Source organism: Asticcacaulis sp., from assembly GCF_051956075.1.
Lineage (GTDB): Bacteria > Pseudomonadota > Alphaproteobacteria > Caulobacterales > Caulobacteraceae > Asticcacaulis.
On the sequence record NZ_JBQCGA010000052.1, the window covers coordinates 1 to 53,527 of the forward strand.

Sequence of the window (53,527 nt, forward strand, 5' to 3'; positions counted from 1 at the left end):
GCCAGCTCAGGCAGGCGCCCGCTATGCCCGCGCCGATTATGGCGATGCGGCGCGGCGGGCGTGCGTCCTGCGCCTGTCCCGGAATATCCGCCTACCGCCGTTCGCGATTGCGCCCGAAGCCCCGCATTTAGCGCGCCGCACAGCCCGCCGCCATAAGTCCGCGCCGCACCGCGCCCGCCACGGTGAAGGTGGCCAGCCGCGCGCCGGGCGCGGCGTGATCGGCCAGAGCCTGCACCACGTCTTCGGCCCACATATCGGGATTGAGCGCGGGCGAAAAGCCGTCGAGAAACAGGGCGTCGGCCCGTCCATGCCATTGCGCCAGCGCCACGCGCACATCCATCAGGGCCAGGCTTAGGCTGGCGCTCCATTGCGGAAAGTCGAAACGCGCAAAGCCGCGCCGGGCTTTCGGCCATTGCGCCAGCAGCGGCTCGGCGATCGGCGCCAGCTCCGGCCACGCCGCCAGCGCGCGCGCGGCCTCATCGCGCGCCATCAGGAAGCCCTCGACGGAAAAGAGCGTCAGATGCGCGTCGGGCGCGCGCGTTTCGGACCAAAGCTTCAGGACAGCGGCGATGTTCAGGCCGGTGCCGAAGCCCAGCTCCAGCACGGTGAAGCCACGCCGCCCGCGCCAGCCGTCCGGCAGGCCGCAACCGTCGAGAAAGACCGCGCGCGATTCGGCCAGCCCATCCTGTAAAGAATAGTAGATGTCGCCGAAGCGTTCGGAGCGCGGCGCGCCGTCCTCGGCGAAATAGAGGCCGGGATCATGGCTCACGAGCTGGCGGCGGCGCTTTGTGCGGCGGCTGTATCCGCGCCCGGCGTCTCCGTGGCGCTGGGAGAAGCGGCCATGGCGGCCTCAACGGCGGCGGCGGCGTCCTGCGAGGCGGCGGCGTCGAGCGCGGCGTCCTCAGGCGTAGCGCTCGAGGCTTCTGTCGCAGCGGCGTCATCCTTGGGCTTGCAGCCGCTCAAAGCTGCGCTCAGGGTCGTCAGCGCCATCAGACCGGCGGAAACAATCAAAACTTTGCGACGCATGTTCGCCTCTGGATCAGAACGGAATCAGAAGCGCAGAATGCAGAAAAGGGCCGCGCAAGGCGACCCTTTTCCGTAATCTTTCGCCTGACGGCGGAAGGCTTAGGACGAAGCGGCGTCCGAAGCGGCTTCCGAAGCGTCCGAAGCGGCAGCCGAAGCGTCCATGGCGGCGTCGGAAGCGGCGTCCGAAGCGGCGGCGGCTTCGTCGGTGGCCGGAGCCTTCGGCGAGCAGGCGGCGACGGACAGAGCGGCGCCGGCGATGGCGGCGACCAGGGCGATGCGAACGATCTTGGAGGTCATGGATAAAATCCTGTTTCTATAGAGAGTGAGACCCGGAATGCGAAAGGTTCAGTTTCACATTCAGTTTTGTCTCCGCCTGAACGGATGGCCCGTCGGCGGATTTCCGTGGCGCTTCCATTTCTGGAAACGCCAGAAAATTACATCGACGACGCTTCAGCAGCGGCCGGCGAGGCCGAGGTGTCAGCGGCCATAGCCGAGTCGGTCGCGTCGGCGGCGGGCGCCATTTCCGAGCTGGCGGCGGTTTCGTCGGTCGTGGCGGCCGGCTTCGAGCAGGCGGCGACGGACAGAGCGGCCACAGCGGCGGCGGCGACGAGAGCGGTGCGGACGATATTGGAGGTCATGGATCCAAATCCTTGTTCTAAAACCAGAGCGTCAGGAAGCGAACCCTACGCCCACATCGCACTCATACCGAAAACGCCAGAGTCCCGCAAGGGGCTATTTCACGAAGCCGTGATCGTTATGTCGCGTTTTTCACAAATTTTCGCCGCATATGACGAAATAAGGCCGCAAATGCGTTAAGCTTTCACCATTTTGGGCGAACCGGAACGTCGAAATGTGACCGCAGATCGCCCGATCTTACGCGGCTTCAGCCGGTATGTTGTTGAGGGCCTCTTCCATTTCAAGGAAGCTCGGCTGCGATTCGCTGGGGATCGAGCCGCGGCCGATCTCGACCGAGATCTGCGCCGCATTGCCGTGCAGGTGGGCGACCAGAACCGACTGGATGATCTTGTAGAAGGCGCCCTCCTCATCGACCACCGCGGCCATGCGCGCGGCGAACGGCGCGACCAGACCATAGGCCAGGAACACGCCCATAAAGGTGCCGACCAGGGCGCCGCCGATCATGGCGCCGAGAATTTCCGGTGGCTCGGTAATCGAACCCATGGTCTTGATCACGCCCAGAACGGCGGCGACGATGCCGAGCGCCGGCAGGGCGTCGGCCATGTTCTGCAAGGCGTGCGACGGGGCCAAGGCCTCATGGTGATGCTTTTCGAGCTGCTTCTCCATCGCGTCCTCGACCTGATGCGGGTCTTCGAGGTTCATGGTCATCATGCGCAGCGTGTCGCAGATGAAGTCGGTGGCGAAGTGATCCTTCACGATCTTGGGGAAGCGGTTGAAGATCGAGGAATCGTGCGGCTTTTCGATATGGCTTTCCAGCGCGATCACGCCTTTCGACTTCATCGTCTTGGTCAGCAGGAACAGCAGCGACAAAAGGTCGCGGTAATCGGACGCCTTCCATTTCGAGCCGCCGAAAATCTTGCCGAACCCGCCGCCGACGCCCTTGATGGTCGTCAGGCTGTTGCCGATCAGGGTTGCGGCGACGGCCGCGCCGCCAATGCACATCAGTTCGTGCGGCGCGGCCTCGATCACCGGCGCGAGATTGCCGCCGGACATGATGTAGCTGCCGAAAACCGCACCGAAAAGAAGAACGACGCCAATGATCTGGAACATGAATAAAGACGACCCGCGACTCAAAAGATGCGGTCACTATCGCCATTAATCATTAAGGCCCGGTTTCAGCGTGACGGCGTTAACCGCATTTTTTTACCGTCACGAGGCGGATGGAGACGCCGTCACGGGCTGCGCCGCCGGGGCGGTCGCATTCACCATCGCCACGAAACGGTCGGCCAGATCGGCGCTCAGATAGCCGTCGGCGGCCAGATGATTCGCCCTTTGCCAGTCGCGGATCGCCTGGCGCGTGCCTGCGCCGATTACGCCGTCGATCGGACCGGGATCGAAGCCCGCCGCCTTGAGCGCCATTTGCGTCTTCTTGCGCTGATCGAGGCTGAGCGGGGGTTCGACCGGCCACGGCGTGACCAGGGGCGGCTTGCCCGCAATGCCGTCGGCGATCAGACCAACCGCCAGCGCATAGGCGGTGGAGTTGTTGTACTTGCGGATCACATAATGGTTGGGCAGGGCCAGAAAGGCCGGTCCCTTCGCGCCCGACGGCAGCAGCAGCGTCGCCGGCTCGTCCGCCTCGCCCGGCTTCCAGTAACCGCCGTCGGCGCGTTTGACGCCAAGGGCCGCCCACTGGGTCGGCGTCATCTTCTGCGTCTCGGACAGGTAGTCGTCAAAGCCGGTCGGCAGGATGACCTCGACCGCCCATTCCTCGCCCGGCTTCCAGCCCGCCTTGGAGAGGAGGTTCGCCGCCGAAGCCAGGGCGTCGGAGTCGGAATTCCAGATGTCGATCTTGCCGTCATGATCGCCATCGACGCCGAGCGACAGATAGCTGGACGGCTCGAACTGGGTCTGGCCCATGGCGCCCGCCCACGAGCCCTTGAGCGTGTCGCGGGAAATGTCGCCCTTTTGCAGGATGGTGAGCGCCGCCAGCAGTTCGCCCTCGAACAGATCGCGGCGGCGGCCTTCCCAGGCGAGAGTCGCCAGCGCCGTCACCACGTCAGTACTGCCCTGCACGCGGCCCAGATCGCTCTCCATCGTCCAGATGCCGCCGAGAATTTCAGCGGGTACGCCATAGGTCTGGACGATGCCCGGCACGTCCGGGTCGGCGGCCAGCTTGGCGCGGGCGGCGGCGGCGCGCGCGTCCGTCACGGTGTTGCGGATATAGGTTGAAAGCGGCTTGGAGAATTCCGGCTGCATCGAATCGGCGGCGGTGACGCTGGCCAGCGGCTGCACGCCCGACAGGACATTGGCGACGAACATAGGGTCGAAGCCCTTGGACGCCGCCTTGGCGATGAAGCCCTGACGCCACTGATCGAAACTCATCGCCTCCGGTTCTGTCGGTTGCGCGGGCGCAGGCGTCGCGGCGGGCGGCGCGGTCTCGGTCGCAGCCTCAGGAGCGGCGGTCTTTGCAGGCGCAGGCGCAGGCACAGGGGACGGCGCGGGCGGCAGGGCCGGTTGCGGCGTCGAGGTCGCGCAGGCGGTCAGCAGAAGGCAGGGGATGAGGTAACGCGCGCGCATGGAGGCTCCCGGACTTGCAATCCCTTGAGTCTAAACCGAAAGCATGACAGTTTCCAAGTCTGCGCCGCCGCATCGGCGGCTCACTTCGTCGTTATCGCGCTTCGTTATCGCGATTCAGGGCCTGATAATTCGCGACAAAGCGCCGGTCAGGCGTTGACAATTCTCCGCCCTTCCCCTATGTACCCGCGCTCTTACGGAGTTGGCCCATGCGCGCGACCGGTTAAAGGTTGTCCTGAAAAGCCCTTCCTGAACCGCCATTTTTAAAGACCGGGTGAAAACCAATGAAAGTCCGCAGCTCGCTCAAGTCGCTCAAGGGTCGCCATCGCGACTGCAAGATCGTGCGCCGCAAGGGCATCGTCTATGTGATCAACAAGACGGACCCGCGCTTCAAGGCCAAGCAAGGCTAAGCGCCTTTCGTCTTGCGACAGGAATTCAAAACCGCCTGAAGTTCGCTTCAGGCGGTTTTTCCATATGACGTCCCGGAGAGATGACAATGACGATCAAGGCGGTTCTGTTCGATGTCGGCAATGTCATTATTCGCTGGGATCCGGCCAACCTGTACAATCGTCTGATCGAAGACGCGGCGCGGCGGACGCGCTTTCTGACCGAGATCGCGACGATGGACTGGCATATGAATCACGACGCCGGGGTCAGTTTCGCCGACAACCGCAGGCCGCTGCTGAAAGCTCATCCCGATTTCGCCGCCGAGATCATCGCCTATGACGAACGCTTCGAGGAGATGCTGGGCGAGCTGATCGCCCCGACGATCCAGAACCTCGACGAGTTGAACGCCAAAGGGGTTCCGCTCTACGCCCTGACCAATATGCCGAGCGAAAAGGCGGCTATGGTGTTCGGCAAGAGCCATGTCTTCGACTATTTCCGCGACATCATCGTGTCGGGCGATGAAAAGCTGACCAAGCCGGATGCGGCGATCTATCACCTGACCCTGCAACGTCTCGGCCTGCACGCCGAAGCGGTGCTGTTCATCGACGACAGCGCCGCCAATATCGCCGCTGCGGACGCGCTGGGCCTTCAGACGCATCATTTCACGGACCCGGACGCCCTGCGCCCGCGGCTGATCGCCGAGGGTTTGCTGTAATCCATCCACAGCTTCCTGATTCGCAGCGTTGAGCCGGTGATTCGCATTGGCTATGGTTAAGCCAGCACGTTTCCACCGACAGGACATCATATCATGGCCGACGACGCCCCCTCCTTTGGCTCCGACGACGTCATTTCCGGCGCCGCCCAGACCCGCCTTCGCACCATCATTGAGCGCATCGAGCGTCTCGAAGAGGACAAGAAGGGCATCATGACCGACATCAAGGAAATCTATGACGAGGCCAAGGGCGAAGGCTTCGACGTCAAGATCCTGCGCAAGGTCGTGTCGATCCGCAAGAAGGACAAGGTCAAGCGCGAGGAGGAGGAGACTATCCTCGACCTGTACCTGACCGCCATCGGCGACCGATAAATCCTGTTGCCAATCCTGCGGACCGTCCTCATCTTGTTGGCATGAGGACGGTCTTTTCCTGTGTGACGCATGGCGTTTAAGGCGCCCGCCAAGCCGCTGAAGCGCGGCCAGCCGCTTGTGGCGCGCAAGGCGTTGGCGGCGAAGCCGCTCACGCCGGGGCAGGCGCGCGAGCAGGACAAGGCGGCCTTGCAGAAACGCACCCTGCGCGCACTGGACAAGGCGCGTCGGCTCGCCGCCGAACAGGGCGTCGATCTCAGCGACTGGGAGGACGACTTCCTCAACAGCGTGGCGCAACGGGTCAAGACCTATGGCCGCGCCTTTCGCGATCCCGACAAGGGCGCGATGAACGGAACTCTGAGCCTGCGTCAGGGCCTGAAGCTGCGCGAAATCCACAAGAAGGCGAAAAGCCAGCCTAAGGACGCATCTGATGACGATTGACCGGCGCGCTGTCATCGCGGGCCTGAGCCTTGCGCCCATACTGGCCGCCCTGCCCGCCGCAGCGGACGCCGCACCGCGCCGTAAGGAGGTGCTGGCCTTTTATTATGGCTGGTACGCGACCCAGAGCTATTCCGACATCGTGCTGCACTGGCCGCCGCAAGCGCCGATGCTGGATACGCCCGCCGACGGGCCTTATGACAGCCTCGATCCCGCTGTCATTCAGCGTCACGCCGGACAGGCGAAGGCCGCCGGGCTGACCGGGCTGGTCGCCTCGTGGTGGGGTCAGGGCGACCGCACCGACCGGCAGTTGCCTCTGTTGCTCGACGCCTGCCAGGCGCAGGGCTTAAAGGTCTGCGCCTATGTCGAGCAGGCCGACAGCGTCGATAGCGTGGCGAAGGACGTGCTGTATCTGCAAGCGCGCTATGCTGCGCATCCGGCCTGGCTGAGGCTGAACGACAGGCCGGTTGTGATGTTCTTCGATCGCCTGATGCAAAATCTCGGCCTTGATGGCTGGGATCAGGCGCGCAAGGCGATCGAGGCGAAGGCGCCGGGCGCTCTGGCCTTTATCGGCACGGCCAATGACGAAAAAGAAATTGCGGAGCGGCGCGATCATTTCGATGCCGTACATATCTATTCGCAGCAGTTCGCCGTCGCGCATCCGCATCTGTTCCGAGGCCTGTGGACGCGCGGCTATTATCAGGACTGGGTGCGCGCCCAGGCCGGACTGGCCGTGACCACCGCGACTGTGCTGCCGGGGTTTGATGATCATCTGGTCGAGGGCCGCACGGGCAAGCGCCCGATTGTCGAACGCGACGACGGCAAGGCGTATGGCGAACTGTGGCTCAACGCCAGCAAGGCCGATCCCGACTGGATCTTCGTCGTCAGCTTTAACGAATGGCACGAAGGCAGCGAGATCGAGCCTTCGACCCAGTATGGCGACAGCTATCTGAAGGCGACGGCGGACTACAGCCGCGCCTTTTTGACGGGAAAAGCGTAGTCAAACCCCTCGCCGCCTGTTAGCCTCGTTGCAAAGAATAAAACCAACAGGTTGAGAAGCATGACATCCCCTCCCCCAACGAACCAGCCCGGCTGGCTCGAAAAGCTCAGCTATGGCTCCGGCGATTTCGGCTTCAATCTGTACTGGACGACGATTTCGGCGTTTCTGCTGATCTTTTACACCGACAGTTTCGGGCTGAATGCGGCGGCGGCGGGAACGATGCGGCTGACCACCAAGATCGTCGATGCGGTGGTCGATCCGGTTATGGGCGCCGTGTCCGACCGCACGAAAACGCGCTGGGGCCGGTTCCGTCCGTGGTTGTTGTGGGGCGCGGTCCCGCTGGCGGCGTCGGGCGTGCTGACCTTTACGACGCCCAACCTCGATTCCGGCGCCAAGCTGATCTACGCCTATGTCACCTTCGCGCTGATGATGGTGATCTATTCGATCGTCAACATCCCCTATGGCGCCTTGTCGGGCGTGCTGACCAGCAACGGACAGGCGCGCACACAGATCAACAGCTTCCGTTTTGTCGGCGGCTTTCTGGGCGGAACCTTCACCACCTATATGACGCCGAAACTGGTCGGCTGGCTGGGCGGCGCCAATACGGTGCTGGGCTGGCAACTGACCATGGGGCTGTACGGCCTGATTGCGGTCGCCCTGTTCTTCAACCTGTTCCGCCAGACGCGCGAGCGCGTGGCCCCTGCGCACGAACAGCGCGTCAGCCCGTGGCGCGACATCGCCGACCTGACGCAGAACCGCCCTTGGATGGTGTTGTTCGCCCTGGCCTTGATCGTCATGGTGACGATTTCGACGCGCATGGGCGCCTCGGCCTATTATATGAAATACTATGTCGGCCAGCCGCAGAGCGTGGCGGGGTTTCTGACCGTCTATGGTTTCGCCCTGGCCGCCGGGTCGTTCCTGACGCCGCTGATGACGCGGTTTGTCGATAAGCGCACGCTGATGATCGTGCTGTTGATCGCGGTCGGCGTGCTGTCCTCGGCTTTTTACTTCATCCCCAAGGACCAGATCGGGCTGATGTACGGATTGCAGATCGCCATCGGCCTGTGTCTGGGGCCGAAATCGCCGCTGACCTTCGCCATGTACGCCGACTGCGCCGACTATACCGAGTGGAAGACCGGACGGCGCGCCACCGCCATGACCTTTTCCGCCGCCACCTTCGCGCAGAAGCTGGGCGGGGCGCTGGCCTCATGGGTGATCGGCCTGGTGCTGGCCAGCCTCGGCTATGTAGCCAACGCCGCGCAGAGCCACGCCTCGCAGACCGGGATCGTGCTGCTGATCAGCATCGTGCCCGGCGTCCTGGCGCTGGTCGCGGCGGCGATCATGATCTTCTACAACCTGTCCGACTCGCGCCTGAGCGCGATTCAGGCCGAACTCGCCGAGCGTAAAGCCCAGTCATGATTGATTTCGATTCGCGGCGTTGCCGCCTGACCTCGCCAACCGCGATGCCGCTGGCCGCGGGCTTTCTGTGGAACCCGCGCATGATGATCCACATGACGGCGCGCGGCTTCGCCACAGCCCAGTTCATGCAGCCGGAGCCAAGCAAATATGCGCGTGGCCCGATCCTGGAGCAGAAGCATTTCATGCTGCCGGAACAGGGCGTCTATGCCCACCATCCGGGCCGGTTCTTCTACGTCAAGGATCGCGAGGACGGCGCGCTGTTTTCAGCGCCGCACGAGCCGGTGCGCACGGCGCCGGACGCTTTCGCCTTCGAGGTCGCGCCGACCGAACTGAGTTGGCGCGTCGATAAGGGCGGCGTGCGCGTCGAGCTGCGGCTTGGCCTGCCGGTTGCCGACACGGTTGAATTGTGGGAGGCGCGGGTCATCAATCTTGATGCGCGTCCGCGCCGCCTGAGCCTCTACCCCGCCTTCCCGCTGGGTCTGATGAGCTGGATGAACCAGTCGGCGGATTTCGCCCCCGACCTGAACGGCGTCGTTGGACGCTGCGTCACCGGTTATCAGAAGGTCGAGGACTATTTCAAAAACAAGAGCCTGAAGGACATGACCGTCCTGCTCAGCGAGCAGACTCCGCTGGCTTTCGAGACGCGACAGGCGCGCTTTGAGGGCGAAGGCGGGCTGCACAGACCGGACGCGCTCAACGGCGCGCGCATGGAAAACGGCGTCGCGCTCTATGAAAATCCGATCGCGGCCATGCAGTTCGATCACGACCTGGCGCCGGGCGAGAGCGTCACCCACCGCTTCCTGTTCGGTCCGGCTTTCGACGTCGCCGAAGCGGCGGCGCTGAAAGCGCGCCATCTGTCCGAGGCCGGTTTCGCGGCGGCGCGCGCGGCCTATGCCGACCATATGGCGCAGGGACAGGGCGCGCTCAATGTAGATGGCGGCGACGCGCATCTGGACGCCTTCGTCAATGCCTGGCTGCCGCGTCAGGTCCATTATCACGCCGACACCCAGCGCCTCAGCACCGATCCGCAGACGCGCAATTTTTTGCAGGACGCCATCGGCGCGGTCTATATCCGGCCCGAATGGACGCGCGCCGTGTTGATCAAGGCGCTGTCGCAGCAACGCGAAGACGGCGCCATGCCCGATGGGGTGACGCTGTATGACGGCGCGGAACTGAAATATATCAATCAGATACCGCATTCCGACCACAGCGTCTGGCTGGCCCTGCTGCTGGAGGCCTATCTCGACGAGACCGACGATTATGCGGTGCTGGACGAAGGCGTGACGAGCGCGGACGGGCGGACCTTGAGTGTTCGCGAGCGCGTCTCAGCGGCGAATCAATGGTTGATCCATCACGTCGATCACCGCGGCCTGAACTTTATCGAACAGGGCGACTGGAACGATCCGATGAACATGGTCGGCTGGAAGGGCAAGGGCGTGTCCGGCTGGCTGTCCCTGGCAACGGCGCATTCGCTGCGGCTGTGGGCGGAGATTCTGGCGCGCGCCGGTCACGACGGCGATATGTACGCCGCCGCCGCCGAACGCTTCCGCGCCGCCTGCAACGCGCATCTGTGGGACGGCGACTGGTACGCGCGCGGCATTACTGACGACGATGTGCGTTTCGGCGTCCACAGCGATGCGGAAGGCGCGCTCTACCTCAACCCGCAGAGCTTCGCCCTGATGAGCGGCGCGGCGGACGCCGAGCAGGCCCTGCGCCTCGTCGCCGCCGTCGAGGCGCGGGCGGAGACGCCCTATGGCGTCGAGATGATCGTCCCGGCCTATACGCACATGCGCGAGGATGTCGGGCGGCTGACGCAGAAATTCCCCGGCGTGGCCGAGAATGGCGCGGTCTATAACCACGCCGCCATCTTCTATATCTATGCGCTGTACCAGGTAAAAGAGGCCGAAAAAGCCTTTGATCTGTTGTGTAAAATGCTGGTGGGGCCGGATACGCAGGACTATCTGCGGCGCGGACAGTTGCCGGTCTTCGTCCCCAACTATTATCGCGGCGCGCATCGCCAATTCCCGCAAGCCTCCGGCCGTTCGTCGCACCTGTTCAACACGGGCGCGGCTTCATGGCTGTACCGAACGGTGATCGAGGGGCTGTATGGGTTGAAGGGCGGGCGCGAAGGTCTGTGGGTTCGCCCGCAACTGCCGCAGAGTTGGGCCGGAGCGCGTGTGACGCGGCGGTTTCGCGGCGCGCTGTTCGAGATCGACATACGCCGGGGCAAGCCGGGCTTGAGCGTCGATGGCGTCGCACAGGCGGATAACTGCATCCGCAACATAGACGCGGGACGGACCTATCGCGTCGAGGTCATGATCTAAACCTAAAGCGTCTGGGCCGCGGGCCGCGCGCGCATGGCGATGAGCCAGCGCGTCAGATTGGGGCGGTCCTTTTCGATGCGCAGCCTGATGATGCGGGCGAAATCCGCCGCGCAGGCCGCGACGATGTCCGCCATGGTCAAGCGGTCGGCGCAGATAAAGTCGCGACCGTCAAGCCGCGCCTCAAGTTTCTCCGCAAAATCTTTAGCGGTGCTCAGGAAGTAGGCGGACGCTTCGGGATTGGGCGCCTCCAGAACCGCCAGGGCCGGATGGCTGAGGCGCGTGCCCCACATCAGCGGCAGGCCGAAATGCAGCTCGACGCGGCGCGTCCACATCTCGATCTCGGCGATCTCACGCGCATTGGCGCCGAACAGGTTGGGTTGCGGGTAAAGGCTTTCCAGATAGCGCCCGATGGCGAGGGATTCGGCCAGATAAGAGCCGTCGTCCAGCTCCAGCACCGGCAGGCCGTGCGCCTCCGCCCCGGTCAGCGCCGGGTGATCCTTGTGCTCCAGCTTCATGATGTCGAGCGTGACGACCGCGATGTCGGTTATCCCCTTCTCCGCCATCAGCCAGCGCACGCGGCGCGGATTGGGCGCGTAGTCGGCGACGTAGAGCCTCACAGCCCGTACACCGCGTTCGGCAGGGCGCCGACAATCGCCGCCGACAGGCAGGTGGCCAGGAAGCCCGACAACAGCGCCTTCCAGACGAGGCCGAGAATCTCAGGCCGACGCGACGGCATCAGGGCCGAGAATCCAGCCACCGAAATGCCGACCGAGCCGATATTGGCGAAGCCGCAGGTCGCGTAGGTCAGGATGATGCGGGTGCGCGGCGACATGTCGGCGAGCGGGATCGCCGCCAGTTTCAGAAAGGCGACAAACTCGGTCAGCACCATCTTAACGCCGAGAATCCAGCCGCCGGTCGCGGCCTCCTTCCACGGGATGCCGATCAGCCAGGCCAGAGGCGTGAAGATGGTTCCCAGAATGCGCTCGATGGTCAGGGGCTGGCCGCCGACCTGCGGGAAGGCGCCGAGGATCATGTTGAACAGCGCCACCAGCGACACCATGACGATCAGGATGGCGGCGATGTTCATCGCGACCATCATGCCGTCCTGCGTGCCTTTGGAGACGGCGTCGATGGCGCTGTCGTATTTCAGCGAGGAGGTGTAGTCGATCTTCTCCTCCTTGCGGTCGATCAGCTCCGGCACCATGATGCGCGCCAGAAGCACGCCCGCCGGGGCCGAGACGATGGCGGCGGCCAGAATATGTCCGCCCGCATTGGGCAGGACGTGGCTGAGGATCAGCACATAGGCCACCATGGTCGAACCCGACACATTGGCCATGCCGACCGTCATCATCATGAAGACTTCGGAGCGCGTCAGCTTGTCGAGATAGGCGCGGATGATGATCAGGCTTTCGACATTGCCGACAAAGATATTGGAGGCCACGCCGAGCGCCGAGGCGCCGCCCAGCCCGATCAGCTTTTCAAACACCAGACCGAAGCCGCGGATGATCCATTTCAGCACGCCCAGATGCCACAGCAACGCCGACAGCGCGGCGATGACCAGAATCAGCGGCAGCACCTGCAAGGCGAAAACGAACAGAGCGCCCTCATTGACCACCTGATAGGGCTGATCGCCGCCGCCCATATAGCCGAAGACGAACTGCATGCCCTGACTGGTCGCTTTCGACAGGGCGCTCATGCCCGCGCTGATCGCCTCCAACAGGCCGTGCGACTGCGGAATGGCGAACAGGATCAGGATCAAAGCGACCTGCACCGCGATGGCGCCCGCGGCCAGACCGAACGGAAATCTGGCGCGGTTCTCGGACAATGCCCAACACACCGTAAGAATGACCGCAATGCCAAGCAGAGCTTGAAGATTCTCCGGTCCGTAATGCAAATTCATCCGCGCTTTTCCTGAAACAGCCGAAGATGGGTTATCCAATATCAATTGAAACCTTGGCAAGGCTTATTTTGACGGCGCGCGACAAACACGCGCCGCCTTGCGCGCGGCGATGGATTCGGCGTAGCCTGCCGCTCTGTTCAGGGGGAAAATCAAACATGCGTCCGCTCAAATTCTATCTCGCCGTCGCCGTCTCCGTCGGCGCGCTGATGGCGTGCGCCGCGCACGCCGGCGACAAGCTGCAACAGGGCCCGGCGCCGGACTGGGTGGAGCCGGTCGCCCTGCCGAAGACGGCTTCGGCGCCTGGCGAGGCGCCCATCGCCGTGCTGGTCTCCGACGTCCAGACGCGCTTTACGCCGCAGGGGAGCGCCTTCTACACCGAGGTCGTCATGCGCATCCAGACCGCGCAGGGCCTGCCCGCCGGTCAGTTCGCCCTGGCCTGGGATCCGGCGACCGACGATGTCACGGTCCACAGCTTTCATATCCTGCGCGGCGATCAGGTCATCGACGTGCTGGCGCATCAAAGCTTCACCGTCGTGCGCCGTGAGACCAATCTGGATCGCGCCATGCTGGATGGAGTGCTGACCGGGGTTTTGCAGCCGGAAGGCTTGCAGGTCGGCGATATTGTGACCTACAGCTACACGCTGACGCGACATATTCCCGAACTGGGCGCGCACGCCGAGGGGCTGCTGGCGGACGGCATACCCGGCCTGCCCGTCGGGCATTATCTGCGCCGCGCGGTCTGGGATGCGTCCCTGCCGATGCGCTGGAAGACCACGAACGATCTGGGCGACCTCAAGGCGACGCAGAAGAATGGTCAGAAGGAGGTGCGCTTCGAGGCCAGCGACTACACGCCGCCCAAGGCCGTCGATCTGGCGCCGCTGCGCGACCAGATCTTCAGCCAGTTGCAGTTCAGCAATTACGCCTCGTGGTCCGAGGTTTCCGCTACGATGGCGCCGCTGTACGACAAGGCGGCGAAACTCGCGCCCGATTCGCCATTGCGCGCCGAACTGGCCAAGATCAGGGCCATCAGCGCCGATCCCACCGTTCAGGCGGCCGCAGCGCTAAAGCTGGTCGAAAACGACGTGCGCTATGTCTATCTCGGCATGAATGAGAGCGGCGTCGTTCCGGCGGACGCCGATGCGACCTGGACGCGGCGCTTCGGCGATTGCAAGGGCAAGACCGCTCTGCTGCTGGCCCTGCTGCACGAATTGGGCGTCAAGGCCGAACCGGCTCTGGTCAGCACCACGATCGGCGACGGCATGGACCAGCGCCAGCCGATGGCGGAATATTTTGACCATGTGATCGTGCGCGCCGAGATCGGCGGTAAGACCTACTGGCTGGACGGCACGCGCTATGGCGATCTGCGTCTGTCCGACTTGCGCACGCCCGACTATCACTGGGCCTTGCCGCTGCGCGACGCAGGCGCGGAACTGATCGCGATGACGCCGGAGCCGCTGGACAAGCCCGCCAGCGAAGAGACGCTGCAACTGGACGCCAGCGCCGGTCTCGACGTTCCGGCCAAGGCGCATGGCGAACGGTTGTATCGCGGCGACTTCGCCGTGCAGTTGAACACGTCCCTCGCGTCCATGACCGCCGACGATCGTGACAAGGCGCTGAAATCGAGCTGGACCGACGATTACAACTGGCTGACCGCCAGCAAGGTTTCCGCCGTTTTCGATCCCGATAAGCGCGAGGAGCGGCTGATCGTCGATGGCGAGGCGAAGATGGATTGGGACGCTTCCAATGGTTATGAGCGGCGCTACGAAGCCGATAATTACGGCCTCGGCTGGACGGGCGATCTGAAGCGCGATCCCGGCCCGCATCAGAACGATCCGGTCGCGCTCAGCTATCCGTACTATGCGGTATGGCGTGAAACCGTCACACTGCCCGACCACGGTAAGGGCTTCAGCCTGACCGGCGCGCCAGTGGACGAAACCCTTTACGGCAAGACTTTTCATCGCGCGCTCAGTCTCAAGGACGGCGTCTTCAGCGTCGAGGCTTCGGTGCGCGCCCTAACGCCGGAAATCCCATACGCTCAGGCCGTCAAGGACCAGCCCGCCGTCACCGCCATCGCCAAGGGCGGCGTCTATATCTCAGCACCTTTCAACTATAGGGCGAATAAAGCGGAACTGGAGGCGGCCAAGACCGTGGACGGCGATGCGCAGGCCCATGCCGACGCAGCGCAAAATCTGGCGCAGCAGGGACAGCTCGACGCTGCGCTGGCTGAGATGGATGCGGCGGTTAAGCTCAGTCCGGAGAATACCGACCTGCTCATGAAACGTGGGACTCTGCGGATGATGACGCATGCTTTAGATGCGGCGCTGATCGATTTCGACGCCGTATTAAAGCTTGATCCGACAAATTGGGATGCGCTGAACGCACGCGGCGCGGCCTTGATAATACAGCATAAGCCTGACGCCGCCATCGAAGCCTTCAGTCAGTCCCTGGAGTTGCATTCGGATAATCAGATAGCGCGTGAAGGCCGCATCCGCGCCTATGAAATGAACAAGCAGCCGGACAAGGCCTTGGCCGATGCGCAGATATATGTACGGCTGAATCCCGATCTCGCTGACGCGCAACAGATGTTGGCGCACACACTGTTGACGGCAAAAAAATACGACGAGGCGCTTGACGCCTTTCGTAAAGCGGCTGCGCTGGCGCCGGACGACGCCGACCTACTGAACGAATTCGGCGATATGCTGACACGATGTTACGGCGCGACCGGCGCGGCCTGCGACAAGCAGCACGCGGAAGCTCTGGCGATTTACGACAAGGTGATCGCAATAGAACCGACTGCGCATGCCTATGTCGCGCGTTCGCAGGTGCGTCCGCCTCTCGATTTTGACCTGAAGAAAAAGGATATCGACGCCGCCCTGTCTATGGCGCCGGACGACGACTACGCCCTAACCGCGCGCGCCTCTTTACTGCTGGCGCAAAAAAACTATGCGGCGGCGGTCAAGGATGCGACAGGCGTTATCGATCGCCGGGATACAGAATATGGCGATACGGCGCGCAAAGTGCGCGCCTACGCCTATGGCTATCTGAAGCAATACGACCTGGCTCTCGCGGACTGGGATGCGCTCATCGCCGCATCACCCGATGAAGACGCCTATCTCAATGGTCGCGCCTGGCTGCGCGCCATAGGCAATCTTGATCTCGACAAGGCTCTGGCCGATGCTGACGCCGCGATTAAGATCAACCCGGACACAGCGGCTTTTCTTGACACCCGCGCCTTTATCGAACTGCGCATGGGACGGCTGGACGCCGCCCTGTCCGATTATGACGCGGCGCTGAAACAGGCGCCCGATCTGGCGGCTTCGCTTTACGGACGCGGCCTCGTCAAACGCCGTCAGGGACAGACGAAAAGCGGCGACGCCGATCTGGCTGCGGCGAGGAAAATCTATCCCGACATCGACAAGAGCTTCGCTGACTATGGCGTCACGCCTTAGTTGGTAGGTTTTTGACGCTCGGCGCTTTACAATATGTGGCGAATAGTGATCAGACTTATGCATCATACGTGGTGTATTTTCAGCGCCTTGAGACCTTAGCGGAGCCGAGATTAGGACGTGAGCCAGACCACAGGTCATAATGACGCCGCCACGCGGCATCTTCTGGTCGTCGATGACGATGACCGCATCCGCACCCTCCTGAAGGAGTTTCTGTCGCGGCAGGGCTTTCGCGTCACCGCCGCCGCTCATGCGGACGCGGCCAAGCGGATGCTGCAACTGCTCGATTTCGACCTTCTGATCCTCGATGTGATGATGCCGGGCGAGGACGGGTTTTCGCTGTCGAAATGGGTGCGCGCCAATTCCAATGTGCCGATCCTGATCCTGACGGCGCGCGGTCTGCCGGACGACCGCATTATGGGCCTGTCGCTGGGCGCGGACGACTACTTGTCCAAGCCGTTCGAGCCGCAGGAGCTTTTGCTGCGCATCGAGGCGATCCTCCGCCGCGCGGGCGTCAAGCCGGCCCTGCCCAAATCGGTTACGATGGGCCAGTTCAGCTTCGATCTGGAGCGCGCCGAACTGAGCAAGAACGGCGCGCCAGTGCGGCTGACCGAGGCCGAGGCGCAGTTGCTGAAATTCCTGGCCGAGCGCGCCAATGTGCCGGTGGACCGCATGGACCTGGCGCGCGACAGCGTGGACACCACCGGTCGGGCCGTCGATGTGCAGGTCACGCGCCTGCGCCGCAAGATCGAAACGGACCCCAAGAATCCGCGCTATCTGCAAACCGTGCGCGGCAAGGGCTATATGCTGGCGCCCGACTAGATGGCTGTGGTTCGACGCCTGCCACGGATACGTCTGTGGCCTAAATTCCTGAAACGCCGTTTCCCGCGCAGCCTGTATTCGCGCGTCCTGCTGATGATCGTCATTCCGATCTTCATCATGCAAATCATCGTGCTGTGGGTCTTCTTCAGCTGGCATTACGAGACGGTGACGCAGAAGCTGTCAGAAGGGCTGGCGGGCGATATCGGCTGGGCGGTGAGCAGCTTTGAGAGCGACCCCTCCAAGGCCAATCTGGCGCGCATCGCCAATCAGGCGCAGAAAAATATGCAGTTGTCGATCTCGCTGCAGCGCGATAACGACCTCCCTCCGACGGGCAATACCTCGATGTTTCTGGCGCTGGACCGCACCATTGCCGGCGCGCTGAACGACGCGCTCGACGATCCCTACTGGTTCAATACGACGCACTATCCCAACTATATCGACATCCGCGTCAAGACCAAGGCCGGTGTGCTGCGCATCATCGCGCTGAAAGACCGCGCCTTCGCCGCCACCGGCTACATCTTCCTGTTCTGGATCGTCGGCGCTACCGCGCTGCTGACCACCATCGCCATGCTGTTCATCCGCAATCAGGTGCGCGCCATCGAGCGCCTGTCGGCGGCCGCCGAACGTTTCGGTCGCGGCGAGGAGGACGCTGGCTTCAAGCCCTATGGCGCCACCGAGGTGCGCGCCGCCGCCGAGGCTTTTCTGAAGATGAAGGCGCGAATCCAGCGTCAGATCGAGCAGCGCACCACGCTTTTAGCCTCGGTCAGCCATGATCTGCGTACGCCCCTGACCCGGCTCAAATTGGAGCTGGCGATGGCCGCGCAGGATGCGGCGACCGAACGCATGAAGTCGGACGTATCGGAAATGGCCTACATGATCGACGAATATCTGGCCTTCGCGCGCGGCGAGGCGGCGGAGAACACCGACAGCGTGTCGGTGCGCGCCTTGATGGACGCCGTGACCGACAACGTGCAACGCGCCGGACACAAGCTCCACACCGCGCCGCTGGAGACCGATCTGCGCATCCAGATCCGCGAGATGAATGTGCAGCGCGCCCTGGTCAATCTGGCCATGAACGGCTTTCATTACGGAAAGCATGTACAGTTCAGCGCCGAGGTCGAGACGCAGGGCGAGCGTCAGCGCCTGCATCTTTATATCGACGATGACGGCCCCGGCATTCCGCCGGAGCGGCGCGAGGAGGCGTTCAAGCCGTTTTCGCGGCTCGACGAGGCGCGCAATCAGAATATCAAGGGCGTCGGTCTGGGGCTGGCGATTGCGCGCGACATCGTGCGCGGCCATGGCGGCGAGTTGTCGCTGGATCAGAGCCCTATGGGCGGCCTGCGGGCGGTGATCACCCTGCCGGTCAACGGCTAAAGGTTACGGATCAGCCGCGCCGGATTGCCGCCAGCCAGCGTGGCGGGCAGGACATCCCTCGTCACGACCGAACCCGCCGCGATAACGGCGCCGTCGCCGATGGTCACGCCGCCGATGACCGTGACATTGGCGGCGATCCAGACATTCCTGCCGATAACGATGGGGCTGGCCGTCACGCCATCGCGGCGTAGCGACGGATCGAGCGGATGGCCGGAGGTGATCAGGCTGACATTCGGACCGATCATGGTCTCGTCGCCGATCTCGACGCCGCCCAGGTCGTAAAGCGTGCAGTTCTGATTGATGAAGACCTTGCGCCCGATGCGGGTCTTGTTTCCCCCGGTGGCGTAAAAGGGCGGGATCAACATGAAATCGTCGTCGAGCGTCTGGCCCGTCAGTTCGCTCATCAACGCCCGCACCTCGGCGGCGTCCTCAAAACCGAGCCGGTTGATCCGCGCCGTCAGCGCCATGGCGCGGCGCAGCTCAGCCTGCATGGCGGCGGAGTCGGGCGTACGGCGCGCGATGAACAGCTTATCGGTCATGGCGGCGAACTCCGACTGCGGACGTCAGGCTTTTTTGACGAACTCCGTGCGCAGGACCAGCCCTTTGACCTTATCCGCGTTACATTCGATTTCGGCTTCGTCATAGGTCAGACGGATATTCCTGATCAGCGTGCCGCGCTTGAGGGTTACGCCGCCCGAACCCTTGACCTTGAGATCCTTGATCAGGGTCACGCTGTCGCCGTCTTTCAACAGATTGCCGTGACAATCCTTTACGACCACTTCATCGTCCGCCAAAGTCATCAATCCTTATATAATCGGGCGGGAATGGACCTCAGCCCAGTTCCTTCGAGCGCCGGTGCGCGGCCTCGACCGCCGCCAGCACCAGTTCGTCAAGTCCCGCCCCGTCCTTGCACAGCACGTTCAGCGCCGCCTCAGTCGTGCCGCCGGGCGAGGCGACCTTCTGAATCAGCTCATCCGGCTCCTCATGGGTTTGGTCCAGCAGGCGGGCGGCCGAGATCAGCGTGCCGCGCGCCAGATCGCGCGCATGGCTGGACGACAGCCCCGTCGCCCTGCCCGCCTTTTCCAGCGCGCGCACAAAGGCATAGACATAGGCCGGGCCGGAGCCGGAGACGGCGGTGGCGGAGTTCATCTGGCTTTCGTCGCTCAGCTCGATCGTCTGAGCGATCGGTCCGAACAGACCGCGCGCAGCCGCCATGCCCGCCTCACTGTCGGAAAACAGGCTGGCCACGCCCTTGCCGGTCGCTACGCCCGTAGTCGGCATGACGCGCGCGACCGCGTGGCCGGCGAAGGCGGTTTTCAACTGCGTCGTGGTCACGCCCGCCATGACCGAAACGATGGCGGCGTCCTTGTCGAGATTGCCATGCAGAATGGCGGCGACCGCATGCCAGCCCTGCGGCTTGACCGCCAGCACGACGGTGCGCGCCGCGCGCCACTCGTCCGGGACCGGGTTGAGCCGCGCCCCGTCGGCGGCCCAGGCATTGGCTTCGTCGCCGGGCTTGAGGTCGAGAATCATCACTTCGGACGGCGTGGCGTTGCCCGCGATGCGCAACCCCTTGAGCAGGGAAGAGCCAAGCGCGCCGGCGCCGATCAATAGAAGCGGTTTTTGCAGCGACATTTAAGCTTCCCCCTGCGTTTCGAACAGGCAGGCGCTGAAGGCCGCCTGCGCCGTCTCCGCGCCCTTGAACCAGAAATCGAAGGCCGGATAGAAGCGGTCCACCGCCTCGGCGGCGTTGTTGATCATGTGCGCGCCCGACAACATGGCGGTGCGGTCGGCCAGACTTAACCCCTGGGTATGGCGGAAGACGACCTCGAACGTCTCCTCCTGATCTTCGGTATCGCGGAACACCTCGAAATGACCGAACCAGACATGCTGATTGACCAGGCAGACCAGTTCGTAAAGCCCCGGCAGGCGCTCCGGCGTCAGTCTTCCGGCGACGCTCTCCACGTCGAGCGAGCAGCACAGTTGCAGGCACTCGCCTTCGGGACGCCAGGAGAACCACATTTCATAGGTCCGCCAGTCGCCTTTCAGCGCAAAGCCGAGATCGCCTTCGGGCGTGCGCTCGAACGCGAGACCTTCCTCCGTCAGGATGGACTCAACCATGTCGAGCGGGTCGAAGGCGTTGTCGCCGTCATGAAGCTGGGCTGCGGTCATCTGGTCTTTCTGGCGGTCTTTCAAGGTCGCAATCTCAATATCAGGTCTTGGCCTGCGCCTTGGCGGACGCGCGTTTCGGCGCGGGAGCTTCGCCTTTCAGCGCCGCCACCTGGGCGCGCAGGTCGGCGATCTCGACCCGAAGCGTAAGAACCAACGCGTCCATCTCCTCGCGCCGCACCAGATCCATATCGGCCACGAAACGGTCGGCCTGGGCGCGGAAGGCGGACTTGGCCTCCTCGCCCGCAGCCTGGGCCAGGCTCATGGCGTTGGCGGTCATCTTGGCGAATTCGTCAAGGAACGGATTTTGGCTTTGCATCAGAACTGAACTCCGAAAGGGATGCGCCATCATACAGAGGCGGTTCGCGCGCTTCAATGCCGCGGCGCGCATCAGGCGATCCTTCCCCGGCATTATTCATGATTCTGGCGCCCTCGCCTCTGTTTTGTCGCGACTTTGCAGCATGAACTTGTTAAACACCGGCCCCATCGCAACTATTGCAAAGAGGCGTCCCTTGCCGATCCTGAGCCTGAAACTGCCGGACATCGACCCGGTTCTGGTCCATCTCGGTCCCGTCGCCATCCACTGGTACGCCATCGCCTATATTGCGGGCATTGTCTGCGGCTGGCTGTATGTCAGCCGCCTGTTACGCCGCGACGAGCTGTGGGCGCCGCGCACCCCGCCGATCACCACGGCGCAGCTCGACGACCTGATTCTGTGGATCATGCTGGGCATCATTCTCGGCGGACGCATTGGCTATATTATCGCCTACGACACCTCGATCATCTGGGAGCATCCGTTGCAGATGTTCCAGATCTGGCAGGGCGGCATGTCGTTCCACGGCGGCTTCCTCGGCGTCATGACGGCCAGCCTGCTCTATTGCCGCGCCAAGAAGCTGGACGTCGCCGGCATCCTCAATCTGGGCGACGCTCTGGCCGCCGCGGCGCCGATCGGCCTGTTTTTCGGGCGGCTGGCCAATTTCGTCAATGGCGAGTTGTGGGGCCGTCCGACAACGCTGCCGTGGGGCATGGACTTCTGCAATAAGTATATTCTCCAGCAATATAACGGCGTCTGCCCCGCCGACCCCGACGGGATTCCGGTGCTGCGCCACCCCAGCCAGCTTTATGAGGCGCTGGGCGAAGGCGTGATCCTGTTTACGCTCATGTGGCTGCTGATCCATCGCTTCGGCAAGCTAAAGCAGCCGGGCCTGATCCTGGGCGTGTTCATCGCTGGCTATGGGATCGTGCGCATCCTGCTGGAAAATGTGCGCAATCCCGACGCGCAGATGCCGGACTTTCTCAAGCATTGGATCACGATGGGCATGATCCTGTCGATCCCGATGGTGCTGGTCGGCGGCTTCCTGATCTGGAATTCGCGCCGGATGGCCGCCCAGAATGACGCTTAAAGACCGCCTGATCGAGCAGATTACGCTCGACGGCCCAATCAGCGTGGCCGACTATATGACGCGCTGTCTGCTCGATCCGCAGGACGGCTATTATTCGCGATATGTGAAGCTGGGCGCCGACGGCGACTTTTTGACCGCGCCGTTGATCTCGCAGATGTTCGGCGAGATGATTGGCGTCTGGGTGGCGGAAGTCTGGCGCGGCATGGGATCGCCCGCCGCCTTTACCCTGGCCGAGATCGGCGGCGGCGACGGGACGCTGATGCGCGACATTCTGCGCGTGGCGACGAAAGTTCCGGGCCTGAGCAAAGCCGCGCAGGTCGTGATGATCGAGGCGTCAGAGCCATTGCGCGCTGTTCAGGCCGCTATTCCCGGCGTCCGCCATGTCGCGGGCCTCGACGCTATCGACGCAGGCATGCCCGTCATTCTGATCGGCAATGAAATCCTCGACTGCCTGCCCGCGCGTCAGTTCGTGAAGACGCAGAAAGGCTGGCATGAACGCCGCATCGGCCTGATCGACCAAGCGCTCAGCTTTGGGCTGGTCGAGGCCGGACCCGACTTTGCGCCGCCTTTCGAGGCGCCGGAGGGCGAGATCGTCGAAATCTCCACCGCGCAGATCCGTTTCGGCGAGCAGGTCGCCGGTCTGCTGCGTCAGGCGGGCGGCGCGGCGCTTTTGATCGACTATGGTCGCGACGCGCCGGGAACCGGCGATACCTTGCAGGCGCTGCACCGCCACCAGAAGACCGATCCTCTGGCTGCGCCGGGCCAGCACGACCTGACCATGTGGGCAGACTTTCCCGCCGTCGCGGCGGCGGCGCGCGCGCGCGGCGTCAAGGCGGCGCTGACGACGCAGGGGGATTTTTTACGCAGTCTGGGGATTGAGGCGCGCTTCGACGCCTTGCGCACACATCATCCTGACAAGGGGCAGTCGCTGCAACGCCAGCTTTCGCGCCTGATCGCCAAAGGGCAGATGGGCGATCTGTTCAAGGTTCTGGCGCTCGGTTTTCCAGAGCAAATTCGCCTGATTGGGGTTGAAGCCACGGAATCGCCCCTTTAGGTTTGCAAGCTGATCTCCCCTCCCCGCCTCAAGGTTCCGTCATGTCGTATCTGCCGCCGCGTATCGTCCATCCGTTGCTTGACCTGCAATATATCCAGCACGGATTTTTCACCCGTTTGGGCGGCGTGTCGCAGGGCCTGTATGCGGGCCTGAACGCCGGTTCCGGCTCGAATGACGATCCCGAAGCCGTCATGGAGAATCGCCGCCGCGTCGCGGGCGCGTTCGACCGCCCGGAAAACTATCTCCTGAGCCTTTATCAGGTGCATTCCGACCGCGCCTATAAGGTGGATGGCCCGTGGCCGGAGGAGCGCCCGCAAGGCGACGGTCTGGTCACCAGCCGCGCGGGCGTCGTCTTGTCGGCCCTGTCGGCGGACTGCGCGCCGATCCTGTTCGCCGATCCGCAGGCGCGCGTCATCGGTTCGTGCCACGCGGGCTGGAAGGGCGCGCTGGGCGGCATCATCGACTCCACGCTCAAGGCGATGGCGCAGCAAGGCGCCAAGATCGAGCGCGTCCGCGCCGTGGTCGGCCCGTGCATCCAGCAGGCCTCCTACGAGGTCGGCGCCGATTACGAGGCGAACTTCGTCAAAGAGGACAAGGAGGCCAGGCCCTTCTTCATCGCCGCCGACAGCGCGGACAAGCGCCTGTTCGACCTGCCCGGCTACTGCCTGATGCGCCTGAAGCGCGCGGGCGCCGCCGAGGCGGTCTCGACCGGCCACGACACCTGTGCGGAGGGTGAGCTGTTCTTCTCCAACCGCCGCGCGGTGAAGACCGGCGAAAGCGATTACGGGCGGCTGATCTCCTGCATCATGATCCGCAAGTAGTTTTTGCGGTTTCATGACAGTTTAACCTTGAACGCAGCGGCGAGCCTGTTAAAAGCCGCCGCAAATGCTGCGCCATCAGGGACACGCCACGATGAAACTGCTTTCCGCCAATTCCAACCGGACTCTGGCTCAGGCCATCGGCGATTATCTCGACATGCCGTTGACCAAGGCGCGCGTGCAGCGCTTCGCCGACAACGAAATCTTCGTCACCATCGACGAGAATGTGCGCGGCGAGGACGTTTTCGTCATCCAGTCCACCTCCTATCCGGCCAATGACAACCTGATGGAGCTTTTGATCTGCATCGACGCGCTGACCCGCGCCTCGGCCAAGCGGATCACGGCGGTCATCCCCTATTTCGGTTACGCGCGTCAGGACCGCAAGACCGGCGGGCGCACGCCGATCTCGGCCAAGCTGGTCGCCAATCTGATCACGCGGGCAGGCGCCACCCGCGTCCTGACCATGGCCCTGCACGCGGGGCAGATTCAGGGCTTTTTCGACATTCCGACCGACAATCTGGTCGCCATCCCCTTCATGGCCAAGGATATCGAGGCCAATTATCGGGGCCACGGCGAACTGATGATCGTCTCGCCCGACGTCGGCGGCGTGGTGCGGGCGCGGTCGCTGGCCGACCGGCTCGGCGCCCATCTGGCCATTGTCGATAAACGCCGTCCGCGCGCGGGTGAATCCGAGGTCATGAACATCATCGGCGACGTGACGGGCCGCAACTGCATCCTGTTCGACGACATCGTCGATTCCGGCGGCACCCTGGTCAACGCGGCCAAGGCCCTGATGGAGCGCGGCGCATCGTCCGTCTCAGCCTATATCAGCCACGGCGTCCTGTCCGGCGCGGCCATGGACCGGGTTGAGAAGTCCGTTCTCAAGGAACTGGTCATCACCGATTCGATCGAGGCCACGCCCGCCATCCGCGCCAACGAAAAGGTGCGCATCGTCGGCGTCGCGCCGCTGATCGGCGAGGCGATACGCCGCATCGCCAACGAAGAGTCCGTGTCCAAGCTGTTCGATTGATCGAACGGGCGCGCGACGGTTAAAGAACACTTAACCGGCTCCTCAACAGAATTTGATTCGCCCTCATCGCGAATCGTAAAGCCGCGCCTGATAAGGATCATGCGCCTAAGACGCGGTATTTCCATATGACTCGCTTATTTATGCTTAACCATTAGGGCGTTGAAACGCCATAATTCAGGCGTTTTTTCCATTGAACTGTCGTCATAAGCGTATAAGCCTTTACGCACTTCATTTCATTCGTGTCGCATACCAGAAGCGCGCAGGCTGAGGGCGTCGCGGCTTTTGAGAATAAGAGGGTCAACTGCATGGTTTTGTCCGTCACCAAAGGCCTCGGCGTTAGCGCCGCCGCCCTTTGCCTGGCTGTAACTCTGGCGAGCTGCGCCACGGACGCGCCTCCGCCTCCGCCGCCTCCGCCTCCGCCGCCTGCGCCCGCCGGACCACCGGTGGCGCTGATCCCGGAAATTTCCGACGCCGCCTCCGTCTATGTCGATTATGTCGAGGAGGCCCGGCGCCTGTCCGCCAACTTCACCAATGGCGACGCCGTGCAGGCTGAACTGCAGTCCGGCGCCTCGATCACCCCGGAGCAACTGGCGCAGGGCGCCGTAGCCTATGGCGCGGTCGTCGCCATGCAGGAGCCAAGCTTCCGCTCCGCCCTGCGCGGCTATGCGTCCGACGCCAGCGCGCGCGCCGACATGCTCAATCATCTGATCAGCGACCCGGCCTACGCCGCCACGATTCCCGGCGCCGACGCCGCCGCGCGCCGCGTCATCCTGGCGCTCAGTTCGGACGGTCAGGCGGTTTATCGCGCCGGCGCAGCGGTCAAGCAGTCGGCTTATGATATTCAGCACCAGAAATGGTCCAAGGACTTCGTGCCCAACCGCGATGAGCGTCTGGCCCTGGCCAAGCAGAATTCGGTCACGCTCAAAAGCGTCGAATCGAACGAAAGCGCGCAGATGCTGACCGCCGCCCTGACCGGGCAGGGCCTGGTGTCGCGCGCCACGACCGGGCAATCGACCGGCGGCCAGACCTTGCAGACCGCCGCCGTCACGCCTGCCAGCGCGCAGGCGACCGACGCATCGGCCACAGCGCCCCTGGCCGCGCAACTGAGCGGCCAGGCCGCCGGTCAGACCAGCGTGTTCGACCGCCCCGACCTGTTCAACCAGCCCTACACCTCCACCGTGCAGCACGCCCTGGCTATCGCCGCCATCGCCATGCTGGGCGAAGGCGGGCCGGATCACCAGCCGCAGCTCATGGCGCTGCTTGACGACGGCGCGGGGGATAAGTGCTTCGATATGTCCAAGCTGAACCTCTATCAGTGCCTGGCCGTGGCCAAGCCCTATTATGAAGACGTCTTCTGCCTGGGGCAGCATGTGCTGATGGACGAAGGCCAGTGCCTGGGCAAGATGTCGAGCAATGCGCTGAGTTTCGAGCCCAAGGTCAATATCGGCTATAATGCCGACGGCACTTTGGCGCACGCCGACGCCGAGCCCTATCTCAAGCCCGCGCCGGTTGCGAAGAAGAAGACAAGCGTACGCCGCAAGTCGAGCGCCAAAAAGAAGAAGTAGGCGGATGATTTTCCTGTAACGGGGCGCAATTTCTGGCCTTTGGGCAGTTGCGTCCCGTCACATTGTCGTGTATCACCCGCGCCTCTCAAAAGTTTCCCGCCGTGCCCGGAACGGTTGCGCGGCCATTTTGTTATTCGAGGAACAGGCTCATGGCCGATATCGTTTTGGACGTTGAAGTCCGCAATGGCACGGGTTCGGGCGCGGCGCGCGCCGCCCGTCGTGAAGGCAAGGTGCCGGGCATTCTCTATGGTGGCGAACTGGCCCCTGTGCCGATCGCGGTCAGCCTCAACGAATTCCGCAAGGCCCTCTATACGGGCAAGCTGGCCGGTCACCTGGTCACGCTGAAATACGGCAAAGAGACCCAGAAGGTCATCGCCAAGGCGATCGACTTCCACCCGGTCACCGATGTGCCCGTGCATTTCGATCTGTTCCGCGTCGATGAACACGCCACGATCAAGATCGCCGTTCCGGTTCACTTCAAGAACCAGGAAGCCTCGCCGGGCCTCAAGAAGGGCGGCGCGCTCAACATCACCATCCACGAACTGGAAATCACCGTCCCCGCCGACCACATTCCGGAAGACATCATTGTCGATCTGACCGGTTTTGAAATCGGCCAGTCGGTGCATGTCTCCGATCTGAAGCTGCCTTCCGACGTTTCGCCGGTTCCAGCGCCGGAAGCCGTGATCGCCTCGGTCACCGCCTCGCGCGCCAGCGTCAGCGAAGACGCGGCTGAAGCCGCCGCCGACGCGGAAGGCTAAGCTTTCGCTTCACCTGCGATATAAAGCCCCGGTTCGGTTCGGACCGGGGCTTTTCCATGTCAGGACGTGCAATATCAGGAGACAAAGCCGTGCATCTGATCGTCGGCCTCGGCAATCCCGGCCCGCAATATGAGAAAAACCGCCACAATATCGGCTTCATGCTGATCGACGAACTGGCGCGCGATCCGGCCTTCGGGCCTGAGAAGAAGGCGTTCGATGGCCTTGTCAGCGAAGGCCAGATGGACACGCCAAAGGGCCGCGACAAGATCCTGCTGCTCAAGCCGATGACCTTCATGAACCTGTCCGGCAATGCGGTCGCCAAGGCGATGCAGTTCTATAAGCTCAAGCCCGAACAGGTGATTGTCTTTCACGACGAGCTGGACCTGGCGCCGGGCCGCCTGCGCATGAAGCTGGGCGGCGGTCACGCCGGGCATAACGGCCTGCGCTCGATCATGCAGCATATCGGCCCCAACTTTGTGCGCGGACGGATGGGCATCGGTCATCCGGGCGGGAAAGAGCTGGTGCATGGCTGGGTCTTGTCCGACTTCGCCAAGGCCGATCAGGCCTGGCTGAACGCCCTGCTCGACGCCTCGGCGCGCGCCCTGCCCATGCTGCTCTCCGGCGCGCCCGACGCCGCCGATCGCTATCAGGCCGAGGTCATGCGCCTTGCCCCGGCGCCCAAGCTGGACACGCGCCAGCTTAATGCGGGCAAAGAGTAGTTCCCTTTCCGCGCCCCGAATGATACGGAGGGCGCATATTTTTCATAGCCAAACAAGATCGAGTTCATGGCCCTCAAAGTCGCTATCGTCGGCCTGCCCAATGTCGGCAAGTCCACCCTGTTCAACGCCCTGACCCAGACCGCCGCCGCGCAGGCCGCCAACTATCCGTTCTGCACGATTGAGCCGAACACCGGCGACGTCGCGGTGCCGGAGCCGCGTCTGGCCGTGCTGGCGAAAATCGTCGGCTCTAAGGAGATCATTCCGGCGCGCATGAACTTTGTCGATATCGCCGGTCTGGTGCGCGGCGCCTCCAAGGGCGAAGGGCTGGGCAATCAGTTTCTGGCCAATATCCGCGACTGCGACGCCATCGCCTTTGTAGCGCGCTGCTTTGTCGATACCGATATCACCCATGTCGAGGGCCGCATCGACCCGATCAGCGATCTGGAAATCATCGAGACCGAGCTGATGCTGGCCGATCTCGAAAGCCTCGAAAAGCGCCTGCCGCAACTGGAAAAGCGCGCCAAGACCGGCGGCGACAAGGAGGCGGCCATCACCGTCTCGCTGATCAACGCCGCGCTTGAGGAGCTGCGCAATGGGAAACCTGCGCGCATCGCCTATGAAAAGGGCAAGATCAGCAAGGAGGACAAGAAGGCGTGGGAGATGCTGCAATTGCTGACCTCAAAGCCCGCCCTCTATGTCTGCAATGTCGAGGAAGGTTCCGCCAGCACGGGCAATGAGCTGTCCGAACAGGTCGCGGCGCGCGCCAAGGCCGATCACGCCAATTCCGTGGTCATCTCGGCGCAGATCGAATCGGAAATCGCCCTGCTGGAGCCGGAGGAGCGCGCCGAGTTCCTTGAGACGCTCGGCCTTGAGGAGCCGGGTCTGAACCGCCTGATCCGTGAAGCCTATAAGCTGCTCGGCCTGCAGTCCTATTTCACGGTCGGCCCGAAAGAGGCGCGCGCCTGGACCATCCATGTCGGCGACACCGCGCCGCAAGCCGCGGGCGTCATCCATACCGACTTCGAGAAAGGCTTTATCCGCGCCGAAACCATGGCCTATGACGACTTCGTCAAGTTCAACGGCGAAGCGGGCTGCAAGGAAGCGGGTAAATTCCGTCAGGAAGGCAAGGAGTATGTCGTCAAGGACGGGGATATTATGAATTTCAGGTTTAACGTCTAGCGGCAAGCCCCTTGAACTATAAATTGAAATACAAAACCCGCCGGATCGCTCCGGCGGGTTTTGTATTTTAAAAGCACGGCTGAAATCGCGGCATGATGAGTCGAAAATTATTAGCTGTCGAGAAGCGGAGCGGAGCGTACTTCAGTACGTGAGCACCGCATCGCAGACAGATGATGATTTGCAGACCATCAGGACGCGATTTCTCAGTGTTTGCCGCGCCAGACTTGACGGTAGGCCGCATACACCACGCCCGCCAGCAGCAGCAGGTAGATGATGACCGAGAAGCCCAGCTGTTTGCGTTCGACCATGTGCGGGTCGGCGGCCCAGGCGAGGAAGGCGGCGACGTCTTCGGCGTTCTGCTTGACCGTTGAAGGCGTGCCGTCGTCGTAAGTTACCTGCCCGTCCGACTTTAAGGGGGGCGGCATGGCCAGCACGCCGCCGTGCGGAACATGGGCGGGATCGCCCTTCCACTGCGCGCGCAGATTGCCGTTGACGTGCGGGTAGTAGTACTGGCCCGGATTGAGCGTCAGCCCGGCGGGCGGGGTGTGGGAGCCGCTGACCACATTATAGATGTAGAGCGCCCCGCCCTCGCGCGCCTTGGCCAGCACCGACATGTCGGGCGGTATGGCGCCGCCGTTCGACGCCTTGGCCGCTTCGTCGTTCTTGAACGGTGACGGGAAGCGGTCGGCGGGCGTGCCCTTGCGGGTGATGTCGTCGCCGGTGTCCGGGTCGATGTCGGCGATATCGTATTCCGAGGCGATTTCCTTCACCACCGGATTGTCGTTCGGATTCTTGTACTTCGGATCGTAGAAGGGGCCGCCCTTCTGACCCAGATTGCGGAACGACACCAAATGCATGGCGTGGCAGGTCGAGCAGACCTCGCGATACACCTTATAGCCGCGTTGCAACTGCGCCTGATCGAAGGTTCCGAACGGGCCTTCAAAGGTGAAGGGGTGCGGCGGCTGCGCGAATGGCGCCGCATTGCTTTCGGCCAGAGCTGCGCCGCCCGTCAGCAGGGTTGCCGCCGCGATCAGGCCCGCCGCCAGTTTCGTCATAGGTTTCGACATGGGGATCAAGCCTTCTTCGCTTGGGCGGCCAAAACGGCTTCGGAAATCGAGGCCGGAACAGGCAGGGGTTCTTCTTTCAAACCGATCCACGGCATGATGATGAAGAAGAAAGCGAAATAGTAGGCGGCCAGCACCTGAGCCACGGTCGTGACATTGATGCCGGTCGGCTCGCCCAGCTTATCGACGCCGAACTTGAACACGATCTGCGCCGGCTCCTGCGCGCCGCACCAGCCAAGACCGAGGCAGGCGACGACGAACAGGAAGAAGAACCAGCGCATCACCGGGCGGTAGCGCATCGACTTGACCTTCGACGTATCCAGCCACGGCAGCAGGAAGATGGCGGCGATGGCGGTGAACATCATCACCACGCCGATCAGCTTGGCCGGGATCGGGCCGATGTCGAAGGTAATGGCGCGCAGGATGGCGTAGAAGGGCAGCATGTACCATTCGGGCACGATATGGGCGGGAGTCACCAGCGGATTGGCCGGGATGTAGTTGTCGGTATGGCCCAGAGCCTCCGGCGCAAAGAAGACGAAGACCGAGAACAGGATCAGGAACAGGACGATGCCCAGACCGTCCTTGACCGTCGCATAGGGCGTGAAGGGAACCGTGTCCTCCTTCGACTTGATCTCGACGCCGGTCGGATTGTTCTGGCCGACGACATGCAGCGCCCAGACGTGCAGCACGACGACGCCCGCAATCACGAAGGGCAGCAGATAGTGCAGCGAGAAGAAGCGCGTCAGAGTCGGGTTATCGACCGCGAAACCGCCCTGCAGCCAGGTCAGGATCGACGAACCGACGACCGGAATGGCGCCGATCAGGTTGGTGATCACCACCGCGCCGTAATAGGACATCTGGCCCCACGGCAGCACATAACCCATAAAGGCCGTGGCGATCATCAGGAAGTAGATGATGCAGCCCAGCAGCCACAGCACTTCGCGCGGCGCTTTGTAGGAGCCGTAATAGAGGCCGCGGAACATGTGAATATAGACGGCGAAGAAGAACATCGACGCGCCGTTGGCGTGCACGTAGCGCAGAAGCCAGCCATAATTGACGTCGCGCATGATGCGCTCGACCGAATCAAAGGCCAGGGCGGAATTGGCGGTGTAGTGCATCGCCATGATCACGCCGGTGACGATCTGAATGCCGAGGCAGAGCGACAGGATGCCGCCAAAGGTCCACCAGTAGTTCAGGTTTTTCGGCGTCGGATAGTCTATGAAGCTGTCATAGGCCAGACGGGCGATCGGCAGGCGCGAATCCAGCCATTTTTCAAAGCCGGATTTCGGCTGATAGGTCGAAGCATGCTCGCTCATCTTTAGCCCACCTTGATCTTGCTGTCGGTCAGGAACGCATAGTCCGGCACCAGCAGATTCTTCGGCGCCGGTCCCTGACGGATGCGACCGGAGGTGTCATAGACCGAGCCGTGGCACGGGCAGAGCCAGCCGCCATATTCGCCGCCGCCGAAATTGGGCACGCAACCGAGATGGGTGCAGACGCCGACCAGGATCAGATACTGCTCATGACCGGCCTTGACGCGCTCGGAGTCGGGTTGTGGATCGCGCAGGGCTTTCCAGTCCGTATCCTGGGCTTCCTTGATTTCCTTTGGGGTGCGATAGCGCACGAACAAGGGCTTGCCGCGCCATTTGACCACGACCTGCTGGCCTTCGACGACCTTGGACAGGTCGTATTCGATCGACGCCAGCGCCAGGGTGTCGGCCGCCGGGTTCATCTGGCCGATCAGCGGGATCAGCGTCATCGCCGCCGCGCCCGCCGCGCCCGCGCCTGCCGCTATGTAGATGAAATCACGACGGTTGGGATCGAGTGTCCCGCCGTCCTGTACAGGTTCGCTCACCTTTGCACCTCTCCATGTCCATACGCCGGGCGTACAGGCTTATCGTCGCCTGCCTCCGTTACGCCCGCCGGTCGCGTTAACCGCGGCCGGTTACTTTCGATTCGCCGTTCCCGCCGTCAGGCGCGCCCGCGAAATAAGTTTCTTTGTAAGTGAACGTGATTCCGTAACGCTGTTAAGTCGCACCTGCGGCTATAGGTCACGGCTTTCGCCCCTTACCGTCTATAATCACATTTCCACGAAGCTGACAAACCGGCAAACACTTTCTCCGCCGATTTTCGCCATATTTGACGTACCCGTGAGATATGACGCAGGCGATATAAGGATGCGCGCGTCGCGGCGATTTCGTGTGGACGCGCGCAAGTCGGGCGCGCTAAAGCCCTGAGCTTTCCTTAAACAGGGCCGTTCTGATGCGTCTGGCGCTTTACCAACCCGATATTCCGCAAAACCTCGGCGCCGCCATGCGCCTGAGCGCGGCCTTTGCGCTCGATCTCGACGTGATCGAACCGTGCGGCTTTCCGCTGGGCGACAAGATGATCAGGCGCGCGGCGATGGACTATGCGGCCTGCGCCAAAGTGTCGCACCATGCGTCATGGGACGTGTATCTCGGTTTCGTCGCCGGTCTGCCGCAACCGGCGCGGCTGGTGCTGATGACGACGAAGGCGGCGCAACCGCTTTACGACTTCGCGTTTCAGCCGGACGACATTCTGCTGATGGGGCGTGAGAGCGCAGGCGTTCCCGAAGACGTGCATGAGCGGGCGGATGCCCGGCTCTATATCCCCATGTCGGCGCAGGCGCGCTCGATCAATGTGATCAACGCCGCGGCCATGGCGTTGGGAGAAGGTTTGCGGCAGGTCAAGGGCTTTCCCGGTCAGGGCTGAACGCGTATAGCGGAAACATGACCGATACCGATCTCCTCGATACGCGCCGCCAACAGGCCTCCACATGGTTCCGACAACTGCGCGACGACATCTGCGCCGCGTTCGAGCGGCTGGAAGACGAAGCCTCACCTGCCCTTTATGGCGAGACGGCGGGGGGTTTCGAGCGCACGCCTTGGTCCCGCCCCGAAGGCGGGGGCGGCGAAATGTCGATCATGAAGGGCCACCTGTTCGAGAAGGTCGGCGTGCATATCTCGACGGTGCATGGCGAGTTCAAGCCGGAATTCGCCAAGTCGATCCCCGGCGCCGCCGACGATCCGCGCTTTTTCGCCACCGGGATCAGCCTGATTGCGCATATGACCAATCCGCATGTCCCCGCCGTGCATATGAATACGCGCTTCATCACCACGACCCAGAGCTGGTTTGGCGGCGGGGCGGACTTGACGCCGTTAATGGCCGAGGACCGCTGCGAGGACGCGCCGGACGCCGTCGCCTTTCACGCCGCGCTGAAAGCCGCCTGCGACGCGCACGATCCGGCTTATTACGAGCGTTTCAAGGCCTGGTGCGACGACTACTTCGTCCTGCCCCACCGCAACGAACCGCGCGGCGTCGGAGGGATTTTCTACGACCACCTCAATTCCGGCGATCACGATGCCGACTTCGCCTTTACGCAGGATGTCGGCAGGGCGTTTCTGGCTATCTATCCGCAGCTTGTGCGTGGACGCATGAATCAAGCATGGACGGAGGACGAACGCGAGGCGCAACTGATCCAGCGCGGGCGTTATGTCGAGTTCAACCTGCTCTATGACCGCGGCACGATCTTCGGCCTGAAGACCGGCGGCTATGTGCCGTCGATCATGTCGTCCATGCCGCCTGTGGTGAAGTGGCCGTAGAGAGGTCGCTTTACCCAGGCGAAGTCACGCCGCCAGAAACCGTGAGATCGCCGCCAGCAGGTCGTGACGGTGCGAGTCGCGTTTCAGGGTCAGCACCGCCTCATCGACCAGCTTTTCGTCGATGCGGATTCCCTTACGGCTGAGCAGCAGATCGGTGGCGAAATCGTGGCTGAATTCCGGGTGGCACTGGAAGGACAGGGCCTTGCGGTTGGTGTAGTAGAGCGCCCCGTTGGGGGTAAAGTCCGATCCGGCCAACACCACCGCGCCTTCGGGCGTTTTCACCACCTGATCCTGATGCGTGACCGCGCAGGACAGGGCCTGCGCCGGTTTTCCGCCCAGTTTCGCCCATAGTTCCGGTGCATGCAGGTCGTAAGCGTGCAGGCCGATGCCCCAGCCCTTATGCGACTTCTCGACATGCCCGCCCCAGGCCTGCGCCATGACCTGATGGCCGAAGCAGATGCCGACGATGGGGATTTGATCGTCGAGATCGCGCAGCCAGGCGATCAGCGATTGGATCCACGCATCCTTCTCATAGACTCCGGCGGGCGATCCGGTGATCACCACGCCTTTCAGGCGCGTATCGGGGTCGGGGAGATCGCCCTGCAAGGTCTTGAAAACGCGAAAGGTCCGCCCCTCGTCCGCCAGCAGTTGCGCGAACATGTCGGCATAGGTTCCGTAGTCCGCGTCCAGCCCCGCAGGCGGCACGCCGGTTTCCAGAATGGCGATATAGTCGCCGTGAGCTTCGTCAACGCGCATCAAAAACACCCCGAATACGGAGCATTATTTTGGCGTATTTTTGAGTCGGTCAAGGGCAGCGTCGATCACGCCTTGCGAGAAATCGTGACGGAGCCAGTCGGCTTCGATCGCTTTCAACATCTGGCCGACCTCCGGCCCCGCCGTCAGGCCCAGCGCGATCAGGTCGGCGCCCTTGAGCGGAAAGGCCGGAACCTCCAGATGGCGCAAGGAGTCCAGCAGGCCTTGCGCCCGCGCGGGCGCCTTGCCCAGATGGGCGCCGCTCAGGGCCACGGCGTCGAGCGCCGCCTCGCGACCATGTGTGTAGATCAGACGGTGAATCTCCTCGCCCTCGGCCAGCGCTTCGGCGGCGTCGTGGGCGGATTTCAGGCGCAGATAAAGCCGTTGCGACAGGCGCAGGCGCTGGCTCAGCGGTTTGAGCGCCCCGTCCTCCAGCAGACCACCATCGTCCAGCAGGGCGATCAGACGCCGTTCGGGTTCGGTGGCGATGGCCAGCATGCCCCTGAAGGCGCTTAAGTTCACGCCGCGCCAGCCCGGCAGGACATGGCTGAGAACGCCACCGTCCAGCATCGCCTCGAAGGCGCGCAGCGGATTGGCGACGGCGAGGGTTTTCAGCACCTCCTGCTGGATGCGTTCGCCCGACAGGCCGTCTATGCCGTCCTTCAGCGCAAGGCAGGCCGCCAGCGACGCCGCGTCGATCTCGCGCGCATAGCCCGCCGTGAAGCGGAAAAAGCGTAAGATGCGTAAATAGTCTTCGCGGATGCGCTGCTCCGCCTCGCCGATGAAACGCACCCGCCGCGCCTCTATATCCGCCAGCCCCTGCCCGGTCGGGTCATAGACCTGCCCGTCGATGTCGGCGTAAAGCGCGTTGAGGTAGAAGTCGCGGCGCTGCGCGTCCTTAGCCCAGTCCGTCGTGAAGCGCACCACGGCGCGGCGCCCGTCCGTCTCGACGTCTTCGCGCAGCGAGGTGATCTCGAACGGCTGACCGTCCACCACAGCCGTAATCGTGCCGAACGCCTTACCGGTCGGGACGCTGCGTAAGGCCGCCGCCGCCAGCGCCGCCTCGGTTTCGTCCGGCGTCAGTTGCGTCGCCAGGTCGAGATCCGTCATGGGCAGGCCCAGCAGGCCATTGCGCACGCAGCCGCCGACGAAACGCACGCAGCCCGGATCGCCTGCCGCTTCGAGCGCTGCGAACACCGCGCGCGTTGCGGGCGCGCGCATGGAATCGGTGAGAGGCAGTCTGGTCATGCGCGTTGATCGCACATATGCGCAAGGCAATCCATGCCGGGCGTGCAAGCGCGGCTAAAGAACGCGGATCACCTGCCCGCTCAGGGCGTCGCCTTCCTTGGCGTAGCGGATCAGCAGACGGTTGGGATCGACCGGCCCTGGCAGGGTCAGTCCCTGCGCGCGCACAAAACCCAGCGGCTCGAAAAAGTCGCGCGACCCGACCAGCAGTACGGCGCGCAGGCCCTTGGCGAAGGCGGCTTCGACGGCGGTTTCGATCAGCCGACTGCCGATCTTGTGGCTACGATAGGCGTCATCGACGACGATTGGTCCCAGAAAAGCGATGGGGGTGCGCGTCTCGTCAGCGGCCTGGACGAAGATCGGCCACAGCCGCACCGAGCCAATGAGGCGCGCGCCATCCAGCGCGACATAGCTGAGATCGGCCAATGGCGTGGAATTTTCGCGCAGCCGTTCGGCGGTCTTGACGAAGCGGCCCGGTCCGAAGGCTCGGTCCGTCAGACGCAGCACGGCGTCCGCCTGCGACGCCTGCTCCAGCGCGATGGCATAGTCGAGGACCGGTCGATCCAGGGCCTTAGATTCCATGAACAGAGCATCCAGCGCCATAGCCGCGCTCCTGTTGATAAGTCGGGGCGCGCGGAATAGAGCCAATCGCCGGTCAGGTCAATGCGGAATGCTGTCGCCGCGCCTGCACATTATGCAACCGGATATGTCATTTACTCATAAAGGCCATGAAGGCGGCTTGCGCTTCGGGACTGAACAGAAGCTCCCGAAACACCTCACCCTCGGCGCGCACCACCTGCCACAAAGCCTCGCGGTCGCGCAGAAAGCCTTTAGTCTGGCGCACGGCGTTCGGCGGCAGGGCTGCGACGCGACGCGCCATCTCAGCCGCCGCAGCGTCCAGCGCGTCGCGCGCGACAACGCGGTTGATCAGACCAAGCTCACGCGCCTCAGCCGCGCCGATGACCTCGCCCAGCGCCATCCAGGCGAAGGCGCGCTGATGCCCAATGCGCTGCGGCAGCAACAGGGTCGATCCGGCTTCCGGGACGAGTCCCAGCTTGAGGAACGGCAGGCTGAGCCGTGCATCTTCACTGGCCGCAACCAGATCGCAATGCAGCAACAGGGTCACGCCCACGCCAACGGCCTGCCCCTGTACGGCGGCGATCAGGGGTTTGTCGAAAAAGGTCAGGGCCTTGAGGAAGCGGAACACAGGCAGGTCTTCGAGATCGGCGGCGGCGCGCAGTTCTGGCAGCCCCTGAGCGAAATCCATAATGTCGTTGCCCGCGCAGAAGTCATCGCCCGACGCCGCTATGATCACAGCGCGCGTCGCGTCATTGGCCTGCGCCTTTATCAGAGCGTCGGTCAGTTCCGCATACATGGTTTTGGTCAGGGCGTTCTTTTTGGCCGGGCGGTCCATCCGCAGCGTCACCACGCCGTCGGCCTCAGTTGTTACAATCATGGCGTCCTCCGTTTACGTAAACGTAAACCACGGCCCGCCGAGCGACAAGCCTGCGCGCCACGTCCTCGCCATAAAACTTGCATAAGCCTATTGAAATTTCACTTTATGCGGGGCAAACCCGCATGGCGCTAACGAGTGATTACGGCGGACCAACCGCCGCCTTTTTCGACACACTTTCCGAGCAGGGAGACAAGCCCGCCATGACTTCGACTTCATTTATCGCCTTCGCGGAACGGCTGAAAACGCTGATCGCCGCCGCAGGCGTTGCTGCGTTGCTGGGCCTTGGCGCCCAGAGCGCCTACGCCGCCAATCAGGCCGCGCCCGCCGAATTCAAGATCGACCCCAAGGTGCAGGCGCAATCCATGACCGACGCGCCCGGCCTGATCGCTTCGGCGCATATCAAGTGCGATCCGACCGACGCCTATCTGATGGGCGAAACCGATCTGGAAAAGGACGGCAAGAAGGTCAAGGGCTCGCTCTATGAAATCGCCTGCAAGACTGGACCCGGCTTTCTGGCTACGGCCTTCTCGCCGAAGGAGGTTTCGCAGGCCTTTACCTGTCTCATGGCGGAGGGCATGAAGGCCAAGCAGCCCAACGCCGCCACCTGCGTCCTGCCGGAAAACAAGCCTGCCTATAGTTGGCTGACGCCGGTTGTGCAGCCCTACCTGCCCAATTGCGTGGTGAATAACGCCCGCATCATGGGCTCGACTCCGCCGGAATCGACCGAGCCGAAGATCGACCGCTATGAGGTCGGCTGCGAAACCGGCGTTGGCGGCATTATCGACTATCCGCAACTCGGTTCGGACGCCCCGATCAACTTCCTGAGTTGCCTGATCGGCGCCGATAAGGGATTCGCCTGTCAGTACACCAGTAATGAAGCCCTGATCGACTCACTGAAGCCCGTCGCGGCCAAGGCTGACGCCGACTGTCAGGTCAACAATGTCCGTTTCGTCGGCGTCACCAAGGAATCAGACGGCTTCTTCTATGAGTTCGGTTGCGCCAACAAGCCGGGCTTCATCGTCATGACCGGCAATGACAACAGCTTCAAACAGGCCGTGCCATGCGCGCAGGCAACCAGCCTCGGTGGCTGCAAGTTCACCGATGCGGGCGCGGCTCAGGCCGACGCCAAGACGACCTTTACCAAGACGCTCAAGGCAGCGGGTTACGCATGCACGGTGCAGGACTATAACCTGATCGGCACCCAACCCTCGACCAAGCGCGACTATGTCGAACTCAAGTGCCCGGAACAGCCCTGGGGCCTGGTCGGTTTCGTGCCGCAACCGGACAGCCAGTCTTCGGTCCATGTTAAGGATTGCTTCATTGAGCAAACCTCGCGCGCCGACTGCACCTTCGTCACTGAAGATCAGATGCGCGCGCAACTCGACAAGCTGATCAAGGTCGCCGAGCCGAACAAGGACTGCGACGTCAAGCAGGTCCGCTATATCGGCGAATCCGCCGAGACCGAGAACGCCCTGATCGCGGAACTGGCCTGCGTCAACAAGCGCGGTTACATCGTCGTCGTGGCGCCGGACCGCAAGAGCCTCGACGCCACGCCGTGCAAGCTGACCAAGGCGCACGGTCTGGATCAGTCCTGCACGATCCCGGATAACGGCACCTATGCCGACTAATTACGGCGCCGACTAATTCCGGCCACAAGACTTTGCGATGCCCGTGGAGCCCCGCTCCACGGGTGTTTTTTTACGGAGTCCGCCCATGCGCCGCGTCTTTATCGGCCTTGCGATCGCCCTGTTGCTGAGCGGTTGCCACAAACCGGCGCCGAAGGATATGGCGGTGATTAATCTGCCTGCGCCGCCGCAGCCGGGGCAGGTCGCGCTTTACGGCGCGCCAGACGGGATCAGCGTGCAGAGCCATTCCGGCGATTGCGGCAAGGCGGCCTGTTTCGCCTATGTGAAAGACAAATGGCGGCCTTTGCTCAAGGCGGACGGCAGCGCCCTGCCCTTGCTGACGCTGAATGGCGCGACCGGCGGCGCCTATGACGATCTTCTGTGGCGCGCTTCCGGCGGCGGACGCGCCGTGCTGCTGAACCGGGCGGCGGGCCGCGACGCGGTGAAACGCGGTCAGTTCGACGGTCTGCGCATCGGCTTAAAAAGCGGCGGCAAGGCCAGTTATTTGACCGTATTCAATGCGCCCGACGCCGAGGTCGCCCTGTCGGGCGGCGGCGCCTGGTTGCTGGCCCGCCAGAAGGATGGATCGAGCCTGCTGCTGGACCTGTTCGCCCTGCAGGGCCGCACGGGCGTTACCTGCGTCAACGGCGTGGCGATTGACGCTTCGCCCTGGGCGGGACCGCCTGAAACCGCGCTGTCGCCCGACGTCTTCCTGTCGCGCAATATCCCCGCCGAAGCCCGCGCCACCGAAAAAGCGCGCATTGATCAGGCGTGCGCCGCAAAGACGTCGTGACTTACAGAGTCTCCATAAATCGGCAGGCCTCGCCCTGCGACGGCCCGACGATTTCGTCGTCGCGCATGACGATCTTGCCGCGAATAATGGTCGCTTTCGGCCAGCCGGTGACCTCCAGGCCATCGAAGGGCGTCCAGCCGGAGCGGGTGCGCATGTCGGCGTGGCGCAAGACGCGCTTGTGCTTGAGGTCCACCAGGGTCACGTCGCCGTCATAGCCCTCGGCCATGCGGCCCTTATTGGCGACGCCGAAGACGCGCTGCGCGCCCGCCGAGGTCAGATCGACCAGCCGCTCCAGCGTCATGCGGCCCTGCGCGACGTGGTTGAGCATGACCGGCAACAGGGTCTGCACGCCCGGCATGCCCGACGGCGAAGCCGGATAGGGCTTGGCCTTTTCTTCCAGCGTATGCGGCGCGTGGTCCGAACCCAGCACGTCGGCGATGCCGCCGGTAATGCCGCGCCACAGGCCTTCGACATGATAGCGGTCGCGGATCGGCGGGTTCATCTGCGCCAGCCCCTTGAGGCGCTCATAGGCTTCGGGCGCTTCGAGCGTCAGGTGCTGCGGCGTGATCTCGACCGTGGCGACGTCCTTGTGTTCCTTGAGGAATTCGATCTCCTCGCGCGTGGTGACGTGCAGGACGTGGATGCGCTTGCCCGCCTCGCGCGCCAGCCGGACCAGGCGCTGGGTCGATTGGATGGCCGATTGCGGATCGCGCACGAAGTCATGGCTGGTCCAGTCGCCTTCGCGCGCCAGCGGGCGGCGCTCGGCCAGACGAAACTCGTCCTCGGAATGGAAGGTGGCGCGACGGCGCACTGCGCCCAGCACGGCGGCCACCCCAGCATCGTCGGCGATCAGCAGGGTGCCGGTCGAGGCGCCCATGAACACCTTGACGCCGCAGCAGCCGGGCAGGCGCTCCAGATCGCCGAGATGGTGGATATTCTCGTGCGTACCGCCGATATAGAAGGCGTGGTCACAGTGCATGCGATGGCGCGCGCGCTTCAGCTTGTCGTAAAAGGCGTCATGATCCGTGGTCGTCGGGTTGGTATTGGGCATTTCGAACACCGCCACGACGCCGCCCATCACCGCCGCCTGCGAACCGGTTTCGAGGTCTTCCTTCCATTCCAGCCCCGGCTCGCGGAAGTGGACCTGGGTGTCGATCACGCCCGGCATGGCCAGCAGGCCGCTGGCGTCGAAGATTTCCCCCGCCGAGGCCTGCGCCAGATCGCCAAAGGCCGCGAACTTGCCGTTCGCTATGCCGATATCGCCCTTTCCGCGCCCCGCGTGGTTGATGATGTCGGCGTTGCGGATGATCAGGTCAAATGTCTGGGGCATTGCGACTCTCCTGCGCGCTTTGAAGCATTTTTGTGATCGCTTCATAGACCCTATCGACGGGCAAATCCAACATATGACAGACGTTTTGCTTCAATTTCGGGTCGATCAGGCGGATCTGCGCCAGCGTCCTTCGCCCGCGCACGGTTTGCACGTTCGGCCCCGGCGGCGCCTCGGCCTCGCTGCTGGGGCCGAACAGGCCGAAGGTCGGGACGCCTGCGGCGGCGGCCAGATGCAGCCAGATCTCGTCATTGCCGACAAAGAGTTGCGCCTGACGCAGCGCGGCGTACAGGGTCAGGACGTCCATGTCGTCGCGTGTTTCCAGCACCTGCGCGCGCGGGGTCGCCATAGCCAGCGCCATCAGGGTGTCGCGCTCGGCCTCGCCGCCGACCACCAGCAGGCGATGGCCGGGAAACGGCCCGTCCTCGCGCGTCAGCCGCGTCGCCAGCACCGCAAAACGCTCGGTCGGCCAACGCCGTCCCAGCCAGCTCGCGCCGGGCGCCATGGCGATCAGCGGGCCGCCGCGCCCGCTTGCGTCCAGAAGGGTGCGCGCCCGCGCCGCGCGGTTGGGCGATACGCTCAGGCGCGGCATGACCTCGGCGGGATTGAGGGCCAGTTTGTCGCATAATTGTGTCAGCGCCGAATCGGTGTCGTTGGGATTGAAGGTGAAGCGGATGCGCGCCTTCATCATGCGCGCGATCAGCGATGGCCCCAGATCAATGCACATGCCCCAGTTGCGTCGCGACAATTCGCTCAGCGACCCCAGAGATTTCAGGTTGAAGATGGCGCCGTCCAGGGCTTGTATCTCGGCGATCGAGTCGTCATCTTGGAACAGTTCGGCGACGGCGGGCGTGGTGGCCAGGGTGATGCGGGCCTGCGGCGCCTCGGCCTTCAGGCGCGCGATCACGCCGCTTACGCTTACCGCGCGCGGCACATCGCAGAAGGCCAGGACGAGAATCGGAAAAGCCGTCATGCGGCATCATCAGATCGAAAGCGTTTCATATCAAGACCATGTCGACCGCTGTTCTTACTCATCGCGCCCTGCTCAGCGTCTGCGGTCCCGACTGGGCCGCCTTTCTCAAGGGGCTTTGCACCGCCCATATTGACGATCTGGCCGCCGAGGTCAGCCGGGGCGAGTTTCATAGGCTGCATTACGGGGCGTTTTTGCGGCCACAGGGCAAGATGATCGGCGATTGCCTGCTGCACGCCGTCTCTGCTGACGAAATCTGGCTCGACGTTCCGCTTGATGCGCGCGATGAGCTGTTCGCCAAACTCAACATGTATCGCTTGCGCGCCAAGGTCAGCATCGCCATGCGCGATGAAGCGGTCGTCGCAGCGATGAACGCCCTGCCCGAAGGTTTCATGTCGGATCCGCGCAGCGCTGTGACCGGCGGCGTCTATGGTCGCGCCTACGGGGCGGCGGGCGACGACGGCGATTGGCAAAGCTTCCGGTTTGCGCTCGGCCTGGCCGAAGGCGGGGCGGATTTCGGCGCGGACGATCTTTACGCTATCGACGCCAATCTCGACGCGCTGAACGCTATTGACTTCCACAAGGGCTGTTATGTCGGCCAGGAATTGACCTCGCGCATGAAGCGGCGCGGCCAGATCAAGAACCGCGTCTTATCCCTGCGGCACGAAGGCCGCCTGAACAAGGGCGCCGAAGTGCTCGTCGGCGAACGCAAAATCGGCGAAGTTCTGAGCGGAGGCGATGGCGTATCTCTGGGGGTGATGCGGCTCGATCGCCTCGCTGGAGAGGCGATCTGCGCGGGCGCGCCTGTCTTCGTCGCAATCCCCGACTGGCTGAAAGACCTGATCCCGGAGACACATAATGGATGACAAGACCCGCTGTCACTGGCCGGGACAAGACCCGCTCTATGTCGCCTATCATGATGAGGAATGGGGCGTGCCTGAGTACGATCCGCGCGCCCTGTGGGAAAAGCTGGTGCTGGATGGCTTTCAGGCCGGATTGTCGTGGATCACCATCCTGCGTAAGCGCGAAGCCCTGCGCGAAGCTTTCGCCGGATTCGATCCCGACAAGGTGGCGCGTTTCAGCGAGACCGATATCGAACGGCTGATGAACAATCCCGGCATTATCCGGTCGCGCGCCAAGATCGTCTCGGCCATCGACAGCGCCCGCATCACGCTGGATTTGCGCGAAAAAGGGATCAGTTTCACCGATCTGATCTGGCAGGCGCAGGACCATCAGCCGATCCACAACCATTTCGAAGACCGGACCGAAGTTCCCGCCGAAACCGCGACTTCACGCGAATTGGCCAAGCTTTTGAAGTCGCATGGCTACAAGTTCTGCGGCCCGGTGATCGTCTATGCTTTCATGCAGGCGGTCGGCATGGTCAACGACCATCTCGTCACCTGTTTCCGGCACGGCGAACTGATTGCCGCAGACGCGAAAGCGTCGTAAGGAGCGAGTCCTCCCGCAGCGGGAGACAGTGCGGGGGCGCGTATGACCAACCTTATGAATGTGATGTTCCTGCCTTTGCGGCGCTATGCCGAGTTTCACGGGCGGTCGCGCCGCCGCGAATACTGGCTGTGGGTGCTGTTCAAATTTCTGCTCGGCGCGTGCCTGGTGCTGCTGGCCGGTTTGCTGGGGGTCAGCGGCCATATTGGCGGCGTCGGCGTGGTGGCGCTGCTGCGCATGCTGATCTTTTTCGCCATCCTTGTTCCCGATATCGCCGTGTCGGTGCGGCGCATGCACGACATCAATCGTTCCGGCTGGTGGATTGTGATGCCCGTCGCTGTCGGCGCAGGCGCCTCCGCGCTCTACCTTCTGGTCGCGGGCGGCAGTCTGAGCGCGGAAATTCAGACCCTGGTCGCTGTGTCGCAAACCAATGATCCCGAACTGTTTTTGTCCGGCATGACGGCGCTGATCGTGCCGATGATCTGGGTCAGCGGACCGATCCTGCTTGCCAAGATCGTCACGCTTGTGTTTCGGTGTACTCCCGGGACTCACGGCGACAACCGCTTCGGTCCCGATCCGAAGGCGTTCCATTAATGGGCGCCGCATCGAGGGGCGCCCGTCGCCCGAACGACTACGGAGGCTAAGGCATGGTCTCAAGACTGCTCAAGCCCTTGACGCATTATGCAGATTTCAATGGCCGGGCCACGCGCGGCGAGTTCTGGCCGTTTGTGGCCGCCATCTATGGCCTGATCGCGCTGGTCCTGATCGCCGCCTTTGCATTTGGCGGCTTCACTCTGGACGGTTTTCTGTCCGTCTATTTCCACGTCAGCCCGTGGCTCAGCCTGTTCGGCCTTATCATCCTGCTGCCGCTGCTGGCGGTGACGACGCGACGCCTGCACGATCTGGATCGCACCGGCTGGTGGCTGATCGCGCCCTATGTCGTTGGCCTCGCCGCCTATATCGTCGCCCTGATCGTCAACGCCGGTCCGATGATAGATATGCTGACCAATATGCGCGACGCCGCGCAACTGCATGGCGCGCCCCTGTCGCCCGCCGATATGATGACGCTGCAAAGGCCGGTCTTCCGTCTGCTCCTGCCCTGGGTGGTCGCGCCGTCTCTGCTGGCGCAAATCGCGCTTTACGTCTACTGTGCTCGTCCGGGCGCGCCCGGCGATAACCGTTTCGGCGCCGCGCCCCGATAAGGGGAGGTCGTTATGTCAAACTGGCCACTGATGTTCCAGCCGCTGGCGAAATACGCCACGTTTGAAGGCCGTTCGCGGCGTTCGGAATTCTGGTTGTGGGTATTGTTCCGCTTTATTCTCAACGCCGTGCTTGGCTCCGTGGTCGGCGGCGTGGTGTTGAGCGGCCTGCCGATGTTGCAAAGCCATCCTGAGATCTTTTTCGCCAACTATATGCGCGTCATGCCGATTTTTTCGCTGGTCGGTCTGGCCCTGCTGATCCCGACTCTGGCCGTCGCCGTGCGTCGTCTGCACGATTCCAACCGCACCGGCTGGTGGCTCATCGCGCCCTACGCCGCCGCCATGGCGGGCCTCATCATCTTCTTCATCCTGTTTGGCGCCCAGATTTTCCATATCGCGCAACAGGGGCATGAGATGACGGACGCCGAAGGCATGGCCTTCGCCGGAAGCCTGTTCGGCACGCTGGCCCTGTGCTTCCTGCCCGCCATCATCTGCGACATCATGCTGCTGGTCTTCTTCCTGCTGGACGGCACGCCGGGGCCGAACCGTTTCGGGTCCGATCCCAAGGGCCGCGGCGTTACGGCTCAGACCGAAGCGTTCTGAACCGCGGTCTTGTGAATGGCGTCCGGGTCGGAATCGAAGTAGCAGCGTAAGTTATGGCGGATTTCAGCATCGAACTGACCCTGAGCGGTCTGATCTGCGGCGTGGATGAAGCCGGACGCGGCCCCTGCGCCGGTCCGGTCAGCATCGCCGCCGTCATTCTCGACCCCGAGCGCCTGCCAGACGGCATCAACGATTCCAAGGCGCTGACCGAGGCGCGGCGCTTCGAGCTGGAGCCGCAGATCAAGGCGGCGGCGGTCGCCTGGTCGGTCATCTTCATGGATATTGATGAGATCGCGCGGCTGAACATTCTCGGCGCGACGATGGAAGGCATGCGCCGCGCGATCGAGGCGCTCGATCCGTGCGCGCACCATGCGCTGATCGACGGCAACCGCTGCCCCAAAGTGAATATTCCGGCCACCGCCGTGGTCAAAGGCGATGCGCGCTCCCTGTCTATCGCCGCCGCCTCCATCCTGGCCAAGGCGGCGCGCGACCGGCATATGATCGAGATGGACGCGCTTTATCCGCAATATGGCTTCAAAAAGCACAAGGGCTATCAGTCGGAGTTCCATCTGGAGGCGCTGCGCGTCCACGGCCCCTGCCCTATCCACCGCGCGAGCTGGTCAACCGTGCGCAATCTCGACCTGTTCGAGGGCGCCGCTGAATAGTTTCGGCCCCAGACCGGGAACAAAACGAATCCAAAAGTGAGTCTTTTCGGACTCACCCACACATAAATCGAATCGCCCGATTCGCCAGCGAGTCAAGCTTAACCCTTCATTAAACATGCGGGATTCTAGTCCTTGGGATTCAAGGTCTTAGAAGGTTGTACCTATGCCCCGGCTTAAAGCTGCGCCCGCGCCCGTTTCCGCCCCGCCGCTCAAACTCGATACGATCCATCTGGGCGAGTGCATCGAGGTGCTGAAAAGCCTGCCGGACGCCAGCGTCGATCTGGTCTTCGCCGACCCGCCCTATAATCTGCAATTGGGCGGGGAGTTGCTGCGACCCGACAATTCCAAGGTCGATGCGGTCGATGACGAGTGGGATCAGTTCGCCAGCTTTGAAGTCTATGACAGGTTCACGCGGGACTGGATGCGCGAATGCCGCCGCGTGCTCAAGGACGACGGCGCCATCTGGGTGATCGGCTCCTATCACAACATCTTCCGCCTCGGCGTCGCCATGCAGGATCTCGGCTTCTGGGTGATGAACGATGTGATCTGGCGCAAGGCCAATCCGATGCCGAACTTCAAGGGCACGCGCTTCACCAATGCGCACGAAACCCTGATCTGGGCGACCAAGGCCAAGGGACAGAAGCGCTACACCTTCAATTACGACGCGCTCAAGGCGTTCAACGAAGACACGCAGATGCGTTCGGACTGGACGATCCCACTCTGCACCGGCGATGAGCGGCTGAAGGACGAAAACGGCAATAAGGCGCACCCGACGCAGAAGCCCGAAGCCCTGCTCTATCGCGTGCTGCTGGCCTGCACCAAGCCGGGCATGGTCGTGCTCGACCCCTTCTTCGGCACCGGCACCACCGGCGCGGCGGCCAAGCGTCTGGGCCGCCACTTTATCGGCATTGAGCGTGAGACGGATTACGCGAAAGTGGCGCAGGACCGCATCGACGCCGTGGTCCCGGTTCCGGTCGAAGACCTGCGCGTTATGGGCTCGAAAAAGGCCGAACCGCGCGTGCCGTTCGGCGCCCTGGTCGAGGCGGGCCTGCTGCGTCCAGGCGACACCCTCTATACGCCGCGCGGCGACCGCACCGCGCGCGTCCGCGCCGACGGCTCGCTGGTGCATGGAGAACTGTCCGGCTCGATTCACAAACTGGGCGCCATGCTGGAGCAAAGCCCGGCCTGCAATGGCTGGACCTATTGGCGCTTCAAGTCGGATGCGGGCCTGAAACCCATTGACGACCTGCGCACACGCATCCGGGCCGACATGAACTAAGCCCCCCCGACATCTTCTGAGTCTTCGCCGCCCGGCTTCCTTGCCGGGCGGTTTTTTTGTCTGAAGAAATGATGAATTTGGATTGATACTGATTGGTATTGGTGATTATTGTTCGAAAATAACAATAATCAATCAAAAATCATCATGGAGGAGGGACTCATGATCCGATATCTCACCGCGTTTGTGGCTGGCCTGTTGTGCCTCGCCGCTGCCCAGGCTCAGGCCGGAACGATCACTGATCATACCGATCCGAAGATGCGCGCGCGTGGCATGGCCGACACCCCGGCGATCATCGACGGCATGAAACTGTCCTGCGATCTGGCCGACGCGCGTTATGTCGGTCCGGCGGATACGAAACGCGACGGCAAGACACTCAAAGGCGATTCCTATGAAGTCGCCTGTAAAAGCCTGAAGGGTTATTTTCTTGTGCGTTACAAGGACGGAAGCTTCGAGCAACCCGTCAATTGCAACATGGCCGAAGCCTTCCGGGCGAAGAACAAGACCTATCCGGCCTGCTCTCTGCCGGGTAACCGCATCAACCACTACTGGCTGACGCCGCTGGCTCAGACGCGCATGCCCGACTGCAAGGTCGCCGACGCGCGCTGGATCGCCGAGGATGCGAAAAGGGAGGGCGAGTTCTACGAACTGACCTGCAAGGATGGTTCGGACGCCATCTACAATATTGCGCATGACGACAAGGCCGATCAAAGCGTCGGCCTGATGAGCTGCCTGCAAACCGACGGTACGGCGCTGGCCTGCACGCTGGGCGACCACGCCGCAGCGGTCAAGACCCTGGCGCCGTTCGCCAGGAAGGCGCGCTCTGACTGCGACGCCACTGACGGCCGATATATCGGCGCCAAGAACGGTGTCGATTTCTTCGAGATCGCGTGCGCGACGCCGCCGGGCTTTATTCTGGCGCTGGACGCCGCCGGCAAGGTCGCCGCCACCTTCGGCTGCGACAAGGCCGAAGCCATCGGCGGCTGCAAGTTCACCGACGAAGCGACCGCAAAGGCCGCCGCCAAGGCGCAGTCCGCCCATGCTGAGGCCGTGACCGAGGCGAAGGCCGACGCCCAGAAGGATGCCTACGCCGCCGCCTTGCAACAGGCGCAGGTCGCCTGCGATTTCGATCAGTACGCCAAACTGGGAACGGACACGGCGACCGGTCGCGACGTGGTCGAATTCCATTGCTCGCAAAAACCCAACGGCCTGCTGGCCTTTGTCCCCGGCAAGGCGTCAGGTTCAGGTTTTGAAGCCTATGATTGTCTGGCCGGTCATGTGCTGAAACTGACCTGCCGCTTCACCAGCGATGCGGCTCTGCTGAATAATCTCAAAGCCGCCGCCAAGGCGTCGTCGCAGATCAACCCCGATTGCGATCTGGCGCAGGTGCGTTACGGTTTCATGGCCAAGAGCGGCGCGATCGTCATGGAACTGGCCTGCGCCAATAAGCGCGGCTATATCGCGGTGCTGAACGCGGCGCGCACCGGCTTCAATCCCGCCGTGCCCTGCGACGTCGCCGCCAAGTCGGACAAGGTGCCGGAAAAGTGCCAGATCGACGGTAATGGGACGAACACGGCGTCCTAATTGCTGGCCAGCTTCTGGGCGCCCTCCGGCGCATCCGGCGGAACCTGATCAAAGCGGCAGGTGATGCGCACCTGCCGCCCCGCCGCCGGTTGTCCGTCGCGAAGACTGGGCGCCACCACCCACTGCCCGACATCGTTGAGGCCATGGCGGACGAAATTCTGATCATTGAGCGTATTGGCCTCGGCGTAGCAATCGCTGAGATGACCGGCGCCGTTGATGGTGCAGACCATACTGAACGCCTTGCCGCTGTCGCTGAGGTCGAGATTGCCGTCCGGGCGGTACGGCTCGACCTGCGGACGCGAGACGATATTGAGGTCGGATAAGGGGATATAGACGCCCTGCGCCATCGCCGCCGCGGGCGACAGAATAAGCAGGGCGGTAACAGGGATCAGACGCATGACAGCCTCCAGCAACTGCGCTTAGCTAGCCACGCGCGGATGGATGCGCCAATGTCGAAGGCGGCTCTGAAAAATCAGGGCTTGATCAATTTCAGCGCCTTGGCGAAGACGGTCGGCAGGCTGCGCGCCTCAGCCAGCGGCAGCCAGCGCCAGTTATTGCGCGTCCGCAGCAGAGCGTCCGCCTCGGCGCGTGTGACATCGCGCAGCCGCACGCTTTGGGTCAGGGCGAAATGGGTGAAGACGTGCTGATACGCGCCCAGATCGCGACAGTCGCCGTCGAACGGAGGCCTGCTTTCCTCCGGCGTCTCCCGCCATTCGGAATGCGGCAGGCCCAGCATGCCGCCCAGCAGGCCCTTGTCGGGGCGCTGCTCGGCGATAACCGCCCCGCCCAGGCGCAGGATATAGGCCGTTCCGAACCGGCGCGGCTTGGGCGCCTTGACCAGCTTGACCGGATAGCGCTCCGGCTCGCCCTGCGCGCGCGCCTCGCAAGCCTCGGCCAGCGGGCACAGCAGGCATTGCGGCGCCTTGGGGCGGCAGATCAGGTTGGCCAGATCCATCAGCGCCTGCGGCCAGTCACCCGCCCGTTCGGCGTCAATCCACTGCGCGGCGGCGTCGCGTACCTCGCCGCGCCCGGCGGGCAGAGGCGTTTCGATCGCATAGAGCCGCGTCATGACGCGCTCGACATTGCCGTCCACGACATTGGCCGCTTCGCCGAAGGCAATCGCCGCCACCGCCGCGGCCGTATAGGGACCAAAGCCCGGCAGGGCCAGAAGCTCCGCCTCGCTGCGCGGAAAGTCTCCGTCATGATCGCGGACGACGACGCGCGCGCATTCCAGCAGGCGCCGCGCCCGCGCATAATAGCCGAGCCCCGCCCACGCCGCCATGACGCGCGCATCGTCCGCCGCCGCCAGATCGCGCACCGTCGGCCACAGGCTCAGGAATTTTTCGTAATAAGGGGTCGCATGCGGCACGGTGGTCTGCTGCAACATCACTTCTGACAGCCAGACGCGGTACGGATCGCGTTCGCCGCGCCGCCAGACCAGATCGCGGCCGTGCGCGTCGTACCAGTCAAGCAGGCCTTTGCGTAAACGCGCGACAAGGGCGGCATCTTTCCGTATAATCGTCACGATGAAACGCTCGCTGCCCTCTCTGGAAGACTCGGTTCGCATCCTGCAAACGACGCGCACCAAACGCGCGCCGAAACCGAGGCCGCCCGTTGTTAAGCAGGTTCAGCCATTTCTGAAAAGCCTCGAAGCGAAATTCGCCGGTCAGGATGACGGTCTCGGCGCGCTGAAACACCGGTGGCCGGAGATTGTCGGCGCGTCGTTAGGCAAGGTCAGCGAACCGGTTCGCGTGATCAAAGGCCGCGCCCATTCAGGCGGAGCGTTAGAGGTTCGCGTCATGGGCGCCTATGCGCCGCTGATCCAGCATCAGTCGGCCAATCTTTTGGACCGCATCAACCTCTATTTCGGCGGACGGCGCATCGAACGGCTGCGCATCGTGCAGGGGCCGCTGACGCAAGGTCCGCGTCCTGAAAGGCCTGCGCCGCCGCGCCCGCTCAGCCCGCAGGAGGAGCTGAGTCTGCAAAAGCAGGTCGCAGATGTGGCCGATGACAAGCTTCGCGCGCAACTCCTCAAATTGGGCCGCGGTGTGCTGCGCCGGCAAAATCAGACCTCGCCTCGGCCGTGACGTCATATTTGCGGCATATTTTGCACTTTAAAAAACAAGCCGACAGGCTAAAACAGCCGGTAATGGCGCGCGCGCCGATTCCGCATCTTCTTCGGGGAGTCCTATGACCTTTTCCAATCTGTTGTCGCGCATGGCCGTATTCGGCGCGCTCGCCCTCGTGGCCGTCGCCGCGTCCGGGTGCGCCAAGAAGACCGATCTCGCCGCCGGGGAGATGAGTCTGGGCAATCCGCAGGCCAAGGTCACCCTGGTCGAATACGCCTCGGTCGCCTGTCCGATCTGCGCCCACGTCAACGAGACGATCATGCCGCAGGTCAAGGCTAAATATATCGACACCGGTAAGGTGCTGTATGTCTACAAGCCGATGATGACCGGCAACGCCAATGTCGCCGCCGCCGGTCACCTGCTGGCCCAGTGCATCGCCAAGAAGAACGGCCACGACAAGTATTTCAGCGTCATCGACGCCATCATGCGCTCGCAGGAGGCCATGGGCGGCGAAGAGACCGGCTACGCCAACGCCCGCCCTGTGCTGTGGAGCATCGCCCAGTCCGCTGGCATGACCGAGGCCGAGTTCAACGCCTGCATCACCGACAAGGACGGCATCAAGGCGCTCAACGACAAGATGACGCGCTATATGCGCGACGACCATGTCGATCGCACCCCGACCTTCTACGCCAACGGCAAGCCTCTCACCCTTGTCAAGGGCGACATCAGCGACTTCGACGCCGCCATCCAGCCCCTGCTGAAGTAAAGACCGATCATGAACCTGCGCATCGCCCTTACCGCCATCGCCGCTCTGGCCCTGCTGACCGCCTGCTCCAAGCCCGCGCCCAAGCCGGTCGGGGAAGGCGATATGGACCTCGGCAACCCCAACGCCAAGGTCGAGATCGTGGAATACGCCTCGGTCACCTGCCCGCATTGCGCCGAGTTCAACAAGGACGTCATGCCGCAGCTGATGGCCAAGTACATCACGCCCGGTAAGGTCCATTACGTCTATCGCGAATTCCTGACGCCGCCGAACGATGTATCGACCGCCGGAATCCTGCTGGCGCGCTGCGCGGGCAAGGCCAATTATTTCAAGGTTATCGACGACATCTGGGCGGCGCAGGATCAGATGTTCGCCGACGGCACGGGCGCCAACGCCCTGCCGGTGCTGCGTCAGATCGGCGCCAAGTACGGTGTGACCGGCAAGGCGTTCGACCAGTGCGTGACCGACCCGAAGGGGATTCTGCGCATTCAGGACAATGTCGATAAATACATGAAGGCCGGGATCAATTCGACGCCGACCTTTGTGATCAACGGCCAGACGCTCGACCGGCATTCGGGCGGGATCAGCGACTTCGACGAGGCGCTGCAACCTCTGCTCAAGAGCCAGTAATGCGCGCCGTCCTGACCGCTCTCGCCTTAGCGCTCGCCGCCGCTACAGCGCATGCGGGCGACCTGTCGCCGCAACTGGCCCAGGTGACGCCTGCCGATCATGTGCTGGGCAAGGCCGATGCGCCGGTGACCCTGATCGAATACGGCTCGGTCGCCTGTCCGGCCTGCGCGGCGTTCAACGAGAGCGTCTTTCCGCAGATCAAGGCGGACTACATCGACACCGGCAAGGTGCGTTATGTCTTTCGCCCGATGCTGACCGGCGTGCCGACCATCGCCGTCGCGGGGACCCGACTGGCGGAATGCGCGGGCAAGGATAAGTATTTCGCCGTGGTGGACGCCATGATGCGCGGCCAGAAAGACTACTACGCCTGGGGCGAGAGCAATATCATCGCCAAGCCGATTCTGAACCGCATCGCCGCCGGTTTCGGCTTCAGCGAGGCCGCGTTCACCGCCTGCGCCAGCGATCCGGCGGGGCTGCGAAAACTGAACGCCGAACACGAGGCCGCCCTCGATGCGGGCGTCCGCAGCACGCCCTCGCTGTTCGTCAACGGCAAGGAGGTCCAGAACCACGACCTCGCCAGCCTGGAAGCCGCCATCAAGGCCGCGAAATAGGCGTCAGAACGATCAGCTTCAAATCGCGCCACGCATCCGGTCGCAGGGTGAACTGCGTAAATTCGCACAGGCCCGCTTCGGTCTGAAAGCGCCTGACGCCGCCTTCGCGCGCCAGCACGTTTTGCGACGCCCAGGCGGCGGCGAAGTCGGGACTGGCGTGGCGCAGTTCCTCAATCAGGGCGCGCCGCGCCGGATCGTCCGGTCCCTCGGCGGAATCGGCGCGAAATTCAGCGGCCAGCCGCGCCGCGCGCTCCGGCCAGTCCGCGATGAAGACGCGCGCTTCGGGATCGAGGAAAACATAGCGCAACTGATTGCGCTCCGGCCCGTCCAGCCAGCCGGTGAACAGGGTCTGCGCCGCCGGGTTCCACGCCACGGCGTCCCAATGCCGGTCCAGCACATAGGCGGGCGCGTCAAGACTCGCCAGCAGCGCCTCCATCTGATGCGGATCGGACGCCTGCTCCGCCACGCCGGCATCGCCGCGCGCCGCCAAAGCGAACAGATAGGCCCTCTCGGCCCGTGATAAGCGTAACCCCCGCGCGATCGCGCCCAGAGTCGCGCCGGAAACGCCTGTCGTGCGCCCCTGCTCGATCCAGGTCAGCCAGGTCGGACTGATGTGACAGAGGGCGGCGGCCTCCTCGCGACGTAACCCCTTGGCGCGACGGCGGCGGCCCGTCGGCAGGCCGCACGCTTCGGGCGTCAGGCG

General features: G+C 63.2%; 59 protein-coding genes. 34 read left to right on the forward strand and 25 right to left on the reverse strand.

The window, feature by feature from the left end; translation table 11 throughout:
• Positions 1-127: 127 nt before the first annotated feature.
• The 6 genes from mnmD to ACTHLA_RS12760 all read right to left on the reverse strand — a co-directional run bounded on the left by mnmD (position 128) and on the right by ACTHLA_RS12760 (position 4,239).
• The gene (gene mnmD / locus ACTHLA_RS12735; protein ID WP_440189762.1) at positions 128-769 is read right to left on the reverse strand and encodes a tRNA (5-methylaminomethyl-2-thiouridine)(34)-methyltransferase MnmD; all 642 of its coding nucleotides are present in this window, start codon (positions 767-769) and stop codon (positions 128-130) included.
• The gene (locus ACTHLA_RS12740) at positions 766-1,026 is read right to left on the reverse strand and encodes a hypothetical protein (RefSeq protein ID WP_440189765.1); all 261 of its coding nucleotides are present in this window, start codon (positions 1,024-1,026) and stop codon (positions 766-768) included. Before ACTHLA_RS12740 ends, mnmD begins: the two co-directional genes overlap by 4 nt.
• A 99-nt stretch (positions 1,027-1,125) precedes the next feature.
• Positions 1,126-1,323, reverse strand: coding sequence for a hypothetical protein (locus ACTHLA_RS12745; RefSeq protein ID WP_440189768.1), 198 nt, complete (start codon positions 1,321-1,323; stop codon positions 1,126-1,128).
• Between the two features lie 137 nt (positions 1,324-1,460).
• The gene (locus tag ACTHLA_RS12750; RefSeq protein ID WP_440189771.1) at positions 1,461-1,664 is read right to left on the reverse strand and encodes a hypothetical protein; all 204 of its coding nucleotides are present in this window, start codon (positions 1,662-1,664) and stop codon (positions 1,461-1,463) included.
• Positions 1,665-1,899: 235 nt separating this feature from the next.
• Complete coding sequence (gene motA, locus ACTHLA_RS12755; RefSeq protein ID WP_440189774.1) at positions 1,900-2,772, reverse strand: flagellar motor stator protein MotA; 873 nt, start codon at positions 2,770-2,772, stop codon at positions 1,900-1,902.
• 99 nt (positions 2,773-2,871) lie between these two features.
• A complete protein-coding gene (locus ACTHLA_RS12760; protein WP_440189777.1) occupies positions 2,872-4,239 on the reverse strand; it encodes a lytic murein transglycosylase in 1,368 nt (455 codons plus the stop codon).
• A gap of 281 nt (positions 4,240-4,520) precedes the next feature.
• Here ACTHLA_RS12760 and ykgO point away from each other — a divergent pair, with 281 nt between their 5' ends.
• The 7 genes from ykgO (at position 4,521) to ACTHLA_RS12795 (ending at position 10,885) form a co-directional block, all read left to right on the forward strand.
• Positions 4,521-4,646, forward strand: coding sequence for a type B 50S ribosomal protein L36 (gene ykgO / locus ACTHLA_RS12765; RefSeq protein ID WP_090644072.1), 126 nt, complete (start codon positions 4,521-4,523; stop codon positions 4,644-4,646).
• Positions 4,647-4,732: 86 nt separating this feature from the next.
• Complete coding sequence (locus ACTHLA_RS12770; protein WP_440189781.1) at positions 4,733-5,338, forward strand: HAD family hydrolase; 606 nt, start codon at positions 4,733-4,735, stop codon at positions 5,336-5,338.
• 93 nt (positions 5,339-5,431) lie between these two features.
• Positions 5,432-5,707, forward strand: coding sequence for a DUF2312 domain-containing protein (locus ACTHLA_RS12775; RefSeq protein WP_440189783.1), 276 nt, complete (start codon positions 5,432-5,434; stop codon positions 5,705-5,707).
• 69 nt (positions 5,708-5,776) lie between these two features.
• Complete coding sequence (locus tag ACTHLA_RS12780; protein ID WP_440189786.1) at positions 5,777-6,145, forward strand: hypothetical protein; 369 nt, start codon at positions 5,777-5,779, stop codon at positions 6,143-6,145.
• A complete protein-coding gene (locus ACTHLA_RS12785; protein WP_440189789.1) occupies positions 6,135-7,142 on the forward strand; it encodes a glycoside hydrolase family 99-like domain-containing protein in 1,008 nt (335 codons plus the stop codon). The genes ACTHLA_RS12780 and ACTHLA_RS12785 overlap by 11 nt, the downstream gene beginning before the upstream one ends.
• A gap of 60 nt (positions 7,143-7,202) precedes the next feature.
• Positions 7,203-8,561: an MFS transporter gene (locus tag ACTHLA_RS12790; protein ID WP_440189792.1), complete on the forward strand. Its 1,359-nt coding sequence runs from the start codon at positions 7,203-7,205 to the stop codon at positions 8,559-8,561.
• Positions 8,558-10,885 carry a GH36-type glycosyl hydrolase domain-containing protein gene (locus ACTHLA_RS12795; RefSeq protein WP_440189795.1) on the forward strand — a complete coding sequence of 776 codons (2,328 nt, stop codon included), beginning with the start codon at positions 8,558-8,560 and terminating at the stop codon, positions 10,883-10,885. Before ACTHLA_RS12790 ends, ACTHLA_RS12795 begins: the two co-directional genes overlap by 4 nt.
• 2 nt (positions 10,886-10,887) lie before the next feature.
• Here ACTHLA_RS12795 and ACTHLA_RS12800 read toward each other — a convergent pair whose 3' ends face one another.
• Together ACTHLA_RS12800 and ACTHLA_RS12805 are read right to left on the reverse strand one after the other, a co-directional pair.
• On the reverse strand, positions 10,888-11,502 hold the full coding sequence (locus ACTHLA_RS12800) for a glutathione S-transferase family protein (protein WP_440189798.1): 615 nt from the start codon (positions 11,500-11,502) through the stop codon (positions 10,888-10,890).
• Positions 11,499-12,785: a NupC/NupG family nucleoside CNT transporter gene (locus tag ACTHLA_RS12805; protein ID WP_440189801.1), complete on the reverse strand. Its 1,287-nt coding sequence runs from the start codon at positions 12,783-12,785 to the stop codon at positions 11,499-11,501. Before ACTHLA_RS12805 ends, ACTHLA_RS12800 begins: the two co-directional genes overlap by 4 nt.
• 155 nt (positions 12,786-12,940) lie before the next feature.
• On the opposite strand from ACTHLA_RS12805, the gene ACTHLA_RS12810 reads away from it, so the two are divergent.
• The 3 genes from ACTHLA_RS12810 to ACTHLA_RS12820 all read left to right on the forward strand — a co-directional run bounded on the left by ACTHLA_RS12810 (position 12,941) and on the right by ACTHLA_RS12820 (position 18,427).
• On the forward strand, positions 12,941-16,234 hold the full coding sequence (locus ACTHLA_RS12810; protein WP_440189804.1) for a DUF3857 domain-containing protein: 3,294 nt from the start codon (positions 12,941-12,943) through the stop codon (positions 16,232-16,234).
• A gap of 117 nt (positions 16,235-16,351) precedes the next feature.
• Positions 16,352-17,053 (forward strand): response regulator, encoded by a 702-nt coding sequence (locus ACTHLA_RS12815; RefSeq protein WP_440189807.1) that lies wholly within the window; start codon positions 16,352-16,354, stop codon positions 17,051-17,053.
• A complete protein-coding gene (locus tag ACTHLA_RS12820) occupies positions 17,054-18,427 on the forward strand; it encodes an ATP-binding protein (RefSeq protein WP_440189810.1) in 1,374 nt (457 codons plus the stop codon).
• Here the strand turns inward: ACTHLA_RS12820 and ACTHLA_RS12825 are convergent.
• From ACTHLA_RS12825 to ACTHLA_RS12845, 5 genes are read right to left on the reverse strand one after another with little or no spacing between them, the layout of a single operon-like run.
• Complete coding sequence (locus tag ACTHLA_RS12825; RefSeq protein WP_440189813.1) at positions 18,424-18,966, reverse strand: sugar O-acetyltransferase; 543 nt, start codon at positions 18,964-18,966, stop codon at positions 18,424-18,426. The two genes, ACTHLA_RS12820 and ACTHLA_RS12825, sit on opposite strands and share 4 nt — an antisense overlap.
• A 24-nt stretch (positions 18,967-18,990) precedes the next feature.
• On the reverse strand, positions 18,991-19,206 hold the full coding sequence (locus tag ACTHLA_RS12830; RefSeq protein ID WP_440189924.1) for an alkylphosphonate utilization protein: 216 nt from the start codon (positions 19,204-19,206) through the stop codon (positions 18,991-18,993).
• A gap of 52 nt (positions 19,207-19,258) precedes the next feature.
• On the reverse strand, positions 19,259-20,062 hold the full coding sequence (gene proC / locus ACTHLA_RS12835) for a pyrroline-5-carboxylate reductase (protein WP_440189816.1): 804 nt from the start codon (positions 20,060-20,062) through the stop codon (positions 19,259-19,261).
• Entirely contained in the window at positions 20,063-20,599 is a 537-nt protein-coding gene (locus ACTHLA_RS12840; protein WP_440189819.1) for a YbjN domain-containing protein, read from the reverse strand.
• A gap of 40 nt (positions 20,600-20,639) precedes the next feature.
• Positions 20,640-20,915: an accessory factor UbiK family protein gene (locus tag ACTHLA_RS12845; protein WP_440189822.1), complete on the reverse strand. Its 276-nt coding sequence runs from the start codon at positions 20,913-20,915 to the stop codon at positions 20,640-20,642.
• Between the two features lie 208 nt (positions 20,916-21,123).
• Between ACTHLA_RS12845 and lgt the strand changes: the two genes are divergently transcribed.
• From lgt to ychF, 8 genes are all read left to right on the forward strand, one after another.
• Positions 21,124-21,999, forward strand: a complete 876-nt coding sequence (lgt, locus tag ACTHLA_RS12850; RefSeq protein WP_440189927.1) for a prolipoprotein diacylglyceryl transferase — start codon at positions 21,124-21,126, stop codon at positions 21,997-21,999.
• Positions 21,989-23,053, forward strand: a complete 1,065-nt coding sequence (locus ACTHLA_RS12855; RefSeq protein ID WP_440189825.1) for a class I SAM-dependent methyltransferase — start codon at positions 21,989-21,991, stop codon at positions 23,051-23,053. The genes lgt and ACTHLA_RS12855 overlap by 11 nt, the downstream gene beginning before the upstream one ends.
• A gap of 41 nt (positions 23,054-23,094) precedes the next feature.
• Complete coding sequence (gene pgeF / locus ACTHLA_RS12860; protein WP_440189828.1) at positions 23,095-23,874, forward strand: peptidoglycan editing factor PgeF; 780 nt, start codon at positions 23,095-23,097, stop codon at positions 23,872-23,874.
• Between the two features lie 91 nt (positions 23,875-23,965).
• Positions 23,966-24,901, forward strand: a complete 936-nt coding sequence (locus tag ACTHLA_RS12865) for a ribose-phosphate pyrophosphokinase (protein WP_440189831.1) — start codon at positions 23,966-23,968, stop codon at positions 24,899-24,901.
• Positions 24,902-25,206: 305 nt separating this feature from the next.
• On the forward strand, positions 25,207-26,466 hold the full coding sequence (locus ACTHLA_RS12870) for a hypothetical protein (RefSeq protein ID WP_440189834.1): 1,260 nt from the start codon (positions 25,207-25,209) through the stop codon (positions 26,464-26,466).
• A gap of 149 nt (positions 26,467-26,615) precedes the next feature.
• Complete coding sequence (locus ACTHLA_RS12875; RefSeq protein ID WP_440189837.1) at positions 26,616-27,224, forward strand: 50S ribosomal protein L25/general stress protein Ctc; 609 nt, start codon at positions 26,616-26,618, stop codon at positions 27,222-27,224.
• An 89-nt stretch (positions 27,225-27,313) separates the two neighbouring features.
• Entirely contained in the window at positions 27,314-27,943 is a 630-nt protein-coding gene (gene pth / locus ACTHLA_RS12880; protein ID WP_440189840.1) for an aminoacyl-tRNA hydrolase, read from the forward strand.
• Between the two features lie 66 nt (positions 27,944-28,009).
• The gene (gene ychF / locus ACTHLA_RS12885; protein WP_440189843.1) at positions 28,010-29,122 is read left to right on the forward strand and encodes a redox-regulated ATPase YchF; all 1,113 of its coding nucleotides are present in this window, start codon (positions 28,010-28,012) and stop codon (positions 29,120-29,122) included.
• A gap of 203 nt (positions 29,123-29,325) precedes the next feature.
• Here the strand turns inward: ychF and ACTHLA_RS12890 are convergent, their stop codons facing one another.
• Genes ACTHLA_RS12890 through petA form a run of 3 tightly spaced genes read right to left on the reverse strand, consistent with a single transcriptional unit; the run spans position 29,326 to position 32,041 of the window.
• Entirely contained in the window at positions 29,326-30,189 is an 864-nt protein-coding gene (locus ACTHLA_RS12890) for a cytochrome c1 (protein ID WP_440189846.1), read from the reverse strand.
• 5 nt (positions 30,190-30,194) lie between these two features.
• Positions 30,195-31,502: a cytochrome b gene (locus tag ACTHLA_RS12895; RefSeq protein WP_440189849.1), complete on the reverse strand. Its 1,308-nt coding sequence runs from the start codon at positions 31,500-31,502 to the stop codon at positions 30,195-30,197.
• A 2-nt stretch (positions 31,503-31,504) separates the two neighbouring features.
• Positions 31,505-32,041: a ubiquinol-cytochrome c reductase iron-sulfur subunit gene (petA, locus tag ACTHLA_RS12900; RefSeq protein WP_440189852.1), complete on the reverse strand. Its 537-nt coding sequence runs from the start codon at positions 32,039-32,041 to the stop codon at positions 31,505-31,507.
• Positions 32,042-32,448: 407 nt separating this feature from the next.
• Here petA and ACTHLA_RS12905 point away from each other — a divergent pair, with 407 nt between their 5' ends.
• A complete protein-coding gene (locus tag ACTHLA_RS12905; RefSeq protein WP_440189855.1) occupies positions 32,449-32,919 on the forward strand; it encodes a tRNA (cytidine(34)-2'-O)-methyltransferase in 471 nt (156 codons plus the stop codon).
• 17 nt (positions 32,920-32,936) lie between these two features.
• Positions 32,937-33,809: an oxygen-dependent coproporphyrinogen oxidase gene (hemF, locus tag ACTHLA_RS12910; RefSeq protein ID WP_440189858.1), complete on the forward strand. Its 873-nt coding sequence runs from the start codon at positions 32,937-32,939 to the stop codon at positions 33,807-33,809.
• Positions 33,810-33,833: 24 nt separating this feature from the next.
• On the opposite strand, the gene ACTHLA_RS12915 is transcribed toward hemF, so the two are convergent.
• From ACTHLA_RS12915 to ACTHLA_RS12930, 4 genes are all read right to left on the reverse strand, one after another.
• The gene (locus tag ACTHLA_RS12915; protein WP_440189861.1) at positions 33,834-34,565 is read right to left on the reverse strand and encodes a type 1 glutamine amidotransferase; all 732 of its coding nucleotides are present in this window, start codon (positions 34,563-34,565) and stop codon (positions 33,834-33,836) included.
• A 24-nt stretch (positions 34,566-34,589) separates the two neighbouring features.
• The gene (locus ACTHLA_RS12920; protein WP_440189864.1) at positions 34,590-35,810 is read right to left on the reverse strand and encodes a CCA tRNA nucleotidyltransferase; all 1,221 of its coding nucleotides are present in this window, start codon (positions 35,808-35,810) and stop codon (positions 34,590-34,592) included.
• 54 nt (positions 35,811-35,864) lie between these two features.
• Positions 35,865-36,410, reverse strand: a complete 546-nt coding sequence (locus tag ACTHLA_RS12925) for a GNAT family N-acetyltransferase (RefSeq protein WP_440189867.1) — start codon at positions 36,408-36,410, stop codon at positions 35,865-35,867.
• Positions 36,411-36,516: 106 nt separating this feature from the next.
• Positions 36,517-37,263, reverse strand: a complete 747-nt coding sequence (locus tag ACTHLA_RS12930; RefSeq protein ID WP_440189870.1) for an enoyl-CoA hydratase-related protein — start codon at positions 37,261-37,263, stop codon at positions 36,517-36,519.
• A gap of 122 nt (positions 37,264-37,385) precedes the next feature.
• Here ACTHLA_RS12930 and ACTHLA_RS12935 point away from each other — a divergent pair, with 122 nt between their 5' ends.
• Positions 37,386-38,891, forward strand: a complete 1,506-nt coding sequence (locus ACTHLA_RS12935; RefSeq protein ID WP_440189873.1) for a hypothetical protein — start codon at positions 37,386-37,388, stop codon at positions 38,889-38,891.
• A gap of 85 nt (positions 38,892-38,976) precedes the next feature.
• Entirely contained in the window at positions 38,977-39,681 is a 705-nt protein-coding gene (locus ACTHLA_RS12940) for a hypothetical protein (RefSeq protein ID WP_440189876.1), read from the forward strand.
• A gap of 1 nt (position 39,682) precedes the next feature.
• Here ACTHLA_RS12940 and ACTHLA_RS12945 read toward each other — a convergent pair whose 3' ends face one another.
• The gene (locus ACTHLA_RS12945; protein ID WP_440189879.1) at positions 39,683-41,011 is read right to left on the reverse strand and encodes a dihydroorotase; all 1,329 of its coding nucleotides are present in this window, start codon (positions 41,009-41,011) and stop codon (positions 39,683-39,685) included.
• Entirely contained in the window at positions 40,995-41,981 is a 987-nt protein-coding gene (locus tag ACTHLA_RS12950) for a glycosyltransferase family 9 protein (RefSeq protein ID WP_440189882.1), read from the reverse strand. Before ACTHLA_RS12950 ends, ACTHLA_RS12945 begins: the two co-directional genes overlap by 17 nt.
• 38 nt (positions 41,982-42,019) lie before the next feature.
• Between ACTHLA_RS12950 and ygfZ the strand changes: the two genes are divergently transcribed.
• From ygfZ to ACTHLA_RS12990, 8 genes are all read left to right on the forward strand, one after another.
• A complete protein-coding gene (ygfZ, locus tag ACTHLA_RS12955; RefSeq protein WP_440189885.1) occupies positions 42,020-42,844 on the forward strand; it encodes a CAF17-like 4Fe-4S cluster assembly/insertion protein YgfZ in 825 nt (274 codons plus the stop codon).
• A complete protein-coding gene (locus ACTHLA_RS12960; RefSeq protein ID WP_440189888.1) occupies positions 42,837-43,427 on the forward strand; it encodes a DNA-3-methyladenine glycosylase I in 591 nt (196 codons plus the stop codon). Before ygfZ ends, ACTHLA_RS12960 begins: the two co-directional genes overlap by 8 nt.
• A 42-nt stretch (positions 43,428-43,469) precedes the next feature.
• Entirely contained in the window at positions 43,470-44,018 is a 549-nt protein-coding gene (locus ACTHLA_RS12965) for a DUF805 domain-containing protein (protein WP_440189891.1), read from the forward strand.
• Positions 44,019-44,071: 53 nt separating this feature from the next.
• Complete coding sequence (locus ACTHLA_RS12970) at positions 44,072-44,626, forward strand: DUF805 domain-containing protein (protein ID WP_440189894.1); 555 nt, start codon at positions 44,072-44,074, stop codon at positions 44,624-44,626.
• Between the two features lie 12 nt (positions 44,627-44,638).
• Positions 44,639-45,226: a DUF805 domain-containing protein gene (locus ACTHLA_RS12975; protein WP_440189897.1), complete on the forward strand. Its 588-nt coding sequence runs from the start codon at positions 44,639-44,641 to the stop codon at positions 45,224-45,226.
• Between the two features lie 53 nt (positions 45,227-45,279).
• Positions 45,280-45,891, forward strand: a complete 612-nt coding sequence (locus ACTHLA_RS12980; protein WP_440189900.1) for a ribonuclease HII — start codon at positions 45,280-45,282, stop codon at positions 45,889-45,891.
• A gap of 163 nt (positions 45,892-46,054) precedes the next feature.
• Complete coding sequence (locus ACTHLA_RS12985; RefSeq protein WP_440189903.1) at positions 46,055-47,170, forward strand: site-specific DNA-methyltransferase; 1,116 nt, start codon at positions 46,055-46,057, stop codon at positions 47,168-47,170.
• Between the two features lie 159 nt (positions 47,171-47,329).
• The gene (locus ACTHLA_RS12990) at positions 47,330-48,751 is read left to right on the forward strand and encodes a hypothetical protein (protein ID WP_440189906.1); all 1,422 of its coding nucleotides are present in this window, start codon (positions 47,330-47,332) and stop codon (positions 48,749-48,751) included.
• On the opposite strand, the gene ACTHLA_RS12995 is transcribed toward ACTHLA_RS12990, so the two are convergent.
• Both ACTHLA_RS12995 and ACTHLA_RS13000 read right to left on the reverse strand, forming a co-directional pair.
• Positions 48,748-49,149, reverse strand: coding sequence for a hypothetical protein (locus tag ACTHLA_RS12995; RefSeq protein WP_440189909.1), 402 nt, complete (start codon positions 49,147-49,149; stop codon positions 48,748-48,750). The two genes, ACTHLA_RS12990 and ACTHLA_RS12995, sit on opposite strands and share 4 nt — an antisense overlap.
• A gap of 74 nt (positions 49,150-49,223) precedes the next feature.
• A complete protein-coding gene (locus ACTHLA_RS13000; protein ID WP_440189930.1) occupies positions 49,224-50,279 on the reverse strand; it encodes an A/G-specific adenine glycosylase in 1,056 nt (351 codons plus the stop codon).
• On the opposite strand from ACTHLA_RS13000, the gene ACTHLA_RS13005 reads away from it, so the two are divergent.
• The 4 genes from ACTHLA_RS13005 to ACTHLA_RS13020 all read left to right on the forward strand — a co-directional run bounded on the left by ACTHLA_RS13005 (position 50,278) and on the right by ACTHLA_RS13020 (position 52,824).
• A complete protein-coding gene (locus ACTHLA_RS13005; RefSeq protein WP_440189912.1) occupies positions 50,278-50,838 on the forward strand; it encodes a DUF721 domain-containing protein in 561 nt (186 codons plus the stop codon). The genes ACTHLA_RS13000 and ACTHLA_RS13005 overlap by 2 nt on opposite strands.
• Positions 50,839-51,049: 211 nt before the next feature.
• Positions 51,050-51,586: a thioredoxin domain-containing protein gene (locus ACTHLA_RS13010; protein ID WP_440189933.1), complete on the forward strand. Its 537-nt coding sequence runs from the start codon at positions 51,050-51,052 to the stop codon at positions 51,584-51,586.
• Between the two features lie 9 nt (positions 51,587-51,595).
• On the forward strand, positions 51,596-52,213 hold the full coding sequence (locus ACTHLA_RS13015) for a DsbA family protein (RefSeq protein ID WP_440189915.1): 618 nt from the start codon (positions 51,596-51,598) through the stop codon (positions 52,211-52,213).
• Positions 52,213-52,824 (forward strand): thioredoxin domain-containing protein, encoded by a 612-nt coding sequence (locus tag ACTHLA_RS13020; RefSeq protein ID WP_440189918.1) that lies wholly within the window; start codon positions 52,213-52,215, stop codon positions 52,822-52,824. Before ACTHLA_RS13015 ends, ACTHLA_RS13020 begins: the two co-directional genes overlap by 1 nt.
• Here the strand turns inward: ACTHLA_RS13020 and ACTHLA_RS13025 are convergent.
• Positions 52,808-53,527: helix-turn-helix transcriptional regulator (locus ACTHLA_RS13025; RefSeq protein WP_440189921.1), on the reverse strand; the 720-nt coding region annotated here is incomplete at its 5' end. The two genes, ACTHLA_RS13020 and ACTHLA_RS13025, sit on opposite strands and share 17 nt — an antisense overlap.

What these genes read in the sequence shown, in the direction of transcription:
- ACTHLA_RS12945 (WP_440189879.1), bottom strand. Translation starts at nt 41,011, where the DNA reads ATGCCCCAGACATTTGACCTGATCATCCGCAACGCCGACATCATCAAC.
- ACTHLA_RS12845 (WP_440189822.1), bottom strand. Translation starts at nt 20,915, where the DNA reads ATGCAAAGCCAAAATCCGTTCCTTGACGAATTCGCCAAGATGACCGCC.
- ACTHLA_RS13020 (WP_440189918.1), top strand. Translation starts at nt 52,213, where the DNA reads ATGCGCGCCGTCCTGACCGCTCTCGCCTTAGCGCTCGCCGCCGCTACA.
- ACTHLA_RS12790 (WP_440189792.1), top strand. Translation starts at nt 7,203, where the DNA reads ATGACATCCCCTCCCCCAACGAACCAGCCCGGCTGGCTCGAAAAGCTC.
- proC (WP_440189816.1), bottom strand. Translation starts at nt 20,062, where the DNA reads ATGTCGCTGCAAAAACCGCTTCTATTGATCGGCGCCGGCGCGCTTGGC.
- ACTHLA_RS12965 (WP_440189891.1), top strand. Translation starts at nt 43,470, where the DNA reads ATGACCAACCTTATGAATGTGATGTTCCTGCCTTTGCGGCGCTATGCC.
- ACTHLA_RS12775 (WP_440189783.1), top strand. Translation starts at nt 5,432, where the DNA reads ATGGCCGACGACGCCCCCTCCTTTGGCTCCGACGACGTCATTTCCGGC.
- ACTHLA_RS13005 (WP_440189912.1), top strand. Translation starts at nt 50,278, where the DNA reads ATGAAACGCTCGCTGCCCTCTCTGGAAGACTCGGTTCGCATCCTGCAA.
- ACTHLA_RS12905 (WP_440189855.1), top strand. Translation starts at nt 32,449, where the DNA reads ATGCGTCTGGCGCTTTACCAACCCGATATTCCGCAAAACCTCGGCGCC.
- ACTHLA_RS12745 (WP_440189768.1), bottom strand. Translation starts at nt 1,323, where the DNA reads ATGACCTCCAAGATCGTTCGCATCGCCCTGGTCGCCGCCATCGCCGGC.
- ACTHLA_RS12785 (WP_440189789.1), top strand. Translation starts at nt 6,135, where the DNA reads ATGACGATTGACCGGCGCGCTGTCATCGCGGGCCTGAGCCTTGCGCCC.
- ACTHLA_RS12780 (WP_440189786.1), top strand. Translation starts at nt 5,777, where the DNA reads ATGGCGTTTAAGGCGCCCGCCAAGCCGCTGAAGCGCGGCCAGCCGCTT.
- ACTHLA_RS12950 (WP_440189882.1), bottom strand. Translation starts at nt 41,981, where the DNA reads ATGACGGCTTTTCCGATTCTCGTCCTGGCCTTCTGCGATGTGCCGCGC.
- ACTHLA_RS12990 (WP_440189906.1), top strand. Translation starts at nt 47,330, where the DNA reads ATGATCCGATATCTCACCGCGTTTGTGGCTGGCCTGTTGTGCCTCGCC.
- ACTHLA_RS12810 (WP_440189804.1), top strand. Translation starts at nt 12,941, where the DNA reads ATGCGTCCGCTCAAATTCTATCTCGCCGTCGCCGTCTCCGTCGGCGCG.
- ACTHLA_RS12920 (WP_440189864.1), bottom strand. Translation starts at nt 35,810, where the DNA reads ATGACCAGACTGCCTCTCACCGATTCCATGCGCGCGCCCGCAACGCGC.
- ACTHLA_RS12925 (WP_440189867.1), bottom strand. Translation starts at nt 36,410, where the DNA reads ATGGCGCTGGATGCTCTGTTCATGGAATCTAAGGCCCTGGATCGACCG.
- ACTHLA_RS12865 (WP_440189831.1), top strand. Translation starts at nt 23,966, where the DNA reads ATGAAACTGCTTTCCGCCAATTCCAACCGGACTCTGGCTCAGGCCATC.
- ACTHLA_RS12805 (WP_440189801.1), bottom strand. Translation starts at nt 12,785, where the DNA reads ATGAATTTGCATTACGGACCGGAGAATCTTCAAGCTCTGCTTGGCATT.
- ACTHLA_RS12795 (WP_440189795.1), top strand. Translation starts at nt 8,558, where the DNA reads ATGATTGATTTCGATTCGCGGCGTTGCCGCCTGACCTCGCCAACCGCG.
- ACTHLA_RS12825 (WP_440189813.1), bottom strand. Translation starts at nt 18,966, where the DNA reads ATGACCGATAAGCTGTTCATCGCGCGCCGTACGCCCGACTCCGCCGCC.
- ACTHLA_RS12740 (WP_440189765.1), bottom strand. Translation starts at nt 1,026, where the DNA reads ATGCGTCGCAAAGTTTTGATTGTTTCCGCCGGTCTGATGGCGCTGACG.
- ygfZ (WP_440189885.1), top strand. Translation starts at nt 42,020, where the DNA reads ATGTCGACCGCTGTTCTTACTCATCGCGCCCTGCTCAGCGTCTGCGGT.
- ACTHLA_RS12875 (WP_440189837.1), top strand. Translation starts at nt 26,616, where the DNA reads ATGGCCGATATCGTTTTGGACGTTGAAGTCCGCAATGGCACGGGTTCG.
- pgeF (WP_440189828.1), top strand. Translation starts at nt 23,095, where the DNA reads ATGTCGTATCTGCCGCCGCGTATCGTCCATCCGTTGCTTGACCTGCAA.
- ACTHLA_RS12840 (WP_440189819.1), bottom strand. Translation starts at nt 20,599, where the DNA reads ATGACCGCAGCCCAGCTTCATGACGGCGACAACGCCTTCGACCCGCTC.
- ACTHLA_RS12985 (WP_440189903.1), top strand. Translation starts at nt 46,055, where the DNA reads ATGCCCCGGCTTAAAGCTGCGCCCGCGCCCGTTTCCGCCCCGCCGCTC.
- ACTHLA_RS12940 (WP_440189876.1), top strand. Translation starts at nt 38,977, where the DNA reads ATGCGCCGCGTCTTTATCGGCCTTGCGATCGCCCTGTTGCTGAGCGGT.
- ykgO (WP_090644072.1), top strand. Translation starts at nt 4,521, where the DNA reads ATGAAAGTCCGCAGCTCGCTCAAGTCGCTCAAGGGTCGCCATCGCGAC.
- ACTHLA_RS12975 (WP_440189897.1), top strand. Translation starts at nt 44,639, where the DNA reads ATGTCAAACTGGCCACTGATGTTCCAGCCGCTGGCGAAATACGCCACG.
- ACTHLA_RS12870 (WP_440189834.1), top strand. Translation starts at nt 25,207, where the DNA reads ATGGTTTTGTCCGTCACCAAAGGCCTCGGCGTTAGCGCCGCCGCCCTT.
- ychF (WP_440189843.1), top strand. Translation starts at nt 28,010, where the DNA reads ATGGCCCTCAAAGTCGCTATCGTCGGCCTGCCCAATGTCGGCAAGTCC.
- hemF (WP_440189858.1), top strand. Translation starts at nt 32,937, where the DNA reads ATGACCGATACCGATCTCCTCGATACGCGCCGCCAACAGGCCTCCACA.
- ACTHLA_RS12895 (WP_440189849.1), bottom strand. Translation starts at nt 31,502, where the DNA reads ATGAGCGAGCATGCTTCGACCTATCAGCCGAAATCCGGCTTTGAAAAA.
- ACTHLA_RS12760 (WP_440189777.1), bottom strand. Translation starts at nt 4,239, where the DNA reads ATGCGCGCGCGTTACCTCATCCCCTGCCTTCTGCTGACCGCCTGCGCG.
- ACTHLA_RS12930 (WP_440189870.1), bottom strand. Translation starts at nt 37,263, where the DNA reads ATGATTGTAACAACTGAGGCCGACGGCGTGGTGACGCTGCGGATGGAC.
- ACTHLA_RS12935 (WP_440189873.1), top strand. Translation starts at nt 37,386, where the DNA reads ATGGCGCTAACGAGTGATTACGGCGGACCAACCGCCGCCTTTTTCGAC.
- ACTHLA_RS12890 (WP_440189846.1), bottom strand. Translation starts at nt 30,189, where the DNA reads ATGTCGAAACCTATGACGAAACTGGCGGCGGGCCTGATCGCGGCGGCA.
- ACTHLA_RS12855 (WP_440189825.1), top strand. Translation starts at nt 21,989, where the DNA reads ATGACGCTTAAAGACCGCCTGATCGAGCAGATTACGCTCGACGGCCCA.
- ACTHLA_RS12995 (WP_440189909.1), bottom strand. Translation starts at nt 49,149, where the DNA reads ATGCGTCTGATCCCTGTTACCGCCCTGCTTATTCTGTCGCCCGCGGCG.
- ACTHLA_RS12750 (WP_440189771.1), bottom strand. Translation starts at nt 1,664, where the DNA reads ATGACCTCCAATATCGTCCGCACCGCTCTCGTCGCCGCCGCCGCTGTG.
- ACTHLA_RS12970 (WP_440189894.1), top strand. Translation starts at nt 44,072, where the DNA reads ATGGTCTCAAGACTGCTCAAGCCCTTGACGCATTATGCAGATTTCAAT.
- motA (WP_440189774.1), bottom strand. Translation starts at nt 2,772, where the DNA reads ATGTTCCAGATCATTGGCGTCGTTCTTCTTTTCGGTGCGGTTTTCGGC.
- ACTHLA_RS12770 (WP_440189781.1), top strand. Translation starts at nt 4,733, where the DNA reads ATGACGATCAAGGCGGTTCTGTTCGATGTCGGCAATGTCATTATTCGC.
- ACTHLA_RS12980 (WP_440189900.1), top strand. Translation starts at nt 45,280, where the DNA reads ATGGCGGATTTCAGCATCGAACTGACCCTGAGCGGTCTGATCTGCGGC.
- ACTHLA_RS13010 (WP_440189933.1), top strand. Translation starts at nt 51,050, where the DNA reads ATGAGTCTGGGCAATCCGCAGGCCAAGGTCACCCTGGTCGAATACGCC.
- ACTHLA_RS12820 (WP_440189810.1), top strand. Translation starts at nt 17,054, where the DNA reads ATGGCTGTGGTTCGACGCCTGCCACGGATACGTCTGTGGCCTAAATTC.
- ACTHLA_RS12960 (WP_440189888.1), top strand. Translation starts at nt 42,837, where the DNA reads ATGGATGACAAGACCCGCTGTCACTGGCCGGGACAAGACCCGCTCTAT.
- ACTHLA_RS13015 (WP_440189915.1), top strand. Translation starts at nt 51,596, where the DNA reads ATGAACCTGCGCATCGCCCTTACCGCCATCGCCGCTCTGGCCCTGCTG.
- ACTHLA_RS12915 (WP_440189861.1), bottom strand. Translation starts at nt 34,565, where the DNA reads ATGCGCGTTGACGAAGCTCACGGCGACTATATCGCCATTCTGGAAACC.